Origin of the sequence: Kitasatospora sp. NPDC087271 (assembly GCF_044744605.1) — a bacterium.
Lineage (GTDB): Bacteria > Actinomycetota > Actinomycetes > Streptomycetales > Streptomycetaceae > Kitasatospora.
Genome location: NZ_JBIUYQ010000002.1, coordinates 226,973 through 284,643 on the forward strand (window position 1 = coordinate 226,973; position 57,671 = coordinate 284,643).

General features: G+C 72.3%; 46 protein-coding genes and 1 tRNA gene (2 of these 47 running past the window's edge). 16 read left to right on the plus strand and 31 right to left on the minus strand.

All coding sequences use genetic code 11. From position 1 onward, the window contains the following. From ACIO9K_RS04175 to ACIO9K_RS04185, 3 genes are all read right to left on the minus strand, one after another. Positions 1 to 3,942, minus strand: partial view of an amino acid adenylation domain-containing protein gene (locus ACIO9K_RS04175; protein WP_400326928.1) — the 5' portion only. It extends 5,718 nt beyond the left edge of the window; only the first 3,942 of its 9,660 coding nucleotides appear in the window; it begins with the start codon at positions 3,940 to 3,942; its stop codon lies off the left edge, out of view. Between the two features lie 128 nt (positions 3,943 to 4,070). Continuing rightward, entirely contained in the window at positions 4,071 to 5,444 is a 1,374-nt protein-coding gene (locus ACIO9K_RS04180) for a serine hydrolase domain-containing protein (RefSeq protein WP_400326931.1), read from the minus strand. A gap of 10 nt (positions 5,445 to 5,454) precedes the next feature. Next, complete coding sequence (locus tag ACIO9K_RS04185) at positions 5,455 to 6,462, minus strand: class I SAM-dependent methyltransferase (RefSeq protein WP_363623121.1); 1,008 nt, start codon at positions 6,460 to 6,462, stop codon at positions 5,455 to 5,457. Between the two features lie 256 nt (positions 6,463 to 6,718). Between ACIO9K_RS04185 and ACIO9K_RS04190 the strand changes: the two genes are divergently transcribed. From ACIO9K_RS04190 to ACIO9K_RS04245, 12 genes are all read left to right on the plus strand, one after another. Next, positions 6,719 to 6,916: an MbtH family protein gene (locus ACIO9K_RS04190; RefSeq protein ID WP_363623119.1), complete on the plus strand. Its 198-nt coding sequence runs from the start codon at positions 6,719 to 6,721 to the stop codon at positions 6,914 to 6,916. Positions 6,917 to 6,959: 43 nt separating this feature from the next. Next, positions 6,960 to 7,922 (plus strand): TauD/TfdA family dioxygenase, encoded by a 963-nt coding sequence (locus ACIO9K_RS04195; protein WP_363623117.1) that lies wholly within the window; start codon positions 6,960 to 6,962, stop codon positions 7,920 to 7,922. Positions 7,923 to 8,186: 264 nt separating this feature from the next. Beyond that, positions 8,187 to 8,951 (plus strand): DUF4097 family beta strand repeat-containing protein, encoded by a 765-nt coding sequence (locus ACIO9K_RS04200; RefSeq protein ID WP_400326935.1) that lies wholly within the window; start codon positions 8,187 to 8,189, stop codon positions 8,949 to 8,951. Between the two features lie 3 nt (positions 8,952 to 8,954). Then, entirely contained in the window at positions 8,955 to 9,851 is an 897-nt protein-coding gene (locus tag ACIO9K_RS04205; RefSeq protein ID WP_400326938.1) for an ABC transporter ATP-binding protein, read from the plus strand. Continuing rightward, positions 9,851 to 11,473, plus strand: a complete 1,623-nt coding sequence (locus ACIO9K_RS04210; protein WP_400326941.1) for an ABC transporter permease — start codon at positions 9,851 to 9,853, stop codon at positions 11,471 to 11,473. The genes ACIO9K_RS04205 and ACIO9K_RS04210 overlap by 1 nt, the downstream gene beginning before the upstream one ends. A 197-nt stretch (positions 11,474 to 11,670) precedes the next feature. Next, positions 11,671 to 12,924, plus strand: a complete 1,254-nt coding sequence (locus tag ACIO9K_RS04215; RefSeq protein WP_400326944.1) for a sensor histidine kinase — start codon at positions 11,671 to 11,673, stop codon at positions 12,922 to 12,924. Beyond that, positions 12,921 to 13,598 (plus strand): response regulator transcription factor, encoded by a 678-nt coding sequence (locus ACIO9K_RS04220; protein ID WP_363623107.1) that lies wholly within the window; start codon positions 12,921 to 12,923, stop codon positions 13,596 to 13,598. Before ACIO9K_RS04215 ends, ACIO9K_RS04220 begins: the two co-directional genes overlap by 4 nt. 467 nt (positions 13,599 to 14,065) lie before the next feature. Beyond that, positions 14,066 to 14,836 carry an ArsR/SmtB family transcription factor gene (locus ACIO9K_RS04225; RefSeq protein ID WP_400326948.1) on the plus strand — a complete coding sequence of 257 codons (771 nt, stop codon included), beginning with the start codon at positions 14,066 to 14,068 and terminating at the stop codon, positions 14,834 to 14,836. A gap of 191 nt (positions 14,837 to 15,027) precedes the next feature. After that, a complete protein-coding gene (locus ACIO9K_RS04230) occupies positions 15,028 to 15,984 on the plus strand; it encodes a TauD/TfdA family dioxygenase (RefSeq protein ID WP_400326951.1) in 957 nt (318 codons plus the stop codon). 406 nt (positions 15,985 to 16,390) lie between these two features. After that, entirely contained in the window at positions 16,391 to 17,905 is a 1,515-nt protein-coding gene (locus tag ACIO9K_RS04235) for an N-6 DNA methylase (protein ID WP_400326954.1), read from the plus strand. A gap of 4 nt (positions 17,906 to 17,909) precedes the next feature. Further along, positions 17,910 to 19,124 (plus strand): hypothetical protein, encoded by a 1,215-nt coding sequence (locus ACIO9K_RS04240; RefSeq protein WP_400326957.1) that lies wholly within the window; start codon positions 17,910 to 17,912, stop codon positions 19,122 to 19,124. A gap of 1 nt (position 19,125) precedes the next feature. Further along, complete coding sequence (locus tag ACIO9K_RS04245; protein WP_400326960.1) at positions 19,126 to 22,200, plus strand: type I restriction endonuclease subunit R; 3,075 nt, start codon at positions 19,126 to 19,128, stop codon at positions 22,198 to 22,200. Between the two features lie 51 nt (positions 22,201 to 22,251). Here the strand turns inward: ACIO9K_RS04245 and ACIO9K_RS04250 are convergent, their stop codons facing one another. From ACIO9K_RS04250 to ACIO9K_RS04285, 8 genes are all read right to left on the minus strand, one after another. Continuing rightward, complete coding sequence (locus ACIO9K_RS04250) at positions 22,252 to 22,818, minus strand: ATP-binding protein (RefSeq protein WP_400326962.1); 567 nt, start codon at positions 22,816 to 22,818, stop codon at positions 22,252 to 22,254. Positions 22,819 to 22,974: 156 nt separating this feature from the next. Further along, entirely contained in the window at positions 22,975 to 23,709 is a 735-nt protein-coding gene (locus ACIO9K_RS04255) for a class I SAM-dependent methyltransferase (RefSeq protein ID WP_400326965.1), read from the minus strand. A gap of 35 nt (positions 23,710 to 23,744) precedes the next feature. Continuing rightward, complete coding sequence (locus ACIO9K_RS04260) at positions 23,745 to 24,431, minus strand: class I SAM-dependent methyltransferase (protein WP_400326968.1); 687 nt, start codon at positions 24,429 to 24,431, stop codon at positions 23,745 to 23,747. Positions 24,432 to 24,474: 43 nt separating this feature from the next. Further along, complete coding sequence (locus ACIO9K_RS04265; RefSeq protein WP_400326971.1) at positions 24,475 to 25,842, minus strand: hypothetical protein; 1,368 nt, start codon at positions 25,840 to 25,842, stop codon at positions 24,475 to 24,477. 2 nt (positions 25,843 to 25,844) lie between these two features. Continuing rightward, positions 25,845 to 26,609, minus strand: coding sequence for a hypothetical protein (locus ACIO9K_RS04270; protein ID WP_400326974.1), 765 nt, complete (start codon positions 26,607 to 26,609; stop codon positions 25,845 to 25,847). Positions 26,610 to 26,652: 43 nt separating this feature from the next. Beyond that, positions 26,653 to 27,237: a hypothetical protein gene (locus ACIO9K_RS04275; protein ID WP_400326977.1), complete on the minus strand. Its 585-nt coding sequence runs from the start codon at positions 27,235 to 27,237 to the stop codon at positions 26,653 to 26,655. 150 nt (positions 27,238 to 27,387) lie between these two features. Then, entirely contained in the window at positions 27,388 to 27,687 is a 300-nt protein-coding gene (locus ACIO9K_RS04280; protein WP_400326980.1) for a hypothetical protein, read from the minus strand. Positions 27,688 to 27,767: 80 nt separating this feature from the next. After that, positions 27,768 to 28,277, minus strand: coding sequence for a nucleoside-diphosphate kinase (locus ACIO9K_RS04285; protein ID WP_033346890.1), 510 nt, complete (start codon positions 28,275 to 28,277; stop codon positions 27,768 to 27,770). Between the two features lie 424 nt (positions 28,278 to 28,701). On the opposite strand from ACIO9K_RS04285, the gene ACIO9K_RS04290 reads away from it, so the two are divergent. Continuing rightward, positions 28,702 to 29,367, plus strand: coding sequence for an NUDIX hydrolase (locus ACIO9K_RS04290; RefSeq protein WP_400326985.1), 666 nt, complete (start codon positions 28,702 to 28,704; stop codon positions 29,365 to 29,367). Continuing rightward, positions 29,364 to 29,777, plus strand: a complete 414-nt coding sequence (locus ACIO9K_RS04295) for an NUDIX hydrolase (protein ID WP_400326988.1) — start codon at positions 29,364 to 29,366, stop codon at positions 29,775 to 29,777. The genes ACIO9K_RS04290 and ACIO9K_RS04295 overlap by 4 nt, the downstream gene beginning before the upstream one ends. A gap of 88 nt (positions 29,778 to 29,865) precedes the next feature. Here ACIO9K_RS04295 and ACIO9K_RS04300 read toward each other — a convergent pair. From ACIO9K_RS04300 to bldG, 12 genes are all read right to left on the minus strand, one after another. After that, positions 29,866 to 29,939, minus strand: a tRNA-Thr gene (locus ACIO9K_RS04300). 82 nt (positions 29,940 to 30,021) lie between these two features. Next, a complete protein-coding gene (gene leuE / locus ACIO9K_RS04305; protein ID WP_400326991.1) occupies positions 30,022 to 30,687 on the minus strand; it encodes a leucine efflux protein LeuE in 666 nt (221 codons plus the stop codon). 89 nt (positions 30,688 to 30,776) lie between these two features. Further along, positions 30,777 to 32,459, minus strand: a complete 1,683-nt coding sequence (locus ACIO9K_RS04310; RefSeq protein WP_400326994.1) for an alpha/beta hydrolase — start codon at positions 32,457 to 32,459, stop codon at positions 30,777 to 30,779. Between the two features lie 140 nt (positions 32,460 to 32,599). Then, positions 32,600 to 33,733, minus strand: coding sequence for a hypothetical protein (locus tag ACIO9K_RS04315; protein ID WP_363623097.1), 1,134 nt, complete (start codon positions 33,731 to 33,733; stop codon positions 32,600 to 32,602). Positions 33,734 to 34,014: 281 nt separating this feature from the next. Continuing rightward, entirely contained in the window at positions 34,015 to 35,226 is a 1,212-nt protein-coding gene (locus ACIO9K_RS04320) for a DNA polymerase III subunit delta' (protein ID WP_363623153.1), read from the minus strand. A gap of 226 nt (positions 35,227 to 35,452) precedes the next feature. After that, complete coding sequence (gene tmk, locus ACIO9K_RS04325) at positions 35,453 to 38,959, minus strand: dTMP kinase (protein ID WP_400326997.1); 3,507 nt, start codon at positions 38,957 to 38,959, stop codon at positions 35,453 to 35,455. Between the two features lie 236 nt (positions 38,960 to 39,195). Then, positions 39,196 to 42,078, minus strand: a complete 2,883-nt coding sequence (gene topA / locus ACIO9K_RS04330; RefSeq protein ID WP_400327000.1) for a type I DNA topoisomerase — start codon at positions 42,076 to 42,078, stop codon at positions 39,196 to 39,198. 390 nt (positions 42,079 to 42,468) lie between these two features. Continuing rightward, entirely contained in the window at positions 42,469 to 42,927 is a 459-nt protein-coding gene (locus ACIO9K_RS04335) for a DUF3592 domain-containing protein (RefSeq protein WP_400327003.1), read from the minus strand. Between the two features lie 208 nt (positions 42,928 to 43,135). Beyond that, positions 43,136 to 44,668 carry a methyltransferase gene (locus tag ACIO9K_RS04340; RefSeq protein WP_400327006.1) on the minus strand — a complete coding sequence of 511 codons (1,533 nt, stop codon included), beginning with the start codon at positions 44,666 to 44,668 and terminating at the stop codon, positions 43,136 to 43,138. A 140-nt stretch (positions 44,669 to 44,808) separates the two neighbouring features. Further along, positions 44,809 to 45,531: a hypothetical protein gene (locus ACIO9K_RS04345; protein ID WP_363623087.1), complete on the minus strand. Its 723-nt coding sequence runs from the start codon at positions 45,529 to 45,531 to the stop codon at positions 44,809 to 44,811. A gap of 447 nt (positions 45,532 to 45,978) precedes the next feature. Continuing rightward, positions 45,979 to 46,398, minus strand: coding sequence for an ATP-binding protein (locus ACIO9K_RS04350; protein WP_350882018.1), 420 nt, complete (start codon positions 46,396 to 46,398; stop codon positions 45,979 to 45,981). A 166-nt stretch (positions 46,399 to 46,564) separates the two neighbouring features. Then, positions 46,565 to 46,906, minus strand: a complete 342-nt coding sequence (bldG, locus tag ACIO9K_RS04355; protein WP_049659132.1) for an anti-sigma factor antagonist BldG — start codon at positions 46,904 to 46,906, stop codon at positions 46,565 to 46,567. 221 nt (positions 46,907 to 47,127) lie between these two features. On the opposite strand from bldG, the gene ACIO9K_RS04360 reads away from it, so the two are divergent. Further along, the gene (locus tag ACIO9K_RS04360) at positions 47,128 to 49,596 is read left to right on the plus strand and encodes a DEAD/DEAH box helicase (RefSeq protein WP_400327011.1); all 2,469 of its coding nucleotides are present in this window, start codon (positions 47,128 to 47,130) and stop codon (positions 49,594 to 49,596) included. Between the two features lie 57 nt (positions 49,597 to 49,653). On the opposite strand, the gene ACIO9K_RS04365 is transcribed toward ACIO9K_RS04360, so the two are convergent. The 7 genes from ACIO9K_RS04365 to ssd form a co-directional block, all read right to left on the minus strand. Beyond that, on the minus strand, positions 49,654 to 50,154 hold the full coding sequence (locus tag ACIO9K_RS04365) for an Rv3654c family TadE-like protein (RefSeq protein ID WP_400327014.1): 501 nt from the start codon (positions 50,152 to 50,154) through the stop codon (positions 49,654 to 49,656). Further along, positions 50,142 to 50,501, minus strand: a complete 360-nt coding sequence (locus tag ACIO9K_RS04370; RefSeq protein ID WP_400327017.1) for a TadE family type IV pilus minor pilin — start codon at positions 50,499 to 50,501, stop codon at positions 50,142 to 50,144. The genes ACIO9K_RS04365 and ACIO9K_RS04370 overlap by 13 nt, the downstream gene beginning before the upstream one ends. A 292-nt stretch (positions 50,502 to 50,793) precedes the next feature. Continuing rightward, on the minus strand, positions 50,794 to 51,066 hold the full coding sequence (locus tag ACIO9K_RS04375) for a DUF4244 domain-containing protein (RefSeq protein ID WP_400327020.1): 273 nt from the start codon (positions 51,064 to 51,066) through the stop codon (positions 50,794 to 50,796). A gap of 139 nt (positions 51,067 to 51,205) precedes the next feature. Beyond that, complete coding sequence (locus tag ACIO9K_RS04380) at positions 51,206 to 51,967, minus strand: type II secretion system F family protein (protein ID WP_400327023.1); 762 nt, start codon at positions 51,965 to 51,967, stop codon at positions 51,206 to 51,208. A gap of 17 nt (positions 51,968 to 51,984) precedes the next feature. Beyond that, positions 51,985 to 52,785, minus strand: a complete 801-nt coding sequence (locus ACIO9K_RS04385) for a type II secretion system F family protein (protein ID WP_400327025.1) — start codon at positions 52,783 to 52,785, stop codon at positions 51,985 to 51,987. A gap of 360 nt (positions 52,786 to 53,145) precedes the next feature. Beyond that, positions 53,146 to 54,495, minus strand: coding sequence for a TadA family conjugal transfer-associated ATPase (locus ACIO9K_RS04390; protein ID WP_363623074.1), 1,350 nt, complete (start codon positions 54,493 to 54,495; stop codon positions 53,146 to 53,148). Continuing rightward, positions 54,495 to 55,619, minus strand: coding sequence for a septum site-determining protein Ssd (ssd, locus tag ACIO9K_RS04395; RefSeq protein ID WP_400327028.1), 1,125 nt, complete (start codon positions 55,617 to 55,619; stop codon positions 54,495 to 54,497). Before ssd ends, ACIO9K_RS04390 begins: the two co-directional genes overlap by 1 nt. Positions 55,620 to 56,346: 727 nt before the next feature. Between ssd and ACIO9K_RS04400 the strand changes: the two genes are divergently transcribed. Beyond that, entirely contained in the window at positions 56,347 to 57,246 is a 900-nt protein-coding gene (locus tag ACIO9K_RS04400; protein WP_400327031.1) for an HAD family hydrolase, read from the plus strand. Positions 57,247 to 57,643: 397 nt separating this feature from the next. On the opposite strand, the gene ACIO9K_RS04405 is transcribed toward ACIO9K_RS04400, so the two are convergent. Further along, positions 57,644 to 57,671 carry the 3' end of an oxidoreductase gene (locus ACIO9K_RS04405; protein ID WP_363623072.1) on the minus strand. It continues 863 nt past the right edge of the window, so only the last 28 of its 891 coding nucleotides appear in the window; the start codon falls outside the window, past its right edge; it ends in the stop codon at positions 57,644 to 57,646.

Sequence of the window (57,671 nt, forward strand, 5' to 3'; positions counted from 1 at the left end):
GCGGGCGCCGTGCAGCAGCGCGCCGAACAGCTCCAGGGAGAACGCGTCCCAGGAGATCGGCGCCGACTGCAGAACCACCTCGTCCGGCCCGAACCGGGCGTAGTCGGTGCCGACGAAGGTGCGCACGGTGGCGCGGTGGGCCGCCAGCACACCCTTGGGCCGACCGGTGGAGCCGGAGGTGAACATCACCGTCGCCGGGTCCTCGGCGCTGCCCGGGACGGCCGGGTCGGAGTCGTCCTCGGCGTCGGTGGCCGGGTCGGTGAGCGACAGCAGGACCGGGTCGCCCGCGGCGGGCCAGGCCGCCCGGACGGTCGCCTCGGCGTCGGCCCCGACGAGTGCGACCGGCGCGGCCAGGTCCTCGATCATCAGCCGCAGCCGCTCGACCGGCAGGCCGGTGTCGAGCAGCGCGTAGGCGCCCCCGGCCTTGAGCACCGCCAGCAGCCCGACGACCATCCCTGGCGAGCGCCGGGCGCAGACCGGGACGAGCGTGCCGCGCCCGACCCCGGCGGCTGCCAGTCGGCGGGCCAGCCGGTTGGCCCGGGTGTTGAGCTCGCCGTAGCCGACGGCGGTCTCCTCGTGCACCAGGGCGACGGCATCCGGGCGGAGCCGGGCGACGTACTCGAACAGCTCGTGGACCCGGGCATCGCGCGGGTAGGTGGTCTCGGTGTCGTGCCAGTCGGCCCGGGCCCGCCGGGCCCCGGCGTCCTCCGCGCCGACCAGGGCGAGCTCCCCGGCGGGCGCGCCGGCGTCGGCGACGGCCGACCGGAGCAGGCCGAGCAGGTGGTCCGTCAGCCGGGCGACCGTGGCAGCGGTGAACAGGTCGGTGCTGTACTCGATGCCGGCGCCGAGCGTGTCGCCGTGGTTCCAGAACTCGAAGAGCAGGTCGAACCGCGAGGAGGATCGCGGGAGTTCGGCCTCGGCCAGGTCGAGCCCGGCGGCCGCCGCCCCGGGGCCCAGCAGCGGTTCCTGGTAGGTGACGGCGGCCTGCACCAGCGGCATCCGGCCCGGTTCGCGGACCGGACGCAGCGCCTCGACCAGCCGGTCGAACGGCACCTCGCCGTGCTCGACCGCGACCAGGGTGGACTCCCTTACGGCGTCGACGAGTTCACCGAACGGCCGGGCGGGGTCGAGCGCGGTGCGCAGCGGCACCAGGTTGGCGAAGAAGCCCTGGGTGTCGTCGTCCACGCCGTCGCGGCGGCCGGCGGTGGCGATGCCGAGCGCGAAGTCGCGCTGGCCGCTGTGCCGGGCCAGCAGGACGTGCACGGCGGCGGTCAGCGTCATGAAGACGGTGGCCCGACGGGCCCGGGACAGGGCGCGCAGCCCGGCGGCCAGCTCGGCCGGGACACGGAACCGGTGCAGGGCGCCGGCGCCGGTGCGGGCCGCCGAGCACGGCCGGTCGGCGGGCAGGTCGAGCGGCGGCAGGTCCGCGAGCCGCTCGCGCCAGTACGCGATGTCGGCGTCCCAGGCGCCGGCCCGGGCCCGTTCGCGCTGGTCGGCGGCGTGGCGGGCGAACTGGTCGGGCGCCGGCGCCACCGGGCCGAGCGGCCCGTGCACGGCCCGGCCGTAGAGCTCGAAGAGCTCTCGGAGCAGGGCGCGGGTGGACCAGCCGTCGGTGACGATGTGGTGCTGGTCCAGCACCAGCACGTGCCGCTGCCCGGGCAGATGGATCAGCAGGGCGCGCAGCAGCGGCCCGGCCACCAGGTCGAACGGACGGGCCGTCGCCTCGGCGAGCAGTCGCTCGTGCTCGTCCGCCGCCTTCCCGGCCGACAGCGCGGTGAGGTCGACCACGTCGAGCGCGGGCTCGCCGGGCTCGTGCACCACCTGCACGCCGCCGTGCTCGCCGGCCCGGAAGGTGGTGCGGAGCACCTCGTGCCGGGCGAGCACCGCGCCCAAGGCGGCGCGCAGCGCCTCGTCGTCCAGTTCGCCGGCCAGCTCGATGCCGACCGCGGCGCCGTACCCGGCCAGGGCCGGGGCGGCGTCGTGGAGGAACCAGAGGCTCTCCTGGGCGAAGGACATCGGCACGGTGCCGCCGCGGCCACGCGGCGCGCCGTCGCGCGCGACGGCCCCGACCGGGGCGGGGATGTGCCCGGCCGGTCCGACCAGGGCGGCGACCGCGCCCGCGGTCGGCGCGGCGAACAGCTCGCGCAGGCTCGGTGCGGTGCCGAACTCCGCCTTCAGCCGGGCCAGGACGCGGGCGCCCAGCAGCGAGTCGCCGCCGAGGTCGAAGAAGTCGTCGGTGGTCCCGACACCGGTGGTGCCGAGGGCCTCCTCCCAGATCCGGACCACGGCCTCCTCGACCGGGCCGTCGGCCGGCACGTGGGCGACCCCGCGGCCGGTCCAGTCCGGCGCGGGCAGTTCGGCGCGGTCCACCTTTCCGGAGGGGTTGAGCGGGAAGTGCCCGACCGGGACCACCGCGGAGGGCAGCAGGTGCTCGGGCAGGGTGCGGCGCAGGTGGGCGGCGAGCTCGGCCCGGGTGGGCGCGGCCAGGCCCGCCTCCGCGCGAACGTGGACGACCAGTCGGCGGTGGCCGCGCTCGTCCTCGGGTGCTCCGGCGGCGGCCTCGGCGACGGCCGGGTGGGTCAGCACGGCGGCCTCGACCTCGCCCAGCTCGACCCGGAAGCCCCGGATCTTGACCTGGTCGTCGGTCCGGCCGCGGTAGCGCAGCACGCCGTCCGCGGTCCACTCGGCGAGGTCGCCGGTGCGGTAGAGGCGGCCGCCGGCCGGTCCGTACGGGTCGGCGACGAAGCGCTCGGCGGTCAGACCGGGGCGGCCCAGGTAGCCGAGCGCCAGCCCGTCCCCGGCCACGTACAGCTCGCCGACGGCGCCGGGGGCGACCGGCCGCAGCCGCTCGTCGAGGACGTGCACCCGGGTGCCGGTCACCGGGCGTCCGATGTCGGGGGCGGTGCCGTCCCCGGGGATCGGGTCGCTCATGGTGGCGCAGACGGTGGACTCGGTCGGCCCGTACCCGTTGACCATCAGCCGGCCGGGCGCCCAACGGGCCGCGACCGCGGCGGAGCAGGCCTCGCCGGCCGTGACGACGGTGACGCCGGCCGGGACCGCCCCGTCCGGCAGGGTGGCGAGCACCGCCGGCGGCAGGGTGACGTGGGTGATCCGCAGTTCGGCCAGCAGGTCGGCGAAGGCCGGACCGGGTACCAGCCGCGCGGCATCGGCCAGGACCAGCGTGCCGCCGGTGAGCAGCGCCATGGAGAGCTCGAACACCGAGGCGTCGAAACTGGGGCTGGCGAACTGCAGCACCCGGGAACCGGGGCCGGCCGCCAGCTGGGCGACGTGCTGGGCGGTGAGGGCGGCGAGGCCGTGGTGGGGCACGGCCACGCCCTTGGGGCGCCCGGTGGATCCGGAGGTGTAGATGACGTACGCGGCGTCCAGCGGGTGTCCCCGCCCGACCTTCCCGGCCGCGGCCGGGTCGGTGTCCGGGCAGCCCGCCAGCGCCTCGGCGACGGCCGGGTCGGCGAGGTCCAGCACGGCCGGCGGGCCGTCGACGGCCCGGACCGAACCGGCGCCGTTGGTGAGCAGCAGCCGCGGCGAGGCGTCGGCGAGGACGTAGGCGACCCGCTCGGCCGGGTAGGCCGGATCGACCGGCAGGTAGGCGGCGCCGGCCTTGGTGGTGGCGATGGCCGCCAGCACGAGATCCGCGCCGCGGGCCATGCCGAGCGCCACGATGCTGCCGGGGCCGACGCCCCGGTCGATCAGCAGGTGCGCCAGCCGGTTGGTCCGGCTGTCCAGCTCGGCGTACGAGAGGGTGCCGACCCCGGACACCAGAGCGGGCGCCCTCGGGGCCCGCTCGACCTGCCGGCGCAGCAGCTCGGGCAGGGTGCCGGCGGCGGGCGCCGGCGGTCCCGCGTGCCACCCCGCCGCCTCCGCCGACGCCGGGTCGGTGCCAGTGATGAGCCGTGCGTCCGGGGAAGCCGCCTCGTGCGACATGGTCGTGTCTCCTGCCCTTCGGTCTGCTCTGCCCGTTCAGCCGCCCGGCCGTCCGGTCCGACGACGGCTTCGGACTCCCGCGGGTCGCGGGAGTCCGGAACACGCTGGTTACTGCCGTGCGCCGCCGCTCACCACCGGGCCGCCAAGCGCCCGCCGACCTGCATGCGGTCGATCCGCCCGGTGTCCGGGTCCCGGTGGAAGCGGCCGGTGTAGCCGGTCCGCTCGGTGGTCAGCTCGACGACCGAGAACGCCAGGTCCGACCGGACGGCGAGCCGGGCGAACGGTCGGCCTCCCTGGTCGAGCCGCAGGCCGTCCGGGTCATGGACCAGGCGGTACTCGGTGGCGCCGTTGCGGTAGGTCCCCGCGCAGTCGGCGAGGAGGTGGTCGGGGGCCGGCGGCGCGTCGCCGCGCAGCCGGGTGAACGGGTGACTGCCGACCTCGATCCCGGGCCCGCCCAGTTCGGCCAGCAGGTCGTCCCAGAGCGCGAGCCCGGTGCCCGCGTTGGTGGTCAGCGCGACGACCGTGCCCTCCTGCGGGTCGACCCGCAGGTGGCAGGAGGTGCCGTCGCCGGTGCCGTCGTGACCGACCCAGGTCCGGCCGTCCGGGGCCAGGTAGTGCGCGAGGCCGAGGCCCCAAGCGTCGGCCAGGCCGAACGCGTCGGTGTTCGGCTCGATCCGGCGCATCGTCTCGGTGACCCGGGGCGGCGGCAGCAGCGGCCCTCGCGGGCGCACCGGTTCGTCCGCGAGCAGGGTGCCGAACCGCAGCAGGTCCGCGGCGGCGAGCGCGAGCGCGCCGGCCGGCGCCTCCACCGGCGGCAGCAGCTGGGCCACCGGGCGGGCGGTACCGTACGCCGGCTGCGCGGCGTGCCCGGGGACGTGCCCGGCGGCGGCGCCCGAGCCGGTGACGAAGGCCGCGCGGATGCCGAGCGGACGCAGCAGGACCGAGGTGACGGCCTCCTCCCACGGCATGCCGAGGGCCAGTTCGGCGACCCGGCCGGCCGCCACCAGCCCGACGTTGGAGTAGGAGAAGGCCGTGCCCGGCGGGCAGACCACGGCCGCCGCGGCCTCCCTGAGGTACTGGTCGCGGTCGGCCGGCGGCTGCTCGGCGGGGTGGCTCCCGGGCAGTCCGCCGGTGTGGGTGAGCAGGTGCCGCAGCGTCAGTTCGCTGCCGAGCGACCCGGGCAGCGCCGCGAACTCGCGGAACCGCCCGCCGAGCGGGGCGTCCGGGTCCACCTCGCCCTCGTCCGCCAGGGTCGTCAGCAGCGCGGCGGTGAACGGCTTGGTGAGCGAGCCGACCGGGAACCGGGACTCCGCGGTGACCGGCCGGCCGCTGTCGTAGCACTCCTCCCCGGCCGTCACGACCGAGGTCACGCCCCGGTGCAGGAGGGCGAGTTGGGCTCCGGGGACGGTGTGCCGGCGGATCAGTCGGTGCAGCAGCCGGCCGAGCCCGCCGGCGCTGGCCGGGTCGACGCTCCTGGTGGGGGGTGCCGAGGTGGTCGTCATGGTGTCGGGGTCACTCCAGCTCGAAGACGACGGAGGCGGCGGGCGACTCGATCCGCTGCTCGCCGGCCAGCTTCCAACCGGTCTCCTCGAAGACCCCGTACCACTCGTCCAGGGTGGGCACGTACACCCCCATCAGGTCGTGGGCGGACTCGAAGCCGAGGTTGAACAGCGGGATCCCGCGGTCCGGGTAGCCGACCGTGCGGGTGGTGTCGCCCAGCAGGAAGCGGCGCACGTTGGGGAACCGCTCGCGCAGGGTGCGCATCGACTTGACGGCGTTCTCGCGGGGCCAGAAGTCGTGGCCCATCATGAAGCAGGTGAGCAGCTCGACCTCCGCGAAGACGGGATGCGGGGCCAGGTCGCGAGCGTCCGCCTGGAGAGCGGTGATGCGGTCGGACAGGCCGGCCCTGGCCACCTCACGGGTGGTCATCTCGACGGCCGGGAGGCCGATGTCGAGGCCGAGGCCGCGGGTGCCCGGGTAGCGGTTGGCGATCTGGATGAGCCGCTCGCCGCTGCCGCAGCCGAGGTCGGCGGCGACCTTGAAGTCGAACGGCAGCCGGTCCATCGCGGCCCAGAACGCCGGGTCGAACGAGAACGAGGACAGCTCGCGGCAGGCGTAGCCGATGGCCGCGCCGTCCCGGTGGTAGAAGGAGCCGACCCGGTTCTCTTTTCGGAGCACCGAGGGCATTTCGGTGTAAAGACCGGAGCAGCCCCGGCTGAGCCAGTGGAAGTACGACCGGTAGGTGTTCACCTCGTCGAAGATCGGGCCGGGGCTGATCGTGCCGCCATCACGGGTGACGACTCCGACCGAGGCGAGCGCCTGGAACATCCCGCGGGACGCGACCGGGTCCAGCCCGAGCTTTTCCGCCAGTTCCTCCGCATCCAGAGAGGCGGCGCCGTTCAGCTCGTCGAGCGCGCCCACCTCCCAGGCTGCGGCAATTGCCCAGGATGCCACCGCCGAGTTGTAGATGTCGGCCGATGTCAGTTTTGCTCCGGGTATCGCCACTTCAGTGATCGACATGGATGCCTCCTGTTCGGTTTCCGGCAGGTGACATCAGTTTCGACCGGAACCAACAGCAGGCTCCAGCTCCTTAAGCAGGGCACGATAACCGCAGGTCAGCGCGATTTACCGGTCCGCCGCAGGCATTCGACGAAGCGAAGTCGAAGGGTCCGTTTTCCGATTTAAGGCCTGGCTTAACGAGCTTGTCAGCACGCCGAACCGCTTCCCAGCATGAGCGGTGCCAGTGCCGGCCCCACACCAGTTCAGGGAGAGACGAATGGGAAACCCGTTCGAGAATGCCGACGGCACCTTCCGGGTTTTGGTCAACCAGGCGAACCAGCACAGCCTCTGGCCGGATTTCCTCGACGTTCCAGACGGTTGGTCGTCGACGTACGGACCGGACTCCAGGGAGGACTGTCTGCATTACATCGAGAGCAACTGGAACGATCTCCGCCCACGCTCCACCGCGTCCTGACCGGAAACCCCCAGGGCGCACCGACGCGAAAGAAAGGAAAGCGGTGTCCACGCTGCGGTTGCACGATGAAGAGCGCGACGAGATCGCGGTTCTCGCCGATGAATTCCTGGAGTCCCTGAACGGCGACCAGGACCCCTCGCGGATGTCCGCGGCTGCCACCGGCGCCGCCCAGCGGCTGCCGGAGCGGCTGCGGACCTTCCTCGCCGCGACCCGCACCGGCGGGGAGGCCATCACCGTGGTCTCCAACCTTCCGGTCCGGGCCGACCTGGAGCCCACCCCGCTCGGCTGGGAACCGGCCGCCAAGCTCGGCGCGGGCTGGCACGAGGAAGGCGTGCTGGCCCTGGTCGGCGCCGGGCTCGCCGAGCCGTTCGGCTGGACCAGCCAGCAGGCCGGCCGGCTGGTCCACGACGTCTGCCCCACCCCCGAGGACGACAACTCGTTGACCAGCGCCAGCAGCACCAGGGAACTCAACTTCCACACCGAGGACGTCTTCCACCCCTGCCGCAGCGACTACGTGGCCCTGCTGTGCCTGCGCAACCCCACCCAGGTGGGCACCACCTACGTCCGCGCCGAGGCGCTCGACCTGCCCCAGGACGTCCGCGAGGTGCTGTTCCAGGAGCGCTTCCTGTTCCTCCCGGACGACTCCCACAACCTCGGCTCGCTGCCCGACAGCGCCGGCGACGGCTCGCAGCTCGGCGCCGTGCTGTTCGGCCCCCCGAACGCCCCCTACCTGCGCTTCGACATCGACTTCATGCGCCCGCTGCCCGGCGACGACGCGGCCGCCGCAGCCGTGGAGACCGTCCAGGCCGTCCTCGGCGAGCACGTGGAACGGATCTCGCTCGCCCCCGGCGACCTGGTCTTCGTCGACAACTTCCGGGTGGTGCACGGCCGGGAGTCCTTCCGCTGCCGCTTCGACGGCACCGACCGCTGGCTCAAGCGGGTCAATCTCACCCGCGACGCCCGGCGAATCAGCGCCGTCACCGGAAAGCGGACCGTACTGATCTGAGGTCGGATCCGACGGCCCGCGACAACCGCTTCCGAACACCCCTTCCCCGCCCGCCCGGCACGGCCTTCACCGGCCCGTGCCGGGCGGGCGCTCTTTCCCCGGGGAATTCGTATAGTGAACCCCCGGTCCACCCCCGTCCGTTCATCCGTGCCGCCCCGGCCGAAAGAACGAGAGCGCGTCCTCGGCCAAAGGAACGAGACGCCCCGCCGATCTCTCCCGAAAGGCGGATGTCGCCGCCCCGGCCCCGCCGGGAGCATGACGGGTATGAAAATGTCGACCGCCAAGCTGGCCTGGGTGGCCCCGATCTCCGCACTGGCCATCGCACTCACGGGCTGCGGTGTGAGCGACGACCTGGACGCCCAACCCCGCAACGATTCCAAGGACTTCGGCTTCCAGGGCACGCACCTCACCGTGGACACCGACAAGGATGTGACCCTGGTGCCCGCCGACGGCACCACCCTCAGGGCCGACCGCAGGCTCGCCGGCCAGGCCGCGAAGGACGGCAACGCCGCCTGGACGCTGGAGGGCGAGACCCTCAAGCTGTCCGGCAAGTGCAGCGGCATCGTCCTCAACTGCAAGGCCCAGTACACCGTGCACGTCCCCAAGGGCGTGGCCGTGACCGTCCAGGGCAGCGGATCGGCCGGCATCACCGCCAAGGGCATCGACGGCAAGCTCGACGTGAAGACCGAGCAGGGCTCGGTGGACCTCGACGGCCTCGCCGCGCCGCTCACCGTCCGCACCGACAAGGGCAAGGTCGACGCGAGCGGCCTCTCCTCCGCCGACGTGGACGTCGCCAACGAGAACGGCAGCGTGAAGCTGACCTTCGTCAAGGCGCCCGACAAGGTCAAGGCCGAGTCCGACACCGGCAGCATCACCGTGCGGGTCCCCGAGGACGGCACCCGCTACCACGTCGAGGCCAAGGCCGGCTCGTCCAACCCCCACGTGGAGGTCGGCGAGGACCCGAACTCCGCCCACGCCATCACCGTCGCCTCCAAGGTCGGTGTCGTCCGCGTCAACACGAAGGACTGAGCGATGGAACTCCAGATCACCGATCTGACCAAGGAGTACCGCGGCGGCAAGCGCGCGGTGGACTCCTTCTCGCTGACCCTGCGCCCCGGTGTGCTCGGCCTGCTCGGCTCCAACGGCGCCGGCAAGTCCAGCCTGATGCGAATCCTGGCCACCGTCACCAAGCCGACCTCCGGCCGGGTGTTCTGGAACGGCACCGACATCGCCGAGAACCCCGGCCCGCTGCGCCGCACCATCGGCTACCTGCCACAGGACTTCGGCGTCTACCCGCAGCTGACCGCCCGCGAGTTCCTCTCCTACCTGGCCTCGGCCAAGGGGCTGCAGGGCCGTTCCGCGAACGCCCGGATCACCGAGCTGCTCGACCTGGTCAACCTCTCCGGAGCCGCCAAGCAGCGGCTCGGTTCGATGTCCGGAGGCATGCGCCAGCGGGTCGGCATCGCCCAGGCGCTGCTCAACGCCCCCCAGCTGCTGATCGTCGACGAGCCGACCGTCGGCCTCGACCCGGAGGAGCGGATGCGGTTCAGCAACCTGCTCACCGGCCTCGGCTCCGAGCGGATCGTGATCCTCTCCACCCACATCGTCTCCGACGTGGCGGCCACCGCCGACCGGATCGCCATCATGGGCAAGGGCCGGCTGATCCACCACGGCACCCCGGAGGAGCTCCTGCGGCTCGCCGAGGGCTCGGTCTGGGAGCTCACCGTGGCCTCCGACCAGATCCCGGCCCTGCGCTCGCGGTTCGTCCTCGGCGGCACCACCCGCACCCCGCAGGGCGTTCGCGCCCGGGTGATCTCCCCGCACGCGCCCGCCCAGCACGCCGAGCCGGTCCCGCCGGGGCTCGACGACGCCTACCTGCTGCTGACCTCCGCCCCGGCTCCGGCCGTCCCGCAGGCGGTGGTGCGCTGATGGCGGGCACCGTCACCGCGCTCGCCCTCGCCGACTTCCGGGAGCGCCGACGCCGTCCCGCCTACCTGGTGGTCCTGCTCGGCACGCTCGCCCTGGGCCTGCTGGCCGCCCCGGTCGGCTCCTCGACCTGGCAGGTCTTCCAGATCAGCGGCTACCGGGGCCTGTACACCAGCGGCTACGTCGGCACCGTCACCGCGCTCGGCGGCGCTGTCTGGTTGGCGCTGGCCGGCTTCAACATCACCCGCGGCACCGTCCCCAAGGACGAGCGCAACGGCGTCGGCCAGATCCTCGCGGCCACGCCGATGACCCGCCCCTCGTACCTGTTCGGCAAGTTCTGCAGCAACCTGCTGGTGCTCGGCTCGATGCTGCTCGCCCTCGCGGTGACCGCGTTCGGCGTGCAGCTGGTCAAGGGCGAGTCGTACCACGTCGACGTCGTGCGCCTGCTGCTGCCCTTCGTCCTGATCACGCTCCCGCTGCTGGCCCTCGTCGCGGCCTGCGCGGTGCTCTTCGACACCCTGCCGGGCCTGCGCGGCGGCGTCGGCGCGCTGATCTGGTTCGTGGTCTGGCTGGTCGGCATCATGGCCTCCCAGGCCTCCGGCGCGTACGACCTGCTGAGCATGGAACGGATCAGCGAGTCGATGCGCCGGGCGATCTCGGCGGCCGGGCACCCGGCCGAGGCGGTGCGCTTCGGCGTCGGCCTCACCTCCGACGACAAGACCCCGGTCACCTTCGACTGGCAGGGCCTCGGTCTCGGCGATCTGGGCGGCGGCCTGCTGGCCAACGCCGCGCTGCTGGTGGCCGGTTCGCTGGTGGCCGCGCTGCTGTCGGTGCTCTGGTTCCGCCGCTTCGACCCGTCCGCCGCCATCGGCGCGGTCGGCGCGCTGGTCACGGGCGCCAAGGGCGCGGCCGACCGGACCGGTGCCGAGCACGCCGACCACGCCGACCACGCCGACCACGCCGAGGAGCCGGCCGCCGGCGCGGGCACCTCCTTCGGCCTCGACCCGTCCCTGTTGACGCCGCCCCGGATGGGCTCGTCCTTCCTGCCCACACTGGTCGGCGAGGTGCGCGTCCTGCTCCAGGGCATGCGCTGGTGGTGGCTGGGCACGCTGGCCCTGGCCGTGCTCGCCGCGTTCGTCCCGAGCGGGAACGTCCTCCACCCGGTGCTGCCGCTCACCGTGCTCTGGCCGGTGCTCATCTGGTCCCGGATGGGCAACCACGCCGGCGCCGGGAGCATCGACGACCTGCTCGCCGCCTGCCCGGCCGCAGGCCGCCGGCTGCTGGCAGGACTGCTCGCCGGGATCGCCGTGGCGCTGGCCGTCACCGCGGTGCCGATCGTCCGGCTGATCGCCTCCGGCGACACCGGCGCGGCGGTCGCCGCCCTGGTCGGCGCCCTGGTGGTGCCCGCCCTGGCGATGCTCTGCGGGATCGTCAGCCGCGGTCCCCGGCTGTTCCAGGCGCTCTACCCGCTGCTCTGGTACGCGATGTTCAACCGCATCCCCGAGGTCGACTTCCTCGGCGTGGCGGAGGGCAAGGGCCCGGGCACGGCCGCGGTGGCCGCCGCCGCGGTGCTACTGGCCGCCCTGGCTCTCGGCGTGGACTCCGTACGGCGCGCCAACCGCTGAACCACCGCCCTCCGGGACAGGCCCGGCCAGCCCCGGTCCCAGGCCCGAGCGGCGCCCGGCACCCCCGTCCGGGCGCCGCTCCGACCGTCCCCGTCCAGCCGAGGCACCGACCGCCCGACCTACCCGCTCCCCCGCGACCTTCCGGCCTCCCGTTCCCTGATCGACCGTCCGACTCCACCGACCCGAAAGGCCGGCCCGTGCGGCTCCCCAGCCTCCGAGACCTCCTCGCCCAACCGGCCCCGGACCAGGCGTCCCCGGCGACGCCGGTGTCCACCCTGCCGCGCGCCGCCCGGGCCGCCCTGGCGGTCGGGTTCGGCGTGCTGTGGCTGCTGGACCTGGCCATGAGTCTGGACACCGCCGGACCACTGCTGCCGCTCGCCGGGCTGGTCCCGGCCGCCCTGGTGCTGTTCGGCCCGCGAGGCCGGCCCGAGCTGCGCGCCGGGGCGGCCGCGCTCTGGTCGCTGGTCTGGTCCGCCGTGGGCTTCGTCCGCGGCACCGAGCAGGACTCCCCCGGGCTGATGGAGCTGCTCGCGCTCAGCCTCCTGCTGATCACCACCGCCCGGCACATCCGCGCCCGCGCCGCCGTCCTCGGCACCTGCGCCGCCCTGGTGATCGCCCTGCTGGGGCTGGCCGCACGGGTGTCCCGCAGCGCCTCCGGGACGGTGCTGACCGTCGTGCTGCTGGCCATCGTCGCCGGCGTCGCGATCGCCCTCGGCTGCTACCTGCGCGCGGCCGACACCCGCCGGCTCCGGGCCGTGGAACAGGTTCGCCGCGACGAACTGATCGACCTCGCCAACGACCTCAACGACTTCGTCGCCCACCACGTCACCGGCATCATCGTGCTGGCTCAGGCCGGCCGGGCGATCTGGCAGACCGCGCCGCAGGAAGTCGTCCCGATCTTCGACGACATCGAGCAGGCCGGCAGCGAATCCCTGGAGTCGATGCGGCAGTTGGTCGCCATGCTGCGGGAGGGCACCGACCTGGCCGCCGCCTCGCCGCTCTCGGGGCAGGGCATCGCGCACATACCCGTCATGGTGGAGTCCTTCCGCCGGGGCGGCGCCTCGGTGGACCTGCAACTGGACGAGGCCGCGCTCACCGCCCGGCTCGCCCCCGAGATCGCCACCACCGCGCACCGGGTGATCACCGAGGGCCTGAGCAACGTGCGCCGGCACGCCCCGGACGCCACCGGGGTCACCGTACGGATAGGCCTCGGCCCGTCCACCCTGGAGGCCACCGTACGCAGCGGACCGCCGCGCGGGGGAACGGCCCGCAAGGGTCTGCGTGTCCCCCACCTCGGACAGCAGGACCTCGGCCTCCTCGGGCTCCAGGAGCGCGTCCGGGCGGTCGGAGGAACGCTCACCGAGCGCCCGGACGATGCGGGAGGATGGGAGCTGACGGCCCTGCTCCCCGTGAGGAACACGGACCCCAGCACTCGGAGGATGCCGGCATGACCATCAAGGTGCTCATCGCGGACGACCAGGACATGGTCCGCACCGGCTTCCGGCTGATCCTCGACAGCCAGCCCGACATCGAGGTGCTCGGCGAGGCCGCCGACGGCGCCACCTGCGTCGAACTCGCCCGCCGGCTGAGGCCCGACGTCTGCCTGGTCGACATCAGCATGCCCCGGCTGAACGGCCTGCAGGTCACCCGGCTGCTGGCCGGCCCCGGGGTGAGCGACCCGCTGCGGGTGGTCGTGGTCACCACCTTCGACCTGGACGAGTACGTCTACGGCGCGCTGCGCGGCGGCGCCCAGGGCTTCCTGCTCAAGGACAGCGGATCGACCCTGCTGATCGAGGCGGTCCGCGCGGTCGCCGCCGGCGACGCGATGGTCTCCCCCGCCGTCACCGTGCGGCTGCTCAAGCGGCTCTCCGCCGCCGGGCCCGGGGCGGCCCAGGCCGCCGCGACGACGCTCTCCCCGACCGTCCTGACCGACCGGGAACTGGACGTGGCACGGCTGGTCGCCCGCGGCCGCACCAACCAGGAGATCGGCGAGACGCTGGCCATCTCCCTCTCCACCGTCAAGTCCCATCTGGCCAGCGTCCAGACGAAGTTGAAGGTTCGCAACCGGGTCGAGATCGCCGCCTGGGCCTGGGAGGGCGGCACCATGCAGCGGGGTGAGGGATAGGGACGACACCCAGGTAGAACACCCTCTGTTCGCCGCACCTCCACCGCCCCCACCCTTCCTGTCACCGAGTGCGACCCCCTGGCCCGATCCTGCGGATCTCCCGAACGGGGGATACCCCGGCACGCCGGGGAACGGCGATGATTGCCCCCAGTCGAATGAGGGGGAACTTCGGCCGAACGTCCGCGTGGCCGAGTTCTCTTCGGGGGAAGGGGAACACGTTCGTGAGCCGCATCGTCTTTTCCATGGAGGACCTCGTCCGCGTCCGGGTCGCCGGACCACCGACAGCCGAGGCCGAGGCGGCGTTCGCCTTGGACAACTGGTCGAAGAACTCGGGTGGTTACTTCCGAAGATGGCATCAGACAGTCACCAACAGCGTACGGAGCCGAGAAGAGCTCCAGCGTCTGATACACCGCTTCGACCTTTCCGGACGGACCATCTGGGATCTGCTCGGCGCTCCGCCACCGCAGGTGGACGATCCGTCCGACCCGTTACCGCGGCTTCCGGAACGAACCACCGGTGAGGACCTCCCCTCCGGCCCGGACGGCCTGGTCCAGGAGTTCGGCACGATCGCCGTCCTCCCGTACTGGCAGGCCATCCACGCCCGGCTGGTCCGCGACACCGACGCCTACCGGCAGATCATGAGCGCCTCCGGAGTTGAGACGCTGCTCCAGGCCCTGCACCCGCGCGTCCACTGGCGGGCACCGGTTCTGGAGGTCGAGGACGACCGGGACGAGACCATCGAGCTCAGCGGCCGCGGCCTGCTCATCACGCCGTCGCTGTTCCTGACCGCGCCCGCCGTGGTCCCGCCGCACGCCACCGTGGTCAAGGCCGAACCGGCCCCGGCCCTGGTCTTCCCGATACGCCCGGACTCCCGCGGGGACGCCGTGCTCGGCACCCGTGAGGCCGAGCGGCCGCTCGACCCCGCCCAGGGCGAGGCCCTCGCCAGCCTCGTCGGCAGGACCCGGGCCGCCCTGCTGGAGGCCCTGCTCAACGGCAGCACCAACGGCGAACTCGCCGACCGCGTCGGCGTCTCCAACGCCGCCGTCAGCCAGCACACCTCGGTCCTGCGGGCGGCCGGCCTGATCGCCACCCGTCGCACCCGCAACCTCGTCCTGCACACCGTGACTCCCCTGGGCCGTTCCCTGCTGAACGGCGGCACCCGTCTCCTGGCCCACCCCCCGGGCACGGCGCCGCACCGGAACGCGCCCCACGGCCGGTCCGTCCTGGCCGGCCGGTAGCCCTCGGCCCACCGCCGGGTCCGCGGCCCCACCGCGGCCCCGGCCCCGCGTTCGCCAGACGTTTTCGGGCCTCTCTTAATCGCCTGTCCCCGGCAGCGGCCACGCGGCGAAGATGACAGCGTTCCCGATCCCCGACACCACCGCACAGACGAGGTGAAGCCGCCGTGACGAGATCGCGTACGGACCTTGAAGTGTCCTTCCTCGAAGAGAGCGGGACGGTGCAGCCCGTCGCCACCGTTCCCGACCGGACGGAGCGCGGCGAGTGGCTGCTCGCCCACCGCCCCGAACTACGCCGGCTGACCCTGCGCCACGGCTCGCTGAGGCTCATCGGCGCCGCGGTGGCCTCCACCGACGAGCTGGCCGGCGTGGCCGCCGTCCTCGGCGGCGGCGCCCTGGAGTACACCGAGCGCTCCACCCCGCGCTCGCGGGTCGCCGGCAGCGTCTACACCTCCACCGAGTACCCGGCCGACCAGCGCATCCCCCAGCACAACGAGAGCTCCTACTCCTCGCGCTGGCCGGACCACCTCTTCTTCCTCGCCACCCGCACCCCGAGCACCGGCGGCCAGACCCCGGTCGCGGACAGCCGCACCGTCCTCACCGAGCTCCCGGCCGAGCTGGTCGAGAAGTTCTCCGCCCTCGGCGTGCGCTACACCCGTGCCTACCACGACGGCATCGGCCTCTCCTGGCAGGAGGCCTTCCAGACCGAGGACCGCGGGCACATCGAGGCCTACTGCCGCGACAACGGCATCGCCTGGGAGTGGGAGGGCGACCTGCTGCGCACCAGCCAGGTCCGCCCGGCGCTCACCCGGCACCCGGTGACCGGCGAGACCGTCTGGTTCAACCAGGCCCACCTCTTCCACATCGGCTCACTGCCCGCGAAGACCACCGAGGCCCTCCTCGCCGTCTTCCCCGAGCAGAACCTGCCGCGCAACGCCTACTTCGGCGACGGCAGCCCCATCGACGCCGACACCCTGGCCGAGATCCACGCCGCCTTCGACCGCACCACCCTCGCCCCCGACTGGACACAGGGCGACGTCATGGTCGTCGACAACATCCTCGCCAGCCACGGCCGAGCCCCCTACAAGGGCGACCGCACCGTCCTGGTCACCATGACCTCCGCCACCTGGGCCGACTGGCCCGCCCCCTGATCCCCGCCCCACGCCACCCCACGCACGCAAAAGCCCCAGGTCACGGCGAGTGAGTCCTGGGGCTTCTACAGAGCCGCCTGCGGGATTCGAACCCGCGACCTACGCATTACGAGCCCGAGAGTGATCATGCTGGCTGCTGTCGGCATCGATCACTTGGTGATGAACCCGCAGGTCAGAACGTTGCGCCGTGCTCCACGATCCCACCCGAACCACCACGTGCCACCCCGTCCGCTCACGCATCGCTCACGCAGGAATTCAGCCTCACCATGTCCGCGATCACGCTCGGTCGGAGCGTGGGTGCTCGTCATCGTCTACGGGTCGCTGCTGCCTGCCGTACCGGACTCCCGAAACGTCAGTGTCCTCCTCCATAATCGGGGCACCGTCTTCAACGAAGGACCTCATCCCTGTGACGATCACCCAGCAAGAGCTCGAAGGCCGGCTGTGGGATGCCGCGAACGCGCTCCGCGGCCCCGTCGACCCGGCTGACTTCAAGACCTACGTCTTCCCGATGCTGTTCTGGAAGTGGATCAGCGACACTTGGGTCCACGAGCACGACGCGGCGTTCGATGAGTACGGCGACGACCTCGACGATGAGATCGAGGCCGACTTCCATCGGTTCGAGCTGCCCAAGGGCACGCTGTGGAGCGAGGTCACCGAGAAGGTCACCAACCTCGGTGCGGAGATCGCGAAGGCCTTCCAGCGAATCGAAATGGCCAACCCTCGCTCGCTCGCCGGCGTCTTCGGCGACGCCTCGTGGGGCAACAAGGAGCGCCTGCCGGAGTCGGCTCTGCTGGGGCTCATCCGAGCGTTTAACAAGATCAGGCTCGACCCGTCGACGGTCTCGCATGACCTGCTCGGCGCGGGCTACGAGTACTTGCTGAAGAACTTCGCCGACGAGTCGGGCAAGAAGGCCGGCGAGTTCTTCACGCCCCGTGAGGTCGTGAACCTGCTCGTCGGGATCCTCCAGCCTCAGCCGGGCGAGTCCGTCTACGACCCGTCCTGCGGCTCCGGGGGGATGCTTGTCGCGACGATTAACCAGCTGCGCGAGTCCGGCAAGGACCACCGCACGCTCAGGGCGTACGGCCAGGAGATCAACCTGACGACGGCCTCGATCGCCCGGATGAACCTGTTCCTGCACGAGATCGAGGACTTCGACATCAAGCGCGGGGACACCCTCCGCGCGCCGGCGTTCAAGGACACTACTGGTGCGCTCCGCCAGTTTGACGCCGTCATCGCTAACCCGCCATTCTCGCTGGTCGATTGGGGAGCGGACCGTTGGACATCGGACCCGCGGGCCCTCTGCGGTGTACCGCCGGCGAAGAACGGTGACTACGCCTTCGTCCAGCACATGGTCTCGTCGATGAAGCCTGGATCTGGCCGCGTCGGCGTGGTCATGCCCCACGGCGTGCTGTTCCGCGGAGGAGCGGAGGCAAAGATCCGTCAGGGCCTCGTCGAGAAGGACCTTCTGGAAGCCGTCATCGGTCTGCCGCCCAAGCTTTTTTACTCGACTGACATCCCAGCATGCCTGCTGATCTTTCGCGACCAGAAGCTGGCCGGACGCAAGGAGCACGTACTTTTCATCGATGGGTCGGCCCGGTTCGAAAATGGCAAGAAGCAGAACCGGATGTCTGAGAGGGACGTCAGAATCCTCATCGAGGCGTACCAGGCGGTCAATAAACCCGACGGGAAGGACGGAGCAAACGTCCGGCTCGTTCCATTCGAGGAGATCGAGCAGAACGGCTTCGACCTCAATATCGGCCGCTACATCAAGGTCGCTGCCGAAGAGACTGCCGATCTAGGCACTGCGCTCATCGAGTACGCCGATGCTCGACAGAAGCGCATCGAGGCCGAAGCTTTCATGTTTCAGCGACTAGCTGCCGCAGACATCGACCTGAGCATGTTCGGGGCGTCCGATGAGTGATTGGATGGTTAAGCGTCTAGACGAGGTGGCCGATCGAGTTGCGATCAAGAATTCCGCAGGGCATCAGCGGGTCCTGACTGTCGCTGCCGGGCACGGACTTGTCGATCAGGAAACCTACTTTAATAAGCGCGTGGCGAGTTCTGACCTCAGTGGCTACTGGGTTGTTGAGCCAGGCGATTTTGTTTACAACAAGAGCACCTCTAAAGATGCGCCGTGGGGGGTCGTAGCTCGATGGGATGGCGACGAACCGGCAGTTGTCACCACGCTCTACATTGTCTTTCGCCCTCGTCCCGGTGTGGAATCGGACTACCTGCTTCACGCATGCAACAGTACGTTCTTCTTCGACTCTCTCAGGGGGATGCTGAGGGAAGGGGCGCGTGCGCACGGGCTGCTGAACGTCCGCCTGCGCGAGTTCTTTGGTGCACAACTCGTCGTTCCTGAACCTGCCGAGCAGCGCCGTGTCATCGATGTCATGGCTGCCGTGGACGCACAGATCGCGACACTGGATGCGGAAGTAGCAACAGTGCGCCACCTCTTGCGATGTGCACTGTCTGACCACTTTGAATCGATTCAAGGACGCCAGCTTTCCATTAAGGACCTCTGTTCGCATGTGGTCGGTGGAATTTGGGGCTCGCCCGAGGGCGAGAATGAGGTTGATGTGCTGGCGCTGGGGCCGCGAATCTATGCCCCTGCCACAACAGGATTCGTTACTGCCGGATCCCCGATACGGTCATTCACGCAAAAACAAATTGAGCAGCGCCTTGTGCAACCTGACGACATTATTCTAGAACGATCAGGTGGTTCTCCAGAGCAGCCCGTTGGTCGGGTGGTCATTGCTGGATCGGGTCTTCCGTCATGCATCCCGACCGACTTCCAGCGACTTATGCGACCCAACGTCGAAAAAGTCGAGCCTCGCTACCTATTCTGGCGACTTCGGCATGACTGGAACGCAGGTCTCACGCGGTCCTTCAGTCGGCGAACAACTGGGATCACGAACCTCTCAGTCAAGGACTACATTGCTCGCGAAGTTCCTATTCCTGACAGAGACGCGCAAAGGGCTCTTGTTTCCATTGCGGATGCTATCGACATGAGCGCCAGTGATATCAGGATCGAGCTAGCTCGCCTCCGCAAATTTCGCTCCGCGCTCCTGAAATCGCTCCTGAACCAGGAACTCGAAATTCCCGAGTCGTACGATGCTCTGCTCGAGGAGGTGTCCTGACATGAGTTGGACGGAAGCGAGCACGATCCAGCGCTCTCTTCTCGAGTGGGCAGAGGAGGCTGGCTGGGAGCGTCTCCAAGGGGACGAGTTGCCGCGCGATGAGCATGACGTCGTTGTCGAGGACTGGGCACGCGAGGCGTTACTTGCGCTGAACCCGGAGCTGGTCGACGACCCCGAGTCGGCGGACCTCGTTCTGCATGAGCTCAATCAGGCTGTCCTCGATGCGCACAACGGTCTCGTCGCAGCCAACGAGCAGCTAACCGTGATGCTTCGTGGCGACCACTCGTTCACGACGATCGACGGTAGGCATGTGCCTCGTCGGCTGATCGACTTCAAAGACCTCAACAACAACCGCTTCACCGTCGCTGACGAGGTCACCGTCAACGGTGCGACCAAACCGCGCCGGTTCGACGTCGTCTACTACGTCAATGGGTTTCCGCTGGTCGTTGCCGAGACCAAGACGCCTGTGAAGCATCAGGTCTCGTGGGTCAACGCCGCGAAGGACCTTCACGACGTGTACGAGGAGGAATACCCGAACTTCTTCGCGACGAACGTCTTCAACGTCGCCACCGAGGGCTTGGAGTTCCGCATGGCTCCAATCCGTGCGGTTCCGGACCCCGACTCCGAGATCTGGGCCCCGTGGGGGTCCACTGAGGACGACCCGAAGACCGTCACGGGACCGGCTCGTGTCGAACGGGCCGCGCGCTTGTTGCTGCGGCCGGAGACTATCCTGCCAATCCTCAAGGACCTGGTGATGTTCCGTCACGCTCGGGACGCCTCCGAGGTCGACATCAAGTTCTTGCCTCGCTACCCGCAGTTCGAGGCGGCTCTGGCGATCCATGCCAAGGTGCTTGCCGGCCGTCGTGGCGGACTGATCTGGCATCACCAGGGATCGGGCAAGACCGAACTCATGGCGTTCGCCGCTGCCCGATTGCTGCGCGATGACGCGGTGACGGAGAAGTTCGGGAGCGCGCCGACGGTCATCGTGATCGCTGACCGTAGGGATCTGGTCCGGCAGACGGCGGAGATGTTCGAGACTGCGGGCATGCCGCGGATGACGGTGCCCCGCAACCGGCGCGAGCTGCACGCTCTGCTGCGCAGCGGTGAGCCGGGCGTGGTCATCACGACGGTGCACAAGTTCGCTGAGGCCGGCCATCTGAACAACCGGTCGAACATCGTGGTCCTCGTCGACGAGGCGCACCGCTCGCATGAGGGGAAGTTCGGCGACGCGTGGCGCACGGCGGTGCCGAACGCGAAGTTCTTCGGCGCTACGGGTACTGCGATCGAGGACAAGGACCGTTCGACGTTCAAGCTGTTCGGTGACCCTGACGACCCGGACTTTGTGATGTCGCGGTACACGCCGGAGCAATCCATCGCCGATGGGTTCACCAAGCCAGTGATCGTGGAGGGCCGGTCTGTCTGGTTCAACCTCGACAAGGAAGCCTTGGACGAGGCGTTCGATGAGCTGGCCACGGAGGAGGGCCTGGACGAGGAGGAGAAGGTCTTCCTGTCGGGGAAGGCTTCTCACATCGAGACGATCCTCTCCAACCCCGAGCGCGTGGCGGCTGTGTGTGCCGACATCGTCGACCACTTCCTTACCTATGTCGCGCCTTTGGGACAGAAGGCTCAGGTCGTGGCCTACAACCAGCGCCTTGTGATTGCGTACGCCAGGGCTATCGAGGCCGAGCTGGAACGCCGTGCTGCAGCCATGCCGGACGGTCGACTCCGTGAGGTCGGTGTTGTGATGCACATCGCTGACAGCAAGGAGACCCCGAAGGAGCACAAGAAGTACCTGCTCACTTCGGAGCAGGAGGAGGCGCTTAAGCGCCGCTTCAAGAAGGTCGATGACCCGATGTCGTTCATCGTCGTCACCGCGAAGTGGATGACCGGCTTCAATGCGCCCATCGAAGGTGTCCTGTATCTCGACAAGCCCGCCAAAGACACGAACCTGTTCCAGACGATCACGCGGCCCAACCGTCCGTGGAAGAACCCTGCCACCGGTCAGCGCAAGGACTTCGGGCGCGTCGTCGACTACATCGGTCTCGCGAGGGCCATCGGCAAGGCAGTTGCCGGCCCGAAGGTGAAGGACGACGAAGAGGACAAGCTCAACGTCACCGACGCCTCCAAGCTGGCGGGGAAGTTCGTCGCCGACCTCACGCGTCTATTGCATCTGTTCGACGGCATCGACACCAGTGACTCGTCGTTCGAGTCGCTCGCCGAGGCACACGAGCGGATTCCCGAGGGCGGCGGGCAGCGCACCGAGTTCATCGAGATCTACGTCGCACTGCAGACGGTGTGGGAGTTCCTCGACCCGCACCCGATGCTCCGGCCGTTCACGGGCCAGTACTTCTGGCTCGCGAAGTTGTACGAGTCGATCCGGCCCAAGGACGTCTCCAAGACGTTCCTCTGGGCACGTCTCGGCGCGAAGACCACAGATCTGATCCACGGCCACATGACCGATGTGGGCGTGAAGTCGATGCCGTCGAAGACAGTCACGCTCGACGCTGCCGGCCTGGCGCTGGTGAAGAAGATTGCCGAGCAACTGAAGCTCTCCGAGCGGCAGACGCCGGAGTCGAAAGCCGATGACGTGTACCAGGAGGTCCTCGACTCCATCGAGGCGCGTCTCAGGCGTCGGCTCGCCGATACCGAGAGCCCGGCGTACCGGTCGCTGGCGGAGCGGATCGAGAAGCTTCGTGCCAAGGCGATCGAGAACGTCGAGGATTCGCTGGCGTTCCTCGAGGAAGCTCTGAAAATCGCTCAGGACGTGGTCGCTGCCGATCGGGCAGCGGAACAGGGCGACCAGGGAGCGCTCGACCGGCTGGCCGATCCGAAGCGTGGAGCGCTCACTCAGATCGTCGCGGAGAACACACCGCCTGGGCTGCACAAGATCGTTCCCGACATAGCCTCGCGGATCGACTCGATCGTCGTTGAGGTCGCCTATGCCGGTTGGAGCGCGAGTGACGCGGGCGACAAACGCGTTCGTCGCGAGCTGCGTTCCGTCTTGAAGGAGTACGGCTTGCCGATCAAAGGCGAGCTGTTCGACCGCACGTACGAGTACGTCCGGGAAAACTACTGAACGGCCGGCAGGGTGTCGGCGGTGCCGCTGAGATGGACGTTTCGTCCTCCGCTACAGCTCACGCAGGCCGACCAGCACCCTGCCGATCAGCAGGGGGTCGGAGATCAGGCCGATAGCGTCGGCGGGTTGCCCACGTTCCTTTGCCTGCCCTGTCCGGCCCGGACCGGACCGCCCGGAACCGTGAAGGAGAAGTTCCGCCCAGACGACCTTCCCCACCGCCGTGGCGGGATAGTAGTAGCCCCAGCGGTTGGCCATCTCGCTCACCAGGAACAGTCCGCGTCCGCCAGTGGCCTCCACGCCCACCTCGCGCCTTACTGGCGGCCGGGGGTCGTGGTCTGCGACTTGGACGAGCAGACCCGTTCCCGTCACCTGGAGGGCGAGGGTGAACGTGCTGACGGCGGAAAGGCTCGAGTATCCGGAGCTCTGCGGCTCGTTGTCGGCCGGATGCCGGACCGCGTTGGTGGTGAGCTCGGAGACGATGAGGTTGGCCGTCTCGATGACAGCGCCCGGGATCTGCCACCGGCGCAGGATGTCGGCGGAGTGCCGGCGGGCCCAGGGCACCGCGTTCGGGGTATCGGCCAAGGTCAGGTGGCTGATGTACGAATGGCCTTGCGACATGAGGTGCCTCCCGCTCAGGCTGCGTAGGCGTGCAGGTGCCTGCTGTTGGCGTTGATCAGCGGTCCCGCCGTCCCGTGGTGGCCGGATTGCCGACCACCACGCACCACGGTCAGAGGCCCTCTGCGCTCCCGTTCGGCTCGCTCGCGGGCTACGCGGCTACTTCGTGGCGACCACGTAGACGCTGGCCCACTGGCGCTTCGGGTTGGCCATCACGGGGTCGAAGGTCCACGGCTCGACGGTGCGGAAGCCCGCCTCGGTGAAGAGCTGGGCGAGCTTCTCGTGGTCGTACGCCCAGTAGTGGGGGTTGTAGGTCGGGTCGTCGTCCTGGTCGCGGAAGACGTAGTTGATGAGGTCGAGGTAGGTGTTCATGTCGCCTTGGCACTGCCGCTTGGCGTACCACCGTTCGATCATCTCGGCGGCCCGCTCGGGCGGCGCCGGGTACTCGTTCAGGACGAAGGCGGCGTCGGGGACGCCGGTGATGAGCTGGCCTCCGGGCGCGAGGACGCGGTGGGCCTCGCGGGCGTAGGACTTGGCGGAGCGGGGGTAGTCGATGTGTTCCAGGAAGTGCTCGGAGAACACCGTCTCGGTGCTGGCGTCGGCGAGCGGGACGCCCTCGCGCACGTCCCACAGGAGGTCGGCCGGCGGGACGATGTCGATGTTGAAGAAGCCGTCGATGCGGTGGCCGCCACCGCCGATCTGGACCTTGGTGGGGCCGGGCTCAAGGAAGCCATCGGGCAGGGCGGCGACACTGGCCCGGTGGTGGCGGTGCAGCTCGACTTCCTTGACGGCTGCCCGGAGGGTGCGGGCGAGGCCGTGCGTGGTCGCGGGTGAGTCGAGGGCCTGGTCGAGTTGGGCAAGGAGGGCGGCTATCTGCTGGTCGTGCGGGCTCATCGCGGGTCTCGCTTCCTGGGGCGCCTGGGTGATGGTCAGGTGGTTCGGGAGCTGAGCTGGTCGATCTTCCACAGGCCCAGCCCGTTGCCGGGGTGGTGCCGGCCGCCGTCCGTGAAGTCGGTGTCGAAGTACTCGACGGGCTCGGGCAGGTGGAACGGGGCCGCCTGAAGGTTGAGCGGGCGCCAGTGGGTGTCCGTGGTGTCGCGGTTCTCGGCTTCGCCGACGTAGGTGGTGGCGAGTAGGTAGGTCGAGCGGCTGGCCGCCACGCGGTCGAGGAACGCGAGTACCTCGTGGTGGGTGAGGTGGACGAGGCAGTCCCGTGCGATGACGAGGTCCGCAGTCGGGATGTCGTCCCTGCTCAGGTCGGCCTGTCGGAAGGAGATGCGCTCGCTGCCGTGCCGTTCCTGGTTGAGCTGGACGAGGTCGGGCACGACGTCGAGGCCGACGTAGCCGTCCAGCCGGTCGAACCCGTCGACCTGGCGGATCCAGTTGACGTCACCGCATCCGGCGTCCGTGACGGTGCGGATCGGGTAGCGCGCGAGAACCGCGGAGAGGGCGGCCCGGACGGCCTCGGTCTGACGGATCTCGGAGCCGGGCCCGGAGACCGACTCGGGAGATCCCCAGTGGTTGGTGCGGTAGATCTCAGTGAAGAGCGTCTCGGCGGGCTGGGTGGGCGCCGGCCAGGCGGTGGTGGATGGGGTGGTAGGACCGTGGGTGGGCATGCGTCTCCTCCGCGATCGGTCGTCGAGGGGTGTGGGGCAGCGGTCAGCGGCTGCTGTTGCGCATGAGCGTGTACTTGATGTCGACCAGGCGCGGCGCGATGCTCAGCGCCAGCTGCTCGGTCGGGTGGAGGTGCCCGGCGTCGTCCGGCTCGGCACGCCAGACGCGGTAGTCCAGGTTCGGGTAGGCCGGGTTGATGCCGATCTCGCCCTTGGGCATCGTGCCGTTGAACGGCACGACGATGTCCATGTGGTTCCAGTAGTTCCAGGCTTGCAGGGCCTTGTGCTGGTCGAAGTAGAAGTAGAAGTCGGGGTAGCGGCCGAAGCTGCGGAGTTCGCGGTGGATGAGGTGGCCGAGCAGCGGGCCGAGTTGGGCGGCAAGGCTGTCGAACTCCCAGCGTGTGCGGTGCCAGGCTTCCGGCACTTGCCCGCTGGTGAAGAGCCGGGCCGCCACGAGGTAACTGATCCGCTCGACCATGTACGCGCGGGCGTGGTCGGCGTCGATGGTCGGGTCCACCCGCTGCAGAAGTGCAGCCAGCTGCTGCGGGCGGGGACGGAACCTGGCGAGGTTGAACTTGCCGGCCATGTCCGGGAAGGAGGCGAACAGCATCTCCTTGTAGAGCCAGTTGTTGAACTCCCCGAGGTCGGCCAGCTGTCGGGTTCGTGCCGAGGTGGAGTGGAGCATCAGGTACTCGGCGAGGGCCTCGAAGTAGAGGTAGCCGAGGATTGGCAGCCGGGGGATGGCCGCATCCAGCAGCTGGAGGAAGCCCTCCGTGGCCACGGTCGAGCCCTGGTAGACGATGCCGGCGGCCAGGGCCAGGAATGCGGCCGAGTTCTTGATCCGGCCGACGACGGTCTCGCGCAGGTGGTGTCGCTCGGTCTTGCTGAGCAGGTACTCCAGGTCGGTGTAGATCTGCAGGTGGATTGAGCCCAGCCGCAGGTAGTCCACGCCCGCCAATCCGCGGTACGCCTGGGGCGGCGCGGTGATCTCGAAGATCAGCGGCGTGGGTGCGCGTCCGCTCAGGCCGACCTTGGCGAGGGAGGCGGGGGCCTCCTTCGTGAGGACGTAGGCGGCCAGGTTGTGCATGCGGAAGCCGCGCTCGGTCGCTGTGAGCGGCGCGCAGTAGATGCTGCCGACGAGGCACCCGCCGGAGGGGTAGAGCACCCCCTCCTCGCTGATCTCTTCCAGTGCGTGGGTGACGTGGAGCAGGTGCAGCTTGCCGTCGCTGCTCAGGCTGTCGAAGAGCGCGTTCTTGCGGAGCAGGCTGCCGTTCGGCGTCTCGTCGGCCAGGCGCTTGTGCCAGGCGGCCGTCTGGGCTGCAAGTGGGTCGGACCGCCCGGCGTCGGGTAGCAGCGCAGAGTCGAAGAAGGCGTGCGCGTCGGCCCACAGGTCGTAGGCGTCGCGGAGGCTCACGGCTACACCAGCCCCTTCTCGGCGAGCGCGTACAGGACGGCTTCGGCGCTGCTGGCTCCGGCGAGGTGCGCGGTCTCGGAGACGGCGACGAGGTCGAAGGCCACGGCGCGGAGCTGGTCGAAGGCCGGCTCACGAACGTGCCGCGAGTCGGGCCACCAGCTGAGCTTCGGCAGGCGGTAACGGTCGAGCGCATCTGCCGCCTTGACCAAGTCGCAGATGAGCCCGGCGCGGTGGTAGTCGGCCTGGTCGTCCAAGCAGAAGGCGCCGTACGGCACATCGTGCAGGCGGACGGCGGTTGCTACCTGGATGATCCGCCGGGGCGTGGCCACCAAGCCGAAGTGGGTCCAGATGGTGTCGGCGTTGGCGGCCAGCCAGACGGCGGCACGAGCACCGTGGCCACGGTCGTCCTGGTCGTGCAGGCGCTGGCAGTCGTGGACGGCTGCTGCCAGGACCACCGTGCCGGTCTCGGTGTCGTCCAGCTCGTGGATCTCAGCGAGAAGAGCGGCCAGTGCGGCGGTTCGCATGCTGTGCCGGACGCCGTGGAGCGAGTCATGCAAACGGGGTTCCGCCAGCCACGTCGCCGGAAGCACGGACCGGCTCAGGAAGTGCTTCGAGGCCGGCCGCAGGGGCGGCGGCCAGGCCGCGCCGAGGTCCGGCCGGTTGGCCTTGATCCACTCTATGGTGGCCGGGTCCATGTACTGGTGGTGCGGCAGCTGCTTGCGGGCAGCCAGGTCGACCAGGCTCGTGGTCGTCGGGGTCGTGCTCATCTGTGCCCACCCCCTTCTGGTGGTCCACCGCGGTGACGTGCTCCTACCGGATCGGCGCGGCCTGTGCCTCGCGGGCCTTGCGCTCCTGTTCGGCGGCCTCGAAGGCGGCGGCGAAATCGGCCAGCTCCTGCTCGCTCATCAGCGTCACGCCGAGTTCGAAGGCGACGTCGACGATCTGGGCGGACGCCTCGTCGCGGGCGGCGTCCGAGGCACCGTCGTCGAGCAGCACCTCGAACTCGGCGTGGTACCCCCATGCCTCGCTCCACTTGAGGGCGATTTCCACGCCCTGGAAGCGGAAGTTGTGGCGGAAGTTGAACGCCTCGTGCATCGCGCTCTCGAAGCCCAGCGCGTTGAACACCTTCACGGCCGCCGGAACGTCCTCGCGGGCGATCGCGAACTCGGTCTCGTCGAAGGCCGCGCCCTGGCCGATCCTGCTGCCCTTGAGGGTGATCTTGGCGGTACCGGCGGCCGTGTTGTCCGTGACCTTCAGCAACTGCTCGGGCAGCACGTAGAAGTAGATGTGCTTGGCGTCGTCGCCCAGGTCCTCGCCGTCCCTCCGCAAGCGGTCCATGAGCTGGTCGTGGGTCTCCTTGTCGAAGCGGGCGCGCATCTCGATCTCGACAGCCACGGTCGTGTCTCCTTGTTTCAGGCATGGCGCATCCAGCCGAACCAAGGCGGGGTGGCCCCTGGCTGGTTCGGATGGGGCGGTATGGAGTTGGTGGTGGAGCCGGGTGGTGCGGCGGGCCGTCACTTCACCGGCCGCACCACCTGAGATGGATCAGCCCAGGTCGCCGAAGCGCTCGCGGATCACGCCGACGTGCAGGTAGTTCGGCAGCGGGACGCCGCCGACCGCCACGCGGGTGGTCGCCACCTGGTCCTCGGCCTCGTTCGGGAAGCCCTCCAGGAGCTGGAGACACTGCTGGACCCACTCGCGGGACTTGGGCCAGTCGTCGGCGTCGCGGAGGCGGACCGCCAGCGCGTAGGCGGTCTCGGTGGCCGCCCAGCGGTCGGTCGCCAGCTCGCGCTGGAAGATCGACTCCAACTCCTCGGCGGAGGCTAGGCGGGTTTGGTTGGTCATGGTGCCCTCTCAGATCGGACGGTGGTGCCCCGGTGGTGATCAACGCAGCGGCGTCTCAGTGGTGACGCCGCGATCTGCCGTCAGTTGGTGAAGATCTCGGCCAGCGTGCGGTACTCGTGCAGCTCGTCCTTGTCGAACCACAGCTCGACTTCCTGCGCGGCCTCCTCCTTGTTACCGGAGGCGTGGACCAGGTTGGCCACGGCCTTGCCGACTGCCACGCTGCCCGCAGAGCTCATGTGCGAGAGGTCGCCGCGGATCGTGCCAGCCGGAGCCTGGTTCGGGTAGGTGCTGCCCACGATCTTCCGAACGGTGGCGATGGCGTCGTAGCCCTCCAGTACCAGGGCGATGACCGGCCCCTGCTGCATGAAGGTGGCCGTGAGGTTGTAGACCTCTGCCCCGAGCCGCTCTTCGAGGTCGAAGTAGTGCTTGCGGGTGAACTCCTCGTCCATCCACTTCATCTTGACGCCGACGATCTTCAGTGCGGCGTCCTCGAAGCGCGAGATGATCCGGCCTCCGAGGCCGCGTACCAGCGCGTCGGGCTTGAGCAGGACGAGCGTGCGCTCGACCGTGTGGACCTGGTCCTCGGCCATCAGTTCCCTTTCAGCTTGCTGGCATTCAGGCATGACGAACAGTCAGTTCGTCATGAACTGAGGTTACCGGCGCTGGCGAGCCACTTTTGGCGCTCCGACCTACCCCCCGAACGGGTGAACTCTGGGCAGTTCGGCGGTGCTCGATCCGCCGCCTGTCGACTCGGCGGCCTCACAGGCTCAATCGCCCAACTCGCTGCCCTGCTTCGGGTACTCACCTAGAATCTCCGAGGGGGATCGGCGTCTATGCCCTGTACTCCCAGATGCCCACCAGAGCTCAAGTCGTCTAGATGAGCCTGGTCTTGGGGTGCCGACCACAAGTCTCCCGGCATCCACGCCGCGCAGCGATGAAGCGCCAGTGCAGCCGAAGTGCATCTTCGACGCACGCCTCCTGCACTGCAGCGACCACGACGGAGAGGGAACGGCGTTGGACGTCATCGAGGTCTGGAGCGGTCGTTACGCCTGCCTGCTCCAGTCCGCCCTTCGCCTCACCAATGAGGCTTTCGCCAATCAGCTCGGGATCGCGGTGAGAACGGTGGCCACCTGGCACGCCGCTTCCTCCGTTGTGCCGCGAGCCGAGATGCAACAGCTCCTCGACGCCGCGCACGAGAGAGCTTCCGACGCGGCCCGTCAGCGCTTCGCCCTCCTGGCAGCGAAAGAACGCGGCGACGGAGCCTCCGAGTCCGGCACACCAGCTGCGCAGGCCCTGCGGGTGGCCATCGCGGTTGTCCTCCGGCAGGGCGAGGTGCTGCTGGTCTGCCGGCGCGACGACGACACGTCCGGGATCACCTGGCAGTTTCCTGCTGGGGTGATCAAGCCCGGCGCGAAGCCGGAGACCGCGACCGTCCGGGAGACGCTGGACGAGACCGGGGTTCACTGTGCCGTCCGTGGGAGCCTCGGCAGCCGCGTCCACCCCGTGACGGGCGTGCTGTGCGAGTACTTCCTGTGCGAGTACCTGGCCGGCGAGGCCACCAACAGCGACGCCGTCGAGAACGTCGACGTGATGTGGGTTCCTCGAAACTCGATGACCCGCTTCATCGACGCCGATACGATCTTCCCACCCATCCTGGCCGCCCTGGAGGAGCAGACGTGACACAGCAGACTGCGGAGGAACGCCCGGGTATTGCCGCCGCGATCGTGGTCCACGAAGGCCGCGTCCTGATGGTCCGGCGGCGGGTGAGCGAGGGCCAGCTCTCCTGGCAGTTCCCGGCCGGTGAGATCGAGGCCGGCGAGTCGCCCAAGGAGGCGGCTGTCCGTGAGACGGCGGAGGAGACCGGGCTGGGTGTGGCCGCCGTCAAGCTTCTGGGCGAGCGGGTGCATCCGAAGACCGGTCGGCTGATGTCGTACACGGCCTGCGAGGCCGTCAGCGGCACCGCCGAGGTGGTCGACACGGAGGAGCTGGACCAGCTGGCGTGGGTGGCTCTCGCCGAGATCCCCGAGTATGTGCCGTACGGGCTCTTCGAGCCAGTACAGGAGTACCTGGACGACACGCTCACGAGCTGACCGCCCTTGATGAAGAGATCCCCCCGAGAGAAGCCGAGGAACAGCAAAAGCCCCAGGTCACGGCGAGTGAGTCCTGGGGCTTCCACAGAGCCGCCTGCGGGATTCGAACCCGCGACCTACGCATTACGAGTGCGTTGCTCTGGCCAGCTGAGCTAAGGCGGCGCCGTTGTCACGCGTGGTGGCAACGCGGGCCAGTCTACACAGGTTTCGCGGGTGATCCACACCCGGTTGGCGGGGGTGGGGGTCAGGCGGAGGAGACGGCGAGTTTGGCGGCGAAGCCGGCGAAGAGGACGGCGACGCCGCTGGTGAGGGTGGCGGAGAGGCGACGGCGGCGGCGGAAGGCGGTGGCGAGGGTGGTGCCGGCGAAGATCAGCAGGGAGAGGTAGAGCACGCTGAAGGTCTGCAGGATGCCGCCGAGCAGGCCGAAGGAGAGGGCCGGCTGTCCGTAGGCCGGGTCGACGAACTGGGTGAAGAAGGAGAGCAGGAAGAGGATCGCCTTCGGGTTCAGCAGGCTGATCACCAGGGCGCGGCGGAACGGGCGCTCGACGGGTTCGGCGGCCGGTTCGGCGGTGGCGGCGGGGTTGTCGGGGTTGTCGGCGGTCCGGCGTTCGCGCCAGAGCTGGCGGGCGGCGCGGAGCATGCCGTAGCCGATCCAGAGCAGGTAGGCGGCGCCGCCGAGCTTGACCACGGCGAAGACGGCCGGGTTGGCCTTGAGGAGGGAGGCGGCGCCCAGCGAGGTGAGGCTGATCAGGGTGAGGTCGCCGACGAAGACGCCGGCGGCGGCCTGGTAGCCGGTCCGGATGCCCTTGCGGGCGGCGACGGACAGCACGTACAGGGAGTTGGGGCCGGGCAGTAGGACGATGACGAGGGCGCCGAGGACGTACGTCGCCAGGTCGTTGACTCCGAGCACGGTGCGCTCCGGGGAGGGGAGGGGATGAGGGCGGGGGGCGCTCATCGTAACGTCGCACCGGCGGTCGGTTGAAGCGGAAACCATCCCGCCTACCGGGTGCAGCGCGCGCCCGGCTCCGGTGCCTCGCCCGCCAGCAGGTAGCGGTTGACCGCGCCATCCACGCAGGCGTCGTGGTGCGCGTACGCGGTGTGGCCGTCCCCGTCGTAGGTGAGCAGGCGTCCGGACTCCAGTTGCCCGGCCAGCGCCTGGGCCCACGCGTACGGGGTGGCCGGGTCGCGGGTGGTGCCGACGACGACGATGGGGGCGGCGCCGGCGGCCCGGATGGTGTGCGCCGTGCCGGTGGCCCGGACCGGCCAGTAGGTGCAGGCCAGCGCCATCCACGCCATGTCGCGGCCGAAGTGCGGCGAGGCCTGTTCGAAGTCCGGCACGGCGCGCTGGACGTCCTCCGGCCCGGCGAACGGGGCGGGCAGGTCGAGGCAGTTCACCGCCGTGTTGGCGAACATCAGGTTGGGGTACGAGCCGTCCGCCTCGCGCCCGTAGTAGGAGTCGGAGAGCCTCAGCAGGCTGGTGCCGTCGCCGGCCTTGGCGTCGGTGAGCGCGGTGCGCAGTTTGGGCCAGAGGAAGTCGGCGTACATGGCCTGGATGACGCCGGTGGTCGCCTGGGCCTCGGTGAGTCGCCGGCCGTGGTCGGTGCTGGGCAGCGGGTTGGCCTGGACGGTGGCGAGCAGGGCGGTGAGCTGCTCGCCGATCTGCTGTTCGGTGCGGCCGAGCGGGCAGTCCTCGTGCTTGGCGCAGTCCTTGGCGAAGGCGGCCCAGGCCGTCTCGAAGCCGCCGGCCTGGGTGCGGTTGCCGGTGACCGAGTCGAGCGACGGGTCCACCGCGCCGTCCAGCACCAGCCGCCCGACCCGGCCGGGGAAGAGCCCGGCGTAGGTGGCGCCGAGGAAGGTGCCGTAGGACTTGCCGACGTAGTTCAGTCGCTCGTCGCCGAGCAGGGCGCGCAGCACGTCCATGTCGCGGGCGGCCTCGACGGTGCCGAGGTGGCCGAGCGCCGCCCCGGCGCGCTGGCGGCAGCCCTCGGCGAACTCCTTGTCGGCGGCGACCAGGGCGTCGATTCCGTGCTGGTCGCCGGGGGTGAGGTCGACGGCGGTGTAGGCGTCCATCCGGTCGCCGCTCAGGCAGGTGACCGGGTTGCTGCGGCCGACCCCGCGCGGGTCGAGGCCGACCAGGTCGTACCGGGCGCGCACGCCGCTGTCGTACGTCCGCGCGGTGGCCTCCAGGTACTCGACCGCCGAGCCGCCGGGCCCGCCGGGGTTGAGCAGCAGCGAGCCGAGCCGGCCTCCCCCGGCCCCCTCCTTGGAGCCCGAGCCCGAGCCTGCCGGGACGGCGGTGGCGCGGGCCGCCACCAGGGTGAGGTCGCCGTCGCCGGGGCGGTCGTAGTCCAGCGGCACCCGGAAGGCGGTGCACTCGAATCCGCCGTCGCACGGCTGCCAGTCGAGCCGCTGCGCGTAGTACGGGGCCAGCCCGGCCGGGACGGCGGCGGGCAGCGGCTCCAGCGGTGTGACCCCGGGCGCGGCCGGGCTGGACGGCCCGGCGCCCCCCGCCCCGGACGAACCCGCTGAGCCCGCTGAACCCTCTGAACCCGAGGAACCCGACGAGCTCGTCGAACCAGACGAACCCGAGGAACCCGAGGAACCCGACGAACCCGCACCGCACCCGCCCGCCAGCAGCCCGACGGCGAGCGCCGCCGCCAGTACCCGCCCGGTGGCCCTCATCCGACCCCTCGCGATCATCCGAGCCCTCTCGATCGTCACCCAGGGTCGTCGCCCGGCGACCCGACTCGCATTGCACCACAGCACGCCGCCCGGCACCCGCTACGGGCACCGGGCGGCGACGCCCCGTCCGGGACGGCGACTCAGGACGCCTTGGCCAGCGCGTCGGCCAGGTACTGCGCCGCCTGCCGGACGAGCCGCATCCGCTCCCGGTCGGGGGTGTAGTCCTGCACGTTGTCGGAGATCTTCACCTCGGCCTTGGCCGCCGGTCCGGCCCCGGCCGTGAGCGCGGCCTGGAGCTTGCGGGCCGCGTCCAACCCGGCCGTGTCGGCCTTGGCGGCGGCCAGCAGGAGCTTCGCCGCGCTGCCGGCCGGGGCCTCGGCTCCGGCCTGGGTGAGCGCGGCGGCGTCGTAGCGGCCGGACACCGCGGCGGCGGCGCCGTACAGGTCGGGGCGGGACAGCCCGGCGGCGGCGGCGCACGGCGCACCGCCCTCGACGCCGAGGGTGCCCCAGGAGGCCGGGCCGGGCGCCAGGATGCGGAACGAGGCGGCGATGGCGGCGCGCAGCGTCTCGTCGTCGGCGACGGCGGCCGGCGCGGCGGCGACCAGGTCGCAGGGGTGCGCGGTGCCGTTCGGCGCCTCGGGGGCGACCAGGATGAAGGGGCGGGCGCGGCCGGTCTGCAGGGCCGCGGTGAGGCCCTCGAAGACGTCCGGGACCTCGGCGTCGGCGGTCTTGCGCGGGGTGGCCGCCTGCATCACGACGACGGGGAAGCGCGCGTTCGGCTCCTTGGCGTACTGCGGCGGCAGCCAGACCCGGACGGTGCGCGGCTGCCCGTCCGGACCGGGCACGGCGGACTGCAGCAGCTCGCCGCCGCCCGGCTGGCCGACACCGTCGAAGTGGCTCACGGCGGCCGACGGGGCGGCGGAGGCCGCGGCCGGCTCCGCCACGACGGGCGGCGCCGGCTGCTGCCGGACCGCCGGTCCCCCGCCCTGGCCCGTACCCGCCGCGTCGACCACCGGCTCGGCCCGGTCCGATTCCTGGCCGCGGGGGGCCAGGCCGCCGAACGCCCCGAGCGCCGTGAGCAGCGTCAACGCGGTGACGCAGACCCCGCAGATCATCGCTCCGGCCGCCCGCACCAGCATCGGCCAGCGTTCACCGGCCAGTTCGTAGGTCGCGGCGGCGCGCAGGTCGCGCCAGCGCTGGAGCGCGCCGCGGGCCAGCCAGATCCCGCCCAGCGCGGCCATCAGCAGAGGAATGACGAGGAGCGAACGAACCACGGGACGCACCGCCTCGGGAGGAGGGCCGGCGCCGGACGGGACCCGGTGCCGTACGGGGGCGACGGCCCCGGCACCGGGGCACAGTCGGCCCCCAGCGTGCACAACGGGCGGACGGTCACACGCGGGTGTGCCCGGCGCGTATCGATCATTCACTCGAAGGTGGGACAACGGGACGGCTCCGGGAGGCCTACGCCGGGCCTACGCCGGGCGTTCAGCCCGACGGGCCCACCCCGAACGGCCCGGCGGCCCGGCGGCCCGGCAGTGCGGCAGCGCGGTTCAGCTCAGCCCGCGCGCAGCGCCACCGTCATCGCCTCGACGGCGAGCAGCGGATCCACGTTGCGGTCCAACGCCTGCCGACAGGCGAGCACCGCCTCGATCCGGCGCAGCGTGCTCTCCGGCGGGCCCTCCTGCGCGACCCGGTTCAGGGCCTGCCGCTGGTCCTCGTTGGCGAGGGTGCCGCTGGAGCCGAGCTGCAGCGCGAGCACGTCCCGGTAGAAGCCGAGCAGGTCGAGCAGTGCGACGCCGAGGGTCTCCCGGCGGGTGCGGGTGGCCCGGCTCTTCTGCCGCTTCTCCAGTTCCTTGACCGCCCCGGCCATGCCGCGCGGCGCCTTGCTGCCCTCGGTGGCGCCGTAGGCGGCCTTCAGGTCGTCGGTCTCCTTGGCGTCCTGGGTCTCGGCGAGCGCCTCGGCGTCGGCCTTGGCGGTGTCGACGAGGCGCTGGGCGGCGGCCAGGCAGCCGCCGATGTCGGCGACCTCCAGCGGGATCCGCAGCACCTCGGCGCGGCGGGTGCGGGCCTGGTCGTCGACGGCGAGGCGGCGCGCGCGCCCGACGTCGCCCTGCCCGGCGAGCGCGGCCAGCCGGGCCGTCTCCGGGTCGACGCCGTCGCGGCGGACCAGCATGTCGGCGACGGCCTCGGCGGCGGGCGTGCGCAGGACGAGCAGGCGGCAGCGCGAACGGATGGTCGGCAGCACGTCCTGGACGGAGGGGGCGCAGAGCAGCCAGACGGTGCGCGGGGAGGGCTCCTCCACGCCCTTGAGCAGCGCGTTCGCGGCGGCCTCGGTGAGCCGGTGGGCGGCGTCGACCAGGATCACCGACCAGCGGCCGCCGGTCGGGTAGCTGGAGGCACGCAGCACGAGCTCGCGCATGTCGCCGACGCCGATGGACAGGCCGTCGGTCCGGACGTACTTGACGTCGGCGTGGCTGCCGGCCAGCACGGTGTGGCAGCCGTCGCAGAACCCGCAGCCGGGCGTACCGCCGAGCGCGAGGTCCGGGCTGGTGCACTGGAGGGCCGCGGCGAACGCGCGCGCAGCGGTGACCTGCCCGGCCCCGGGCGGGCCGGTGAACAGCCAGGCGTGCGTCATCAGGGAGGCGTTCCCGCCCGGCTGCGGGCCGGCTCCGCGGCCGGCCGCGATCGTCGCCCCGGCCGACCGGGCGGCGGCGGTCAGCTGCTCGACCACCCGCTCCTGGCCCACCAGGTCGTCCCAGACGGCCACTGCTGCTCCCAAGCTCCGTACGGCAGCGCTCCCGGCGCCTCTTCCCCGCCGTCGAGCATACGTGTCCGCTCCGACAGCCACGGCGCCCTCCGGGGCGCCCGACGCCGAAGGAGGCGCCCCGACGCCGAAGGCGACGGGCGGCGCCGCCGGGGCTCTCCACCCCGACGACGCCGCCCGTCATCCGTACCGCTGTCCTTGCCGTCGTCCGTACCGCCGCAGCCCGAGGTCAGCCCCGACGGCCCCAGCGACGGCCCTTGCCCTTGCCGCCGCCCTCGCCCTGGTCGCCCCCGGGGGCGGGCCGGTCCTGGCCGCCACGCGGGCCCTGCGGGGCCGGGCCGCCGTGATTCCAGCGCGCCCACTCGTCACGCGAGCCGAGCAGGGTGTCGGTGAGGCTCGGCAGGTCGTCCATCGGCGTCTCCTCGGCCCACTCCGGCCGGGGTCGCTCGGCGGTGGCCTGCGACTCGTCGGCGGGCTGCGGCTCGTCGCCGACCACCGGCAGCTCGCGGGTGCTGTCCACCGGCTCCTCGCGCCACAGCCCCGGCGGCACCCGGTCCTCGGTACGGCCCGCCTCGGTACGACCCGCCCCCGCACGGCTCGGCTCCACCCGGCCCGGTGCCGGGCGCTCCGGGGCAGAACGCTCCGACACAGGATGCTCCGGCGCCGGACGCCCCGGCTCGATCCGCGGCAGCACAGCGGTCCGGTCCGCCTCCTCCGTGATCTTCGGCAGCACGGCCGTCTCGTCCACGGCGGTCGGCGGGACGACCGGCAGCTGGGCGGTCTCGTCGGCGGCCTCCGCCGCCCGGACGGCCGCCCGGCTGTCCCGCAGCGACAGTTCCCGCGTCGCCTCGTCGGTCCCACCGGGCCCGGGAGTGCCCACGGACCCCGCCCCCGGGACGTCCCGGACGGCCCGCAGCTCGGTGGTCACGGCATCCCCAGGAGCCGAACCAGCAGCCTGACCAGCAGCCGAGCCTGAGGCCGAACCCGCCGAACCCGCCAAACCCGCCGGACCGGCCGAACCCGCCAGGCCCGCCGAACCCGCCGCCGCCCGATCCGCCGCCGTCTGCGCCGCCGCAGCCGCGGCCGCGAGCGCGGCGGCCTGCGCCAGCCGGGCCTCCTCGGCCCGCTGCAGCGCCTCCTCCGCCCGGCGGCGCTGCTCCTCGCGCTGGAGTTCGCGCTGCCGCTGGAGCTCCGCCTGGGCGGCCGCCTCGTCGGCGAGGCGCTTGCGTTCGGCGGCCTCCGCCGCCAGCCGGGCGTCCTCCTCGGCCTTCCGCTCGGCCTCCTCCTCGGCGCGGCGGCGGGCCTCCTCCTCGGCCTTGCGCCGGGCCTCGGCGGCGGCCCGCTCGGCCTCCTCCTTGGCCAGCCGCTCCTGCTCGGCCTGTTCGGCCCGCAGCTGCGCCAGCACTTCCTGCCGCTTGCGCTCGGCGGCCTCGGCCTCGGCCTTCTTGCGGGCCTCCTCGGCGGCGCGGCGCTCGGCCTCTTCGCGGGCGAGCCGCTCCTGCTCCGCGCGGGCGGCCTTCTCCTGCTCGGAGAGCGGCAGCTCGCGGTCGAGCCGGTGCCGGATCGCGGTGGTGACGAAGCCGGGGGCCTGGCTGCCGTCGACGACCAGGTAGCGCGCCGGGTCGGCGGCCGCGAGGGCGAGGAAGCCGGCCCGGACCCGCTGGTGGAACTCGGTGGGCTCGGACTCCAGCCGGTCGAGCGCCTCGGTGAAGCGCTCCCGGGCCCTGGTCGGGTCGACGTCCAGGACGACGGTCAGGTCGGGCAGCAGCCCGCCGGTCGCCCAGCGGGAGATCCTGGCGACCTCGGTGGCGGCCAGGTCGCGCCCGGCGCCCTGGTAGGCGATGGAGGAGTCCATGTACCGGTCGGTGATCACCACGGCGCCGCGGGCGAGGGCCGGCCGGATGACGTTCTCGACGTGCTCGGCCCGGTCGGCGGCGTAGATCAGCGCCTCGGCGCGGTGCGACAGGCCGGTGTTGCCGACGTCCAGGACGAGGCCGCGCAGCCGCTGGCCGACCGGGCTGCCGCCGGGCTCGCGGGTGAGCACGACCTCGTGCCCCTTGCCGCGGATCCACTCGGCGAGCGCCTGGGCCTGGGTGGACTTGCCGGCGCCGTCGCCGCCCTCCAGGGCGATGAAGAAGCCGGTGCCGGCGCCCTGGCGCGGGGCCGGGCCGACGGCGCCGCGCACCGCGTCGACCAGGTCCCGGCCGAAGGGCGCGGTGCCGCGCCGGTCGTCGGTCCGCAGCAGGACGACGGCGGCGAGGACGAGCGTGAGCAGCCCCGAGGTGGCAACGGCGAGAGCCGCGCCGCCGTGGATGAAGGTGAACGAGCCGGGCTCGACCGTGCCGTACTCGACGTCCCCGTACGCCGCGGCGATCAGCGGGACGACGACCAGCGCGGCGCCGACCACGACCCGCAGCACCGCGTACAGGTGCTCGGTGACCTTCGGCAGCCGGGCCTCCTCGACCTCCTGGCCGAGTAGGGTGCGCCCGGCGGAGACGACGATCCCGGCGGTGAGGCCGGCCAGCACGGTGAGGGCCAGGACGAGGACGAAGTCCAGCACCAGCCCGGCCAGGATCAGCGCCACGCCCTCGGTGAGCAGCGCCAGCGCGAGCAGGCGGCGGCGCGAGAGCGCGGGCAGCGTGGCCCGGGTGAGCCGGGAACCGAGGGCGGGCGCCGCGGTGGCGGCGAGGACCAGCAGGCCGTAGCCGATCGGCCCGGCCCGGTGCTCGGCGGCGGTGAGCAGCGCGAGCGCGGCGACGCCGGCCATCGAGGCGTACCCGGCGGCGACGGCGAAGGTGAAGTACGGGGCGCTGCCGGTTCGGCCCTTGCTCAGCGCGGGGCCGGGGGTGGCGTCGGTGGGGGCGCGCAGGCCCTGCAGCGGCGAGTGCGGGGCGACGGCCACCGGGCCGACGGGCAGCTGCTGGAGGTAGTCGCGGGCGGCCGAGGCGGCGAACAGGCCGGCCGCGCCGAGCGCGGCGAGGGTGAGCTGGTGGGCCCGGAGCCAGTCCGAGCCGAGCGCCGCGCCGATGTTGTTCAGCAGGGTGAGGGCGACCAGGCCGGCGGCCGCGAGCGGCAGGGTGGCCCAGCCGGTGAAGCGGTCGATGCTCCGGACGGTGTCCAGGTGGGCGGCGGCGGGCCGCTGCTCGGCGGCGGGGGCGTACGGATCGGCGGGCGGCAGCAGGCCCGGGACGGCGGCGTCCTTGGCGATCCCCCGGACCCGCTCGGCGGCACCGGTGACGAACACCGTGGCGAGCAGGACGTAGGCGGCGGCGCCGGAGGGCTTCGGGCCGGAGCCCAGCCAGACGGTCCACCAGGGTGCGAGGCCGATCAGCAGGGCGCACAGCGCGTCGGCGCCGAACAGCGTCCAGCGCCGGTCCAGCCGGCCGGCGACCAGCCGGTGCACCGGCCCGAGCAGCGCGACGCCGACCAGCCCGGTGGCCGCCAGCCGGACGGCGAGGACCGCCGTGACGGCGAAGGCGAGGCTGCGCGGCAGGTCGCCGAACCGGCCGCCGAGGGCGACGGCGATCACGGTGAGCGCGAGCAGCACCAGCAGGCCGAGCCGGTCAGCGGTGCCGCCGATCAGCTGGGTGGTCCACAGGCGCCGGTAGGGGCGCGTCCGCAGCAGCGCGCGAGCCCGGTCGACCGGGGTCCCGGCTGGCGCGACCTCGGGCAGCCCGGACGTGGCGTCGCGGGCGGCCGGGGCGGCGCTGGGGGTGGGCTGCTCCTCGCTCGTCATACGGTCAGCGTAGCGGGCTGAGGTTGACCGGAATGAGATGAACGGGGTTCCGGATCCCGCTCATCACCGGGTTGTGACGTTCCGCGCACACCGTCCGACCGGCCTCGGGCCCGCGTCCCCGGGGTGGGGTCGCGGGCCCGTGAGCACTGGCGGGCACTGGCAGGCACTGGCGGAGACGCCGGCGAAGGCGCCGGCAGCGGCACCGACGGAGCCCCTGCCGGAGGATCCGGAGGAGATCAGCCCTCGTCGGTGGCCGCGGCCTTCCCGACGGCGGTCTTCTTGGCCGCCGTCTTCTTCGCCGCGGTCGCCTTCGTCGCCGTCGCCTTCGTCGCGGTCTTCTTGGCGGCGGTCTTCTTCGCGGTCGCGGTCTTGGTGGCCGCGGTCTTGGTCGCCGTCGCCTTCTTGGCGGTCGTCTTCTTGGCCGGGGCCTTCTTCGCCGTCTTCTTCACCGGCCCGCGCGCCCGCTTCTCGGCGAGCAGCTCGTAGCCGCGCTCCGGCGTGATGGTCTCGACCTCGTCGTCCTTGCGGAGCGTGGCGTTGGTCTCGCCGTCGGTCACGTACGGTCCGAAGCGGCCATCCTTGACCACGACGGGGCGCTCGCTGACCGGGTCGGTGCCCAGCTCCTTGAGCGGCGGGGCGGCGGCGGCCCGGCCTCGCTGCTTGGGCTGGGCGTAGATGGCCAGGGCCTCCTCCAGGGTGACCGTGAACATCTGCTCCTCACTGGTGAGCGAGCGGGAGTCGGTGCCGCGCTTGAGGTACGGGCCGTAGCGGCCGTTCTGCGCGGTGATCTCCACGCCCTCGGCGTCGGCGCCGACCACACGCGGCAGCGAGAGCAGCCGCAGCGCGTCCTCCAGAGTGACGGCGTCCAGCGACATCGTCTTCAGCAGCGAGGCGGTGCGCGGCTTGACCGCGTTCTTGCCGGTCTTGGGCGTGCCCTCGGGCAGGATCTCGGTCACGTAGGGGCCGTAGCGGCCGTCCTTGGCGACCAGCATGTTGCCGCTGACCGGGTCCGGGCCGAGCTCGAAGTCGCCGCTGGGCTTGGCCAGCAGTTCCTCGGCCAGCTCGACGGTGAGCTCGTCCGGCGGCAGGTCGTCGGGGATGTCGGCGCGCTGGCCGGGCTCGCCCTCGACGTCGGAGGCGCGCTCGACGTACGGGCCGTAGCGGCCGACCCGCAGGGTGATGCCGTCACCGATCCGGAACGAGCTGATCTCCCGGGCGTCGATCGCGCCGAGGTCGGTGACCAGTTCCTTCAGGCCGCCCAGGTGGTCGCCGTCGCCGTTGCCGGCCTCGGCGGCGCCGCCGGTCGCGTGGCCGTCGCCCTCGCCGAAGTAGAAGCGCTTCAGCCACGGCACGGACTTGGCCTCGCCGGCCGCGATCCGGTCGAGGTCGTCCTCCATCTTGGCGGTGAAGTCGTAGTCGACCAGCCGGCCGAAGTGCTTCTCCAGGAGGTTGACCACGGCGAAGGAGAGGAAGGACGGGACGAGCGCCGTCCCCTTCTTGAACACGTACCGGCGCTGGATGATCGTGTCGATGATCGACGCGTAGGTGGAGGGGCGACCGATCTCCCGGTCCTCCAGCTCCTTGACCAGCGAGGCCTCGGTGTAGCGGGCCGGCGGCTTGGTGGCGTGGCCCTCGGGGGTGAGCTGCTCGGCGGCCAGCGGGTCGCCCTCGACGACCTGCGGCAGCCGGCGCTCGCGGTCGTCCAGCTCGGCGTTCGGGTCGTCCGCGCCCTCGACGTAGGCCTTGAGGAAGCCGTGGAAGGTGATGATCTTGCCGGAGGCGGAGAACTCGACGTCACGGCCGTCCGCGGACGCGCCGCCGACCTTGACGGTCACCGACTGGCCGACCGCGTCCTTCATCTGGGAAGCGACGGTGCGCATCCAGATCAGCTCGTAGAGCCGGAAGTCGTCGCCGGTCAGGCCGGTCTCGGCGGGGGTGCGGAAGCGGTCGCCGGAGGGGCGGACGGCCTCGTGCGCCTCCTGCGCGTTCTTGACCTTGCTCGCGTAGGTGCGCGGGGCGTCCGGCAGGTAGTCGGCGCCGTACAGCTGGGTGACCTGCGCGCGGGCGGCGGAGATCGCGGTCTCCGACAGCGTGGTGGAGTCGGTGCGCATATAGGTGATGAAGCCGTTCTCGTACAGCTTCTGGGCCACCTGCATGGTCCGCTTGGCGCCGAAGCCCAGCTTGCGGCTGGCCTCCTGCTGGAGCGTGGTGGTGCGGAACGGCGCGTACGGCGAGCGGCGGTAGGGCTTGGACTCGACGCTGCGGACGCTGAACGCGGTCTGTTCCAGGGCGGCGGCCAGCTGCCGGGCGGCCTGCTCGTCCAGGTGCAGCGTGTTGGCGCTGCCGGCCTTCAGCCGGCCGTCCGAGCCGAAGTCGCGGCCGGTGGCGATCCGCTTGCCGTCCACCGAGGAGAGCCGGGCGCCGAGGGTCTCCGGGTTGGCCGCGTCGGCCGGGGTGCGGCCGGTGCCGAAGGTGCCGACCAGGTCCCAGTACGAGGCGGTGCGGAAGGCGATCCGCTCGCGCTCGCGCTCGACCACCAGCCGGGTCGCGACGGACTGCACCCGGCCCGCCGAGAGCTTCGGCATGACCTTCTTCCACAGCACCGGCGAGACCTCGAAGCCGTAGAGGCGGTCGAGGATGCGGCGGGTCTCCTGGGCGTCGACCAGGCGCTGGTTGAGCTCGCGCGGGTTGGCCACCGCCTCCTGGATCGCCGTCTTGGTGATCTCGTGGAAGACCATCCGGTGCACCGGCACCTTGGGCTTGAGCACCTGCTGGAGGTGCCACGCGATGGCCTCGCCCTCGCGGTCCTCATCGGTGGCGAGGAAGAGCTCGTCGGACTCCGCGAGCAGCGACTTCAACTTGCTGACCTGGGACTTCTTGTCCGCGTTGACCACGTAGATGGGGGCGAAGTCGTGGTCGACGTCCACCCCGAGGCGGCGCACCTCGCCGGTGTACTTGTCCGGGACCTCCGCCGCGGTGCTGGGGAGGTCGCGGATGTGCCCGACGCTCGCCTCGACGATGTAGCCGGGGCCCAGGTAGCCCTTGATCGTCTTCGCCTTGGCCGGCGACTCGACAATGACGAGTCGCTGTCCGTGCGCGGTCTCGCTGCTCGGGGACACCTTCGCTCTTCTCTCCCGGTCCTTATGTGGGCTGGTCGGCGCCGGCAGCACGGGCTGCGCTCCGCCCGACCCCTCCACCGTCCCGGGGCTGCCGCTGTACGACGACCCCACCAGCGGAGTGTGACCGTACCCCGGCCACCCTTGTCAAACGGAAGGATCCCGCGTTTTCACTTTGCCGGGCTCACCGACGCCACTCGAACGGTAACCCGATGACGGAGGTTCGCGCCCCGTGGAGGGGGGCTTCGGCGGGTTCCGGAGGATGGAATGACGGATTTCAAAATCTGTCAACGGAATATCGACGGCCCCGCGGAGGGCTGCGGCGGGGCCTCCGCAGAGCGCCGGCCACCGGTTCCCGGCGAGCCCGACCGGGGTCGGGCGTACGCCCCGGATTCAGCCGTTGACCGCCGCGAGCAGCCCGGCGCCCGCCGCCAGACAACCCATGCCGAGCACGCTCCACAGCAGGTCGGCGACGGCGGCCCGGCGGACCTCCCCGGCCGCCAGCACCACCCGGCTCGGGCGGCGCGGGTCGTAGCAGATCCGCACCGGAGCGCCCGGAGTGAAGCGGTCCGGACGGCGCAGCGGGGTGTGTCCGCGCGGACGGGTGAGCACCAGTTCGGCGATCCGGCCCGCCCCGGCTCCTTCGACCGGGGGCAGGACGGAGAAGGAGAGCAACGGGGCGCTGTCGAGCTGGCCGTGCGCCTCGTCCTCGGCCACGACCGTGGCCACCGCCGGCGCCCCCGAGCGGCGGACCCGGTGGCGCAGGCGCACCTCGGCGGCGCACCAGAGCAGCAGCACGCCACCGAAGAGGGCGAGCACCACCCCGCCCACCGTCGCCGTCGTCGTGTCCACCCCTGGCCCCCGGCTCCCCAGCTCTGTCCACAGCCTGTGGACAGAGCCTCGCAGCAGGGGGCCAACGCGCGGCGGCCGACCGGAGACCGCCGGACGAACCGGGGGGCACGGGAAGGTGAACCGGCGCCGACCGCCCCCGCCAGGGGCACCGCGCCGGGGCACCACCCCGAGGGCGCCGGGCCAGGTGCGCCGGGTCAGGTGCGCCGGGTCAGCCCGCCGGGCGGATGAACCCCTGCTCGGTCAGCAGCCGCAGCGACTCGGGCACCCGGTCCCGCAGGACCACCCGGTCCTCGCCGAGCAACTGCGCGATGGCGTCCACGATCTCGCCCGCCGACAGCGAACCGTCACAGACCCCGACGAAACCGGCACCCACCGTGTCCACCTTGGTGGCCCGCCGCATGCCCCGGTTGTGACGCAGGATCACGTGCTCCGGGTCCTCCGCGCCCGGCTCACCGACCTGCTCCTGGACCACCTCGTCGGCCAGCACGTAACGGGTCGCGAGCAGGCCCGCGTCGTCGTGCGAACGCAGGAAGTCCTGCCGGTCGAACCACTCCTCGATGTGCGGGCCCAGCGGCTGCTCCACCGGGTGCGGCCACTCCTCCACCCGGACGGTCGGACGCTCCGCGCCGCTCGCCCGCAGGGTGATCCAGCCCATGCCGATGCCCTCGACCCGGCCCGCCTCGAAGGCGTCCAGCCACTCGCCGTACCGGGCCTGGTAGTCGCCGCCCGGACCGCGGTGATCGCCGCCGTCCCGCAGCCACAACTCGGCGTACTGGGCGACGTCCTGGACCTCCCGCTGGACGATCCAGGCGTCCAGCCCGGTGCCCGCCACCCAGCCGGCCAGCCGCTCGTGCCAGTCCTCGCCCTTGACGTGCTGCCAGTTGGCGAGCAACTGGCAGTAGCCGCCCGGCTCCAGGTGGTCGGCGGCCGAGCGGACCAGGCTGCGGCACAGGTCGTCGCCGGCCATGCCCCCGTCGCGGTAGGTGAACCGGCCGGCCGGCGAGATCACGAACGGCGGGTTGGAGACGATCAGGTCGAACCGGCGCTCCCCGACCGGCTCGAAGAGGCTGCCGGCGAGCGCCTCCCGCCGCTCGAAACCGGACAGCGCGAGGGTCAGCTCGGAGAAGCGCAGCGCGCGAGGGTTCAGGTCGGTGGCGGTCACCTGCCCGGCGTGCCGGGCAGCGTGCAGCGCCTGCACGCCGGAACCCGAACCGAGGTCCAGCGCGGACCGGACCGGACGGCGCACGGTGATGTTGGCCAGCGTCGTCGACGCGCCGCCGACCCCGAGCACCAGGTCCTTGCGGGCCACCCCGTGCGCGGTCTCGCCGGATCCGATGCCGCCCGCGCCACCCACCGCGCAGCCCAGGTCGGACACCACCCAGGCGTCCGAACTGTCCATCCCGGCCACTTCGTTGGCGTACGGCCGGACGTCCACCGTCGCCCGCACCAGTTCACCGTCGGAGCGCAGCCAGCCGTCGGCCAGGCAGTCCTCGACCGGCAGCGCGGCCGCGGCCGCCCGGTACGGCACCGGCTGCTGGAGCAGGAACAGCCGGACCAGCGTCTCCAGCGGGCTGCCGCCCCTGGTCGCCCGCAGCGCCGGCACGGCCTCGCTACGGGCCAACGCCGCATAGCCGGTGGGCCCGAGCAGGTCGAGGCAGCCATCGGCGGTGAACGAGGCGGCGAGCAGCGCCTCACGCAACTTGGCGAGGCGGGTCTGGTCGAGAACGGGGCTACTGATCACCCCGCCATTGTCCCCCGCCCCGGACCGGGCGGCCGCCGGGTCCGGGGCGGGTCGAGGGGGTCGGGGGCGGGTCGAGGGTGGGTCGGGGGCGGGGTCGGGCACCCTCCGGACCGGCGCCGGGAGCCCGACGGGCCCCGGGCTCAGCTCGCGCTGGGCACGGGGGTGGTCGGGGTGGTCGGCGGGGCGGCGGGCGGGCTCGCCGGGGTGGTGTCGGTGCCCGCGGAGGGGGCGGTCGACGGGCTCGCGCCGTCCGTCGCGCCGGGCGCGGGCGTCCCGCCGGGCGCCCCGGCGCTCGGGGTGGCGGACGCGCCGCCCGGGGCTGCGGCGGCGGGCTTGCAGCCGTCCTGCTTGGCCATGGCCGCACCGAGGTCGCCGCGCTGCAGCTTGCCCTGCGCCTGCGTGGACAGCGAGGCCAGCTGCTGGATCTGGTCCGAGATGCTGCGCAGGCCGTCCGCGAACTTCGACTGGTCGGTGTTGGTCACGGCGTCCAGCTTCTTCTGGATGTCCTGATAGCCGTCGGCCGCCTTGGTCAACTCGGCGACGGCGTCCTTCTGCAGGTTCGCGCCGTCCTTCACCTTGGGCACCCCGGCCGCGGTGATGGCCGCCGCGATGTCCTGGTTGGTCTTGGCCAGCCGCCCGATGTCCGTCGAGAGCCGCTTCTGCAGCTCGGTCGGGGTCTCGCCGGTCTTCACCTGGGCGGTGTCGGCGAGCGCGGCCTGCGCCTGGACGATCGGGTCCTTGGCCGAGCCGCAGACGTTCGACGCCCAGGACTCCAGCTGCTTGCCGTTGTCGTCGCCGCAGCCGACGGCACCGAACGCGAGCAGCGCGCCGAGGACGGGTACGGCCAGCAGTCGCTTGTTCACCGGGAGAGGCCTTTCGGTTTCGGTCGTCTTCGGTCGTCGAACCTACACGGCCGATGTCCGCCGGCTGGCGCCCGGTTCCCGGACCTCGGGTTGCCCCCACCGGGTGCCCGGCCCCGCTCAGGCGCGCTCGACGCGGATCGGGCGGACTCGACGCGGATCGGGCGGACTCGACGCGGATCGGGCGGGAAGGATAGCCGGGCCGGACGGCGCGCGGCACGCTGACCGGCGTGCCGAAGCAGACCTCTTCGCCCCAGGCGCTCACCGAGGAGCAGATCGGCAGCTCGGCCCGGAGCGCCTTCCTTGTCGCGACGGGTCCGATCACCGATCGGACCCGGTCGTGCCGGAAGCAACGAACCGCCAGGTTCAACAACGTGTCAACGCGTCCCGGAGGACTGGACCGACACCCGGACCACCCGGGGCGCACGAGGCATGCCGAAGGTCGGACCCTCAGACCACCACTGACTCGACCGAGACCGGCCAGCTCATCCGGATCAGGCCGCCGTCCGTGCCGTTGGTGACCTCCAGGTCCTCGACCAGGCCGGTGATCACCGCGAGGCCGAGGGTGTCCTCGTCCGGGTCCGCCTCCTCGGCGGCGCCGGGGGCCGGGACGGCAGCGGGGCCGGCCTCGTCCTCGACCTCGATGAGGAAACGCTTCTCCTGGTCGGTCAACGCGACCCGGACCGTGCCGCCGATGCCGCCGCGCTGGTGCAGGCCGACCGCGCGGGAGCAGGCCTCACCGACCGCGAGCCGTACCTCGTCGAGCACCGACTCGTCGACCCCGGCCCGTCTCGCGACGGCCGCGGCGACCAGCCGGGCCGTTCGCACGTGCTCCGGAAGCGCGCTGAATCGAAGTTCGACGGTTGCCATCTCTCCCCTTCGGGGTGCTCCGACCGGGGCCGACGATGCGGCCCCTGCGGGCCGGCGGAACCGGCCCCGGGGCGGCCGGGGAAGCACCGGGGCCCGCAGGCCCCGGCACCCCGGACGCGTGGGACGAACGGGCCGGCCTCCACGGGCACGGGCCGGCCCGGCCGCGTCAGTCGGTCGCGTTGACCGCGTCGTCCACCGAGGTGTGGATCGGGAAGACCTTGGTCAGGCCGGTGATGCGGAAAATCTTCAGGATGCGCTCCTGGTTGCAGACCAGGCGCAGCGAGCCCTCGTGGGCACGCACCCGCTTCAGACCGCCCACCAGCACACCGAGGCCGGTCGAGTCGAGGAAGTCAACGCCTTCCATGTCGACGACGAGGTGGTACTTGCCGTCGTTGACGAGCTCGACCAGCTGCTCCCGCAGCTTCGGGGCGGTGTACACATCGATCTCGCCGCCAACCTCGACGACCGTACGATCGCCGACTGAACGGGTCGACAGGGACAGGTCCACGGAACCTCCAGCACCTTGCCTTGCTACGTCATGTGCGATCCTCGGCCGGCCGGCCGCCACCGCATGGTCGCGAGCCCGGGCGCGCCCAGCCACACGTGGCAAGCCTCGGCGCTGCGACCCACGGCCATCCGGCCGTCACGGCCACATTCAACCACCTGCGACCATGCCCGCACGATGGCTTACGACGATTCTCCGTCACGCCGGTGACACACTGGGTCCTCATGCCGCCCCGACACAGCCTGCCCGAGGCACTGCTCACGACCCTGTCCACCAGCCGGGGGCGGTCCGACCGGCTCACCCATACGGAGCACCTTCCCGCCCGACCTGCGCGTTATGCGCCGTGGCCCGAGTCGATCCGGCCCGAGATCGTGGCCGCCGCGCTCGCCGTCGGTGTGGAGCAGCCCTGGGCGCATCAGGCAGAAGCGATGAAACTGGCCAAAAGCGGTCAGACTGTGGTGATCGCCACAGGCACCGCCTCGGGCAAGTCGCTCGGCTACCTGGCCCCGGTCCTCAGCGACCTGCTGGAGGGCACCGAGGCCCGCAACGGCCGCGGCGCCACCGCGCTCTACCTCGCCCCGACCAAGGCGCTCGCCGCCGACCAGCGCCGGCGGGCCGCCGAACTAGCCCCGCCCCGGGTCCGACCCGCCCTCTACGACGGCGACACCCCGCCCGAGGAACGCGAGTGGGTCCGCCAGTACGCCTCGTACGTGCTCACCAACCCGGACATGCTGCACCGCGGCATCCTGCCCGCCCACGCCCGCTGGGCCTCCTTCCTCAAGGTGCTGCGCTACGTGGTCGTCGACGAGTGCCACAGCTACCGGGGCGTGTTCGGCTCGCACGTCGCCCAGGTGCTCCGGCGGCTGCGCCGCGTCTGCGCCCGATACGGTTCGTCACCCACCTTCCTGCTCGCCTCCGCCACCACCGCCGACCCGGCCGCCACCGCCGAGCGTCTGACCGGCCTGCCCGCCCGGGCGGTCACCGAGGACGCCTCGCCGCGCGGGCCGATGGTCTTCGGCCTCTGGGAGCCGCCGCTGACCGAGAACGTCGGCGAACACGGCGCGCCCGTCCGCCGCACGGCCACCGCCGAGGCCTCGCACCTGCTGACCGACCTGGTCGAGCGCCAGACCCGCACCGTCGTCTTCGTCCGCTCCCGCCGGGCCGCCGAACTCGTCGCCCTCCAGACCCAGGACCAGCTCGGCCGACCGCTCGCCGACCGGGTGGCCGCCTACCGCGGCGGATACCTCGCCGACGAACGCCGGGCCCTGGAACGCGCGCTGCACACCGGCCGACTGCTCGGACTCGCCTCAACCTCCGCCCTCGAACTCGGCGTCGACGTCTCCGGCCTCGACGCCGTCCTGATGGCCGGCTACCCCGGCACCCGGGCCTCGCTCTGGCAGCAGGCCGGGCGGGCGGGCCGCGAGGCCCAGGGCGCGCTGGCCGTCCTGATCGCCCGGGACGACCCGCTGGACACCTACCTGGTGCACCACCCGGAGGCGCTGTTCGCAGCGCCCGTCGAAGCCACCGTGCTCGACCCGGACAACCCCCACGTGCTCGCGCCGCACCTGTGCGCGGCAGCCGCCGAACTCCCGCTCACCGACGCCGACCTGGAGCTGTTCGGCCCCTCCACCGCACCGCTGCTGCTCGTCCTGGAACGGCGCGGCCTGCTGCGCCGGCGCAGCGACGGCTCCTGGTACTGGACCCGCCGCGAACGCGCGGCCGACGCCGTCGACCTGCGCGGCAGCGGCGACAGCCCGGTGCAGATCGTCGAGGCCGACACCGGCCGGCTGCTCGGCACGGTGGACGCCGCGGCCGCCCACACCACCGTCCACACCGGGGCCGTCCACCTGCACCAGGGCCGCACCTTCCTGGTCCGGGAACTCGACCTGGAGAACTCGGTCGCCCTGGTCGAGCCGGCCGACCCGCCGTACACCACGGCCGCCCGCGACATCACCTCCATCTCCGTGCTCGACACCGACACCACCGTTGCCTGGGGCGAGGGCCGGCTCAGCTTCGGTTCGGTGGAGGTGGTCAACCAGGTGGTCGGCTACCTCCGGAAGCGGATCTCCACCGGGGAGATCATGGGCGAGAGCAAGCTCGACCTGCCGCCCCGCACGCTGCGCACCCGCGCGGTCTGGTGGTCCGTCACCGAGGACCAGCTGCTGGACGCGGACCTCCCGCTCGACCAGCTGCCCGGCGCCGCCCACGCCGCCGAACACGCCTCGATCGGCCTGCTGCCGCTGTTCGCCACCTGCGACCGCTGGGACATCGGCGGCGTCTCCGTCCCGCTGCACCCCGACACCGAACTGCCCACCGTGTTCGTCTACGACGGCCACCCGGGCGGGGCCGGCTTCGCCGAACGCGGCTTCCAGCGGGCCGTCGAGTGGCTGACGGCCACGCGCGAGGCGATCGCCTCCTGCGAGTGCGAGCGCGGCTGCCCGTCCTGCGTCCAGTCACCCAAGTGCGGCAACGGGAACGAACCGCTGGACAAGGCCGCGGCCGTCCAACTGCTGGACGTCCTGCTGGCCGGCGCCCCCAGGACGGCAGGCTCCGGGGAAGCAGGCTCTGGGGAAGCAGGCTCCGGGACGGCGGACCCCTCAGCAGGCCCCTCCACAGGCCCCTCAGCGGACTCCTCAGCGGATTCCTCAGCGAGCTCCGAAGCGGACCACGGGACGGACTCCGAGAAGGGCTAGGAGACGAACTCCGGGGCGAAGCCCGAGCCGAGCGCGGACGCTGGGCCGCCGACCGGCTCATGAGCCCGCCGCCGACCCGCCGGCCGGCCCGCCGAGGCCGTCCTCGGCGGCGGTGACCGCGGCCCGCACCGGCCCGGCCCGCGCCCTCGCCCGCGCCGGACCGACCGGCAGACGCGCCGGCAGCCCACCGACCGTCACCTCGGCCACCACCTCGACGGCGTCCCCCGTCCGGTCCACCGTGCAGGACACCAGGCCGGCGCCCTGCGCGGCGGCGATCCCCTCGGCCCGCCCGCACCCGCCGTCCGGGTCCAGCAGCAGCCGGTCCGCGGCCGCGAGCGCCGCCAGGTCGGCGGCCGACTCGGCCCGGTGCCGCGCGGCGACCACCGCTCCGACCGCGATCGTCCCGGCGAAGACCGCCGTGCCGAGCATCGCCAGGGCGAGCAGCCAGACCGTCGCCGAACCGGCGTCCGGCCCGCGCCCGCCGACGGCGGCCGCCCGGGCGGTACGCGTCCTCGCCCACCACCGCGCCCCCGACCGCACCCCGGTCAGGCCGGCCATGAACCACCACCTCCCGCGATTCCCGCACTTCCCGTGACCCCTACGAGGGTGTCCTCCCGCGCCGCCACCGCGGTCGCGCCCAGCCGTACCGCGAGCAGCCCGCCGAGCCTGCCCGGCGCCCCGCACGGCGCGTCCACCTCCACCCGCACCACCTCCGCCGCCATCGCCACCCGTACCTGAGCCCCCGGCGGCGCGGCCGCGCGGGCGAGTTCGGCGGCGTCCGCCTCCCCGCGTGCGGCCGCCCTGGCCCCGACCCGGGCCGCGTCCACACAGCGGATCTGCGCGGCCGCCGCCAGCACGCCCCAGATCAGCATCGCCGCGAGCAGGACGAGCGCTGGCAGGGCCACCGCGGTCTCCGCCGTGACGAAGCCCGCATCGCCGCGCCGGCCCGGCCGCAGCGACCACGCCCGCCCACCACCACGTGCCGCCGCCAGGCCGGGGTGAGCCCTCGGCCTCCCGCCATCCGCCCGGAGGCGGTGCGCGGCGGCGTCGGGGTGCGTGCACCGAACGGCTGCGGAGGGGCAGGACGCGGTGGGGGCACCTCCCGGCCGAAGGCCGGGGGCCGCCGGGCGGCCTACGCCAGCGCGACGAGACGCGCTCCCCAACGCCGCCGCGCAGAAGGGAGTTCGTGGACGGTCGCTAGGTCGCATGAAGCGCCCGTTCCAGTGAATCGGTCAGCGCCCCCATGATGGTCGCGCTGGTCACCACCTTGTACAGCCCGGCCGCGAGGGCACACGCGGCCAAGGTGCCGACGGCATATTCCGCCGTGGTCATCCCGGCGTCCGACCGGCCCCGGCTCCGGGCCATCCCGCGCATCCGGTGGGCCGCCCAGCGGCTCCTGCGCCGCCATACCCCGGGCGCGTGCCGGAGCGCGAGCCCGCTGCCGGGCCTCGTTGCGATCACTGCGGTCATGAATCTCTCCTGTCTCCGAAATACGAAATACGAAATACCGATGCCCCCGCCGTACCGATGCCCCCGGTGCCGTCTACGCGGCTGCCGCCGACGCCGCTGCCCACGGATCCGCCGCCGATCCGCTTGGCGCGGCCCTCGTTCACCCGCCCTGGGCGAAGCGGGTGGTGAGGCCGATGACGACCGGCACCACGCCGATCAGGACGAAGGCCGGGAGGAAGCAGAGCCCGAGCGGAGCGGTGGCGAGCACCCCCGCCCGGCGGACCCGGGCGTGGGCCGCCCGGGCTGCCGCCGTCCGCCGCCCCTGCGCGAGCCCGATCAAGGGCCCGGCCGCCGGAGCCCCGCCGAGGCTCGTCCGGACCAGGCAGCGCGCCAGCGGGGCCAGCGACGGGTGCTGCTCGCCCAGACGGCTCCAGCACAGTTCCGGCGGTGCGCCCAGGGCCAGTTCGGCACCGATCGCGACCAGCCGGGGCCCCATCGGTGCCCCCACGCTCCGGCCGACCGCCGACACCGCTGCCGAGGGTGAGGCCGCCGAACCGAGGCAGGCCGCCAACAGCTCCGCACTCAGCGGGAGTTGCCTGGTCAGCAGCTCCTCCTCCAGGACCGCCCGCCGCTCCGTCGGGGACCGCACCCGGGCCGACCACCGGTGCACACCCGCCGCAAGCAGCGCCCCGACGACCACCCCGACGGCGCCGCCGAGCAGCACCGCCGCGCCGGCCCCGGCGCCCACCGCCAGGGCCACGGGCCGCCACCGCCCGCCACCGCCGCCACCACCAGAAGCCGACGCCCCCACCCCCGCCCCCGGCGACACCCGCGCCAACACCCGGCCGAGCGCCCGCCGCTGTCGCGCCCACCCGCGCACCAGCACCGCGCCGGCCACCACCACCGGACCCCCGACGATCACCCACCCGACTCCCCGATTCACCCCGACACCACCTCCGCCCGTGTCCGCACCCGCGCCCGTACCCGTGAGAGCCCGCAGCTCCCGCCACCACCAGCGCCCCGCGCCCCGGCAGCCCGCCGGGGCGCCTCCAAGGCGCCCTGGGCCGCCGCCCGGACGATGCGCGCCGTCCAGAGCACGCCCAGCCCCTCCAGTGCCGCCCCCGCGGCGAGGCACCCCAGCCCGGCCGGCGTGTGCAGCAGGACGCCCACCGGCCGGGCCCCGAGCGCCGCCCCCAGCAGCAGCCCGGCGGCCGGCAGAGCGGCCAGGACGGCGATCGTGGTCCGCGGGCCCGCCAGCTCCCCGGCGATCTCCTCCGCCAGCGCCCGCTCGCCGCGCAGCGCCTCCGCCACCCGGTCCAGCGCGACGGCCAGCCCCGACCCGCCGTCGGACGCGACCCGCCAGCAGGCCGCGATCGCCGACGCGCCGCTCCCGCCCGGCAGTTCGGCGAGCAGGTGCAGCGCGGCGGGCACGTCCCCGCCGTACCGGCCCGCCGCGAGCCGCGCCACCGGCTCCTCGCCGAGCCTGCGCAGCCCGTCCGGGTCGGCCGCGAGGCGGGCCGTGACCAGGTACAACGCCTGCTCCGGCGTCGCCCCGCTGCGCAACTCCCCTGCCAGCCCTGCGCAGAGCTCCACCACGGCGGCCGCCCGCCGCCCGGCCTCCACCGTCACGCGCCGCCGCAGCCGCCACCGCCGCAGCGGCAGCACGGCCAGCCCGGCGGCGAGCACCGGCAGCGGCGAGGAGGTCGCTTGCCCGACGGCCAACCCTGCGGGCAGGAGCAACAGTTCGGGAGCCCTCCAGCCGGACGGTCGCGGCCGAGCGCGCCCCGTGGTCACCGCCGGCGGGCCCGGCACCGGAACGGGCGGGGGCCCGCCGCCGGCCAGCACCAGCCTGTACCGCCGCCCACCCGGCAGCTGCTCCTGCACCGCACGCCACGCAGCGAAGGCCACCAGGCACAACACCAATGCCCAGCAGAAAGAACTCTGATCACCCATCACGTCAGGAACCTCCCGGTCGTCGGTCTTTCCCGTTCCACACCCCGAGCAGCGTCAGGGCGCCCGCCGCACAACCGCCCAGCAGCAGGACGAACGCGAGTTCCACCGCCCGCGCCCCCGCACCCGCCAACCCGGCCACCGCCGCCGTCACGTCGGCCCCGCCCCGAGCGACACCCCGCGCACCGCCAGCAGCCCGACCAGTCGCTCCCAGCCCGCCCCGGGGACCAGGCCGCCCACCACCGGGAACTCCACCGCCGGGGTGGTGACGGCCAGCCCGTCACGGCCGGCGGCCAGCGTGTGGATCTCCGCCACCCGGCGGCGCCCCGAGCCCGGCTCCCTGACCAGGTGCACCACCAGGTCGAGTGCGGCCCGGAGTTGGCTGTGCAGCGCGGGCCGGTCGAGCCCGGCGAGCGAGCCCAGCGCCTCCAGCCGGACCGGCACGTCCGCCGCCGTGTTGGCGTGCACCGTGCCGCAGCCGCCTTCGTGCCCGGTGTTCAGCGCGGCCAGCAGGTCCGACACCTCGGCCCCGCGGACCTCTCCGATCACCAGCCGGTCCGGACGCATCCGCAGCGCCTGCCGGACGAGGTCCCGCAGCGTGAGCTCACCCAGCCCCTCCTGGTTGGGCGGTCTGCTCTGCAACCGGACCACGTGCGGATGGGCCGGCCGCAGTTCGGCGGAGTCCTCCGCGATGACGATCCGCTCCTCCGGCCCGACCAGGCCGAGCAGGGCCGCGAGCAGCGTGGTCTTGCCCGTGCCCGTCCCGCCGGACACCAGCAGCGACAGCCTGGCCCGCAGGATGCCGGCCAGCAGGCCGGCGCCCTCCGGCGGCAGCGCCCCGCCCGCCACCAGTTCGTCGAGCGTGAACGGCTGGGGCCGGCAGACCCGCAGCGAGATGTGCGTGCAGCCGGCCGCGATCGGCGGCAGCACGGCGTGCAGGCGGGTGCCGTCCGGCAGCCGGGCGTCCACCCAGGGCCGCGCGTCGTCCAGCCGCCGCCCGGCCGCGGTGGCCAGCCGGTGGGCCAGCCGCCGTACCGCCTCGGCGTCGGCGAACCGGATTCCGGTGGCCCGGTGCAGGCCGCCGCCACGGTCGACCCACACCTCGTCCGGACCGTTCACCAGGACGTCCGTGACGTCGGGCGCCGCCAGCAGCCGCTCCAGCGGGCCCGCACCCACCAGTTCGGCACGCAGCGAGCGCACGGTGTCCAGGACTTCGTCCCCGCCGAGCGGCGGCCGGGTGGCCCGCAGCACCGCCGCGACCGACCCGGCCGTCGGGGCGGCACCCGACTCGGCCAGCCGCAGCCGGACCGCGTCCACCAGCTCCGCCGTCCGCTCCTCCCGGGCGGTGCGCCCGTACGGGCAGGGGTGGCGCGGCGCTTCGGGTGACCCGCCGGGCGGCGGCACGCTCCTGAGCGGCCGGTGCTCCCGCGCACCCTCGCCCCGGCTCTTCGGACCGCCCCCCGCCCGCACGGTGGGGCCTGTTCTGCGCAGACGGACCATCAGTACACACCTCCTCCGACCGCCGGCACCGGCGGCAGCACCTCGTCCAGGAAGGTCTCGCAGAAGCGCGCGAGCGGGCCGCCGTCCCGGATTCCGGGCGGGACGCCCTTCTCGACGTCCTCCGCCAGACCGGGTTCCGGCTCCAACTCCCCCGCGAGCTCCAGCCGCAGCCCGCGGGCGATCCGGTGGGCCGGGAGTCCGAAGGTGCGCGGCGACCGCACCACCGCCCGGACGTCCCCGAGCCGCATCCGGGTGGCCGCCGCGACCCGGTCGGCGGCGGCCACCGCGCGCAGTTCGGCCGGCACCACCAGCAGCGCCAGGTCGGACTGCTCCAGAGCCTGCCCGGCGGCCGCGTCGAGATGGCGCGGCACGTCGACGACGACCAGCCCGCCACGCCGCCGGGAGGCGGCCAGCACGCTGCGCATGGCCTCCGGCGGCACGGTCAGGGTGTCGCCGCGATCCCAGGACAGGCAGGAGAGCGCGGAGAGCCGTTTGAGCACCGGTAGCGCCCTGGCCAGTTCGACCCCGCTGACCCGCCCGCGCGAGCCGGCCAGATCGGGCCAGCGCAACCCGCGGGCCGCCTCGCCGCCGAGCAGGATGTCGAGGCCGCCGCCCAGCGGATCTCCGTCGATGAGCATCGTCCGCCGCCCCGTCCGCGCGGCCGTGACCGCGAGGGCGCAGGCCAGGGTCGAGGCTCCGGCCCCGCCCCGGCCGCCGAGCACGGCGACGGTGAGCGCCGGGGAGCCGGCGCCCTCGGCCGCGTCGGCGATCCGGTCGAGCAGCCAGGCCTCGGCGTCGGGGAGGAACAGCACGTGTTCGGCGCCGAGTTGGACGGCTCTGACCCACACCCCGGCGTCGTCGAGGTCCAGCCCGAGCAGCAGCACCCCGCCGCGCCGGCCGAGCCCGGCGCACCGGGCGGCCTGGTCGTCCCCGATGAGCACCAGTGAGGCGCCCTCCCAGAGCTCGCGCGGCGGTGGTGCGCCCCGGATCAGCCTCGGTTCGGTGCCGGCGGCCGCGCAGAGCCGCAGCAGGTGCTCGGCCAGGCCCTCGTCCTCGGTGACGACGAGCGGGCCGCTGGCCCCGGGCCCTTCGGTGGTGGCGTGGTCGGCGATCGGCGTCGACATGGCGGGCTCCCCTCTGCGCCGACGGCCGCCAGAGGCGGTCCGGGGCGCACGTCGGACGGTTCCGGCGAACGGCCGCCCGGCAGACCTCGTGGGAGAGAGGGAGGTGAGATCCGCCCGGCGACCGCCGCCGACCATCACGGTGGGGGGAGATCGGGATTCCGTCATCCACGATGCGAATACCTGTGGATAACTCGTGGGCTGTGGAGGAAAACGTTCACCCGGGCGAGGGATTTATCGTCAAAGAATTGACAATCGGGGATCACGGATGCGAACCGGAAGCCCGTCGCACCCTCGCCGGCCACCCGACGGACCCTCCCGGCCGCCCCCTCGGGCACCCCGCCGCAGCAGCTCTGCCCACCGATCGGAACCAGCCGAAGAGCCACGGGCAGCCATGAGCAAACAGCGACGCAGAGTGACGAAAGGTGGTCAGTGGACCAGGGTGTCGACACCCCCTGTACACCGTCGACGGGGCGGCCGCGGCGCTCGCCGCGAGGGGCCTTCAGGGCCTAAAAATGGCCCCGGACGTGCGACGACCCCCGCCGGGGGGGAGAGCGGGGGTCGTCTATCCACGGCCCGACTCGGGGGGGAGGAGCCGGACCGGGTTAGCACGGTCGCGAACGATCCGTGACTTCCATGGTGTACCCGAGCGGCCAGAAACACAAACCCGCACGCCCACGAGTACACCGAATGGCGGCCTGTTTTGCGGCTCCCTCTATCCTCGGTTCCCGTGGACACCACCGAGAACGCCGACGACCACGCCGACGAGTCCCCGGGCGAGGCCACCGGGCCCGCGCAGACCCGCTCACCCGTTCGCCCCGGGCCGGACGGGCCGCGCACGGCGGCCTTCTTCGACCTGGACAAGACCATCATCGCCAAGTCGAGCGCGCTGGCCTTCAGCCGCCCGTTCTACCAGGGCGGTCTGATCAACCGTCGGGCCGTACTGCGCAGCGCGTACGCCCAGTTCGTCTTCCTGGTCGGCGGCGCGGACCACGACCAGATGGAGAAGATGCGCGAGTACCTCTCCTCGCTCACCCGGGGCTGGAACGTCCAGCAGGTCCGCGAGATCGTCGCGGAGACGCTGCACAACCTGATCGACCCGATCATCTACGACGAGGCCGCCTCACTGATCGAGCAGCACCACGCGGCCGGTCGGGACGTGGTGATCGTCAGCAGTTCGGGCTCCGAGGTGGTCGAGCCGATCGGCGCGCTGCTCGGCGCGGACCACGTGATCGCCACCCGGCTCAAGGTCGAGGACGGCTGCTACACCGGCGAGATCGAGTACTACGCCTACGCCGAGAACAAGGCTGCCGCCATCCGGGAGTTGGCCGAGTCCGAGGGCTACGACCTGGCCGCGTCCTACGCCTACAGCGACTCCTCCACCGACCTGCCGCTGCTGGAGGCCGTCGGCCACCCGTCGGCGGTCAACCCCGACCGCGCGCTGCGGAAGGAGGCGCAGGCCCGGGAGTGGCCGGTGCTGGTCTTCGACCGGCCGGTGGAACTGCGGCGGCGGCTCCCGGAGTTCTCCGCGCCGAGCGGCTCGGTGCTGACGGCCGTGGCGATCGGGACGGCGGCCGTGACCGCCGGGGTCATCTGGTACCTGGCCCACCGGCGCCGCCCGGAGGCCTGAACCGCCCGCCGCGGCCCGCAACGCGGGCAACCGCGGGCCCCGCAACGCGGGGCAAATCAGACAATCAGCACAGAGTTCTCTTTTCGGGTTCCCCTTTCGCCCGAAACGCGATACAAATGAAGCACGGCCCGCGAGACCCGGTCAGGACCCGAAGAGGTCAAACCGACAACGCAGTTAAGGCCCCACGGACCGCGTGTACAGGTAACCGAGCACCCACATGCAGCCGACCCGCTGTCGGGCCGCTGGACCAGACGAACGGGCAGGATCCCCGTCTGATCAGCACTTCCGGTGCATGCATGGTCACCCGGTATCTGCACCAGCGGCGGCACCAGGCAGGATCGGGTGCCGCCGCATCTTCGTGCCGGGAGCGCCAGAACCGCCCGCGGCCCCCGCCCGCTCAGACCATCCCGCGCTGCATCGCCTCG

What these genes read in the sequence shown, in the direction of transcription:
- ACIO9K_RS04180 (WP_400326931.1), bottom strand. Translation starts at nt 5,444, where the DNA reads ATGACGACCACCTCGGCACCCCCCACCAGGAGCGTCGACCCGGCCAGC.
- ACIO9K_RS04310 (WP_400326994.1), bottom strand. Translation starts at nt 32,459, where the DNA reads ATGAGGGCCACCGGGCGGGTACTGGCGGCGGCGCTCGCCGTCGGGCTG.
- ACIO9K_RS04280 (WP_400326980.1), bottom strand. Translation starts at nt 27,687, where the DNA reads ATGACCAACCAAACCCGCCTAGCCTCCGCCGAGGAGTTGGAGTCGATC.
- ACIO9K_RS04390 (WP_363623074.1), bottom strand. Translation starts at nt 54,495, where the DNA reads ATGGTCCGTCTGCGCAGAACAGGCCCCACCGTGCGGGCGGGGGGCGGT.
- ACIO9K_RS04360 (WP_400327011.1), top strand. Translation starts at nt 47,128, where the DNA reads ATGCCGCCCCGACACAGCCTGCCCGAGGCACTGCTCACGACCCTGTCC.
- ACIO9K_RS04365 (WP_400327014.1), bottom strand. Translation starts at nt 50,154, where the DNA reads ATGGCCGGCCTGACCGGGGTGCGGTCGGGGGCGCGGTGGTGGGCGAGG.
- ACIO9K_RS04350 (WP_350882018.1), bottom strand. Translation starts at nt 46,398, where the DNA reads ATGGCAACCGTCGAACTTCGATTCAGCGCGCTTCCGGAGCACGTGCGA.
- ACIO9K_RS04185 (WP_363623121.1), bottom strand. Translation starts at nt 6,462, where the DNA reads ATGTCGATCACTGAAGTGGCGATACCCGGAGCAAAACTGACATCGGCC.
- ACIO9K_RS04270 (WP_400326974.1), bottom strand. Translation starts at nt 26,609, where the DNA reads ATGAGCACGACCCCGACGACCACGAGCCTGGTCGACCTGGCTGCCCGC.
- ACIO9K_RS04375 (WP_400327020.1), bottom strand. Translation starts at nt 51,066, where the DNA reads ATGACCGCAGTGATCGCAACGAGGCCCGGCAGCGGGCTCGCGCTCCGG.
- ACIO9K_RS04285 (WP_033346890.1), bottom strand. Translation starts at nt 28,277, where the DNA reads ATGGCCGAGGACCAGGTCCACACGGTCGAGCGCACGCTCGTCCTGCTC.
- ACIO9K_RS04205 (WP_400326938.1), top strand. Translation starts at nt 8,955, where the DNA reads ATGGAACTCCAGATCACCGATCTGACCAAGGAGTACCGCGGCGGCAAG.
- ACIO9K_RS04210 (WP_400326941.1), top strand. Translation starts at nt 9,851, where the DNA reads ATGGCGGGCACCGTCACCGCGCTCGCCCTCGCCGACTTCCGGGAGCGC.
- ACIO9K_RS04250 (WP_400326962.1), bottom strand. Translation starts at nt 22,818, where the DNA reads ATGTCGCAAGGCCATTCGTACATCAGCCACCTGACCTTGGCCGATACC.
- ACIO9K_RS04220 (WP_363623107.1), top strand. Translation starts at nt 12,921, where the DNA reads ATGACCATCAAGGTGCTCATCGCGGACGACCAGGACATGGTCCGCACC.
- ACIO9K_RS04190 (WP_363623119.1), top strand. Translation starts at nt 6,719, where the DNA reads ATGGGAAACCCGTTCGAGAATGCCGACGGCACCTTCCGGGTTTTGGTC.
- ACIO9K_RS04200 (WP_400326935.1), top strand. Translation starts at nt 8,187, where the DNA reads ATGAAAATGTCGACCGCCAAGCTGGCCTGGGTGGCCCCGATCTCCGCA.
- ACIO9K_RS04260 (WP_400326968.1), bottom strand. Translation starts at nt 24,431, where the DNA reads ATGCCCACCCACGGTCCTACCACCCCATCCACCACCGCCTGGCCGGCG.
- ACIO9K_RS04255 (WP_400326965.1), bottom strand. Translation starts at nt 23,709, where the DNA reads ATGAGCCCGCACGACCAGCAGATAGCCGCCCTCCTTGCCCAACTCGAC.
- ssd (WP_400327028.1), bottom strand. Translation starts at nt 55,619, where the DNA reads ATGTCGACGCCGATCGCCGACCACGCCACCACCGAAGGGCCCGGGGCC.
- tmk (WP_400326997.1), bottom strand. Translation starts at nt 38,959, where the DNA reads ATGACGAGCGAGGAGCAGCCCACCCCCAGCGCCGCCCCGGCCGCCCGC.
- ACIO9K_RS04240 (WP_400326957.1), top strand. Translation starts at nt 17,910, where the DNA reads ATGGTTAAGCGTCTAGACGAGGTGGCCGATCGAGTTGCGATCAAGAAT.
- ACIO9K_RS04245 (WP_400326960.1), top strand. Translation starts at nt 19,126, where the DNA reads ATGAGTTGGACGGAAGCGAGCACGATCCAGCGCTCTCTTCTCGAGTGG.